Source organism: Microcoleus sp. S36a_B3 (assembly GCF_036700745.1).
In the GTDB taxonomy this organism is placed as follows: Bacteria; Cyanobacteriota; Cyanobacteriia; order Cyanobacteriales; family Microcoleaceae; genus Microcoleus.
In genome coordinates this window covers 74353-132023 of the sequence record NZ_JAUBPN010000004.1, presented here as the reverse complement: position 1 = coordinate 132023, position 57671 = coordinate 74353, and the positions used below count along the sequence as shown (strand labels likewise).

At 45.7% G+C, this 57671-nt stretch carries 52 protein-coding genes and 1 pseudogene (1 of these 53 running past the window's edge); 29 read left to right on the top strand and 24 right to left on the bottom strand.

Features of this window, described 5'->3' with window-relative positions; genetic code table 11:
* From QUA01_RS06400 to QUA01_RS06365, 8 genes are all read left to right on the top strand, one after another.
* A protein-coding gene (locus QUA01_RS06400) for a PAP/fibrillin family protein (protein ID WP_194068823.1) crosses the window boundary here: on the top strand, positions 1 to 47 show its 3' portion. Its footprint begins 538 nt before the window's first position; only the last 47 of its 585 coding nucleotides appear in the window; its start codon lies beyond the left edge, outside the window; it ends in the stop codon at positions 45 to 47.
* Positions 48 to 323: 276 nt separating this feature from the next.
* Entirely contained in the window at positions 324 to 992 is a 669-nt protein-coding gene (locus QUA01_RS06395; protein ID WP_333088087.1) for a Uma2 family endonuclease, read from the top strand.
* Positions 993 to 1071: 79 nt separating this feature from the next.
* Complete coding sequence (locus tag QUA01_RS06390; protein ID WP_333088086.1) at positions 1072 to 1719, top strand: Uma2 family endonuclease; 648 nt, start codon at positions 1072 to 1074, stop codon at positions 1717 to 1719.
* Between the two features lie 158 nt (positions 1720 to 1877).
* Positions 1878 to 2693, top strand: a complete 816-nt coding sequence (locus tag QUA01_RS06385; RefSeq protein WP_333088083.1) for a PD-(D/E)XK nuclease family protein — start codon at positions 1878 to 1880, stop codon at positions 2691 to 2693.
* Positions 2694 to 3178: 485 nt separating this feature from the next.
* Positions 3179 to 5743, top strand: a complete 2565-nt coding sequence (locus tag QUA01_RS06380) for a single-stranded-DNA-specific exonuclease RecJ (protein WP_333088082.1) — start codon at positions 3179 to 3181, stop codon at positions 5741 to 5743.
* 333 nt (positions 5744 to 6076) lie between these two features.
* Entirely contained in the window at positions 6077 to 8362 is a 2286-nt protein-coding gene (locus QUA01_RS06375) for a serine/threonine phosphatase (RefSeq protein ID WP_333088080.1), read from the top strand.
* A gap of 465 nt (positions 8363 to 8827) precedes the next feature.
* Positions 8828 to 10069: a protein kinase domain-containing protein gene (locus tag QUA01_RS06370; RefSeq protein WP_333088079.1), complete on the top strand. Its 1242-nt coding sequence runs from the start codon at positions 8828 to 8830 to the stop codon at positions 10067 to 10069.
* Positions 10060 to 10344, top strand: a complete 285-nt coding sequence (locus QUA01_RS06365; protein WP_333088077.1) for a hypothetical protein — start codon at positions 10060 to 10062, stop codon at positions 10342 to 10344. The genes QUA01_RS06370 and QUA01_RS06365 overlap by 10 nt, the downstream gene beginning before the upstream one ends.
* Here the strand turns inward: QUA01_RS06365 and QUA01_RS06360 are convergent.
* Complete coding sequence (locus QUA01_RS06360) at positions 10304 to 10522, bottom strand: DUF4327 family protein (protein ID WP_006631282.1); 219 nt, start codon at positions 10520 to 10522, stop codon at positions 10304 to 10306. The genes QUA01_RS06365 and QUA01_RS06360 overlap by 41 nt on opposite strands.
* Positions 10523 to 11162: 640 nt before the next feature.
* On the opposite strand from QUA01_RS06360, the gene QUA01_RS06355 reads away from it, so the two are divergent.
* Entirely contained in the window at positions 11163 to 12143 is a 981-nt protein-coding gene (locus tag QUA01_RS06355; RefSeq protein WP_333088075.1) for an aspartate carbamoyltransferase catalytic subunit, read from the top strand.
* 119 nt (positions 12144 to 12262) lie between these two features.
* Here the strand turns inward: QUA01_RS06355 and QUA01_RS06350 are convergent, their stop codons facing one another.
* Positions 12263 to 12640 (bottom strand): SH3 domain-containing protein, encoded by a 378-nt coding sequence (locus QUA01_RS06350; protein ID WP_194012624.1) that lies wholly within the window; start codon positions 12638 to 12640, stop codon positions 12263 to 12265.
* 272 nt (positions 12641 to 12912) lie between these two features.
* Here QUA01_RS06350 and QUA01_RS06345 point away from each other — a divergent pair, with 272 nt between their 5' ends.
* The 4 genes from QUA01_RS06345 (at position 12913) to QUA01_RS06330 (ending at position 15526) form a co-directional block, all read left to right on the top strand.
* Positions 12913 to 13158 (top strand): hypothetical protein, encoded by a 246-nt coding sequence (locus QUA01_RS06345; RefSeq protein ID WP_333088072.1) that lies wholly within the window; start codon positions 12913 to 12915, stop codon positions 13156 to 13158.
* A gap of 121 nt (positions 13159 to 13279) precedes the next feature.
* Positions 13280 to 13768, top strand: coding sequence for a molybdenum cofactor biosynthesis protein MoaE (locus tag QUA01_RS06340; protein ID WP_333088411.1), 489 nt, complete (start codon positions 13280 to 13282; stop codon positions 13766 to 13768).
* Between the two features lie 156 nt (positions 13769 to 13924).
* Complete coding sequence (locus tag QUA01_RS06335) at positions 13925 to 14584, top strand: sigma-70 family RNA polymerase sigma factor (RefSeq protein WP_194012629.1); 660 nt, start codon at positions 13925 to 13927, stop codon at positions 14582 to 14584.
* Positions 14585 to 14920: 336 nt separating this feature from the next.
* Complete coding sequence (locus QUA01_RS06330) at positions 14921 to 15526, top strand: anti-sigma factor family protein (protein ID WP_333088069.1); 606 nt, start codon at positions 14921 to 14923, stop codon at positions 15524 to 15526.
* Between the two features lie 169 nt (positions 15527 to 15695).
* Here the strand turns inward: QUA01_RS06330 and QUA01_RS06325 are convergent, their stop codons facing one another.
* Entirely contained in the window at positions 15696 to 18125 is a 2430-nt protein-coding gene (locus QUA01_RS06325; protein ID WP_333088067.1) for an NACHT domain-containing protein, read from the bottom strand.
* A 526-nt stretch (positions 18126 to 18651) separates the two neighbouring features.
* Here QUA01_RS06325 and QUA01_RS06320 point away from each other — a divergent pair.
* Together QUA01_RS06320 and QUA01_RS06315 are read left to right on the top strand one after the other, a co-directional pair.
* A complete protein-coding gene (locus QUA01_RS06320; protein WP_333088066.1) occupies positions 18652 to 18942 on the top strand; it encodes an ATP-binding protein in 291 nt (96 codons plus the stop codon).
* A 54-nt stretch (positions 18943 to 18996) separates the two neighbouring features.
* Positions 18997 to 19731 carry a response regulator transcription factor gene (locus tag QUA01_RS06315; RefSeq protein WP_333088065.1) on the top strand — a complete coding sequence of 245 codons (735 nt, stop codon included), beginning with the start codon at positions 18997 to 18999 and terminating at the stop codon, positions 19729 to 19731.
* A 4-nt stretch (positions 19732 to 19735) separates the two neighbouring features.
* Here the strand turns inward: QUA01_RS06315 and QUA01_RS06310 are convergent, their stop codons facing one another.
* Positions 19736 to 20140, bottom strand: coding sequence for a gamma-glutamylcyclotransferase family protein (locus tag QUA01_RS06310; protein WP_333088063.1), 405 nt, complete (start codon positions 20138 to 20140; stop codon positions 19736 to 19738).
* Between the two features lie 120 nt (positions 20141 to 20260).
* Here QUA01_RS06310 and QUA01_RS06305 point away from each other — a divergent pair, with 120 nt between their 5' ends.
* On the top strand, positions 20261 to 20860 hold the full coding sequence (locus QUA01_RS06305; RefSeq protein ID WP_194009340.1) for a glyoxalase-like domain protein: 600 nt from the start codon (positions 20261 to 20263) through the stop codon (positions 20858 to 20860).
* A gap of 178 nt (positions 20861 to 21038) precedes the next feature.
* Here the strand turns inward: QUA01_RS06305 and QUA01_RS06300 are convergent, their stop codons facing one another.
* The 3 genes from QUA01_RS06300 to QUA01_RS06290 form a co-directional block, all read right to left on the bottom strand.
* Positions 21039 to 22310, bottom strand: coding sequence for a bifunctional sterol desaturase/short chain dehydrogenase (locus tag QUA01_RS06300; protein ID WP_194066811.1), 1272 nt, complete (start codon positions 22308 to 22310; stop codon positions 21039 to 21041).
* Positions 22311 to 22442: 132 nt separating this feature from the next.
* A complete protein-coding gene (locus QUA01_RS06295; protein WP_194066810.1) occupies positions 22443 to 23066 on the bottom strand; it encodes a restriction endonuclease subunit R in 624 nt (207 codons plus the stop codon).
* Positions 23067 to 23190: 124 nt separating this feature from the next.
* Positions 23191 to 24087, bottom strand: a complete 897-nt coding sequence (locus QUA01_RS06290) for a polysaccharide deacetylase family protein (RefSeq protein WP_333088060.1) — start codon at positions 24085 to 24087, stop codon at positions 23191 to 23193.
* Between the two features lie 101 nt (positions 24088 to 24188).
* Here QUA01_RS06290 and QUA01_RS06285 point away from each other — a divergent pair.
* Positions 24189 to 24895, top strand: a pseudogene (locus QUA01_RS06285) (Uma2 family endonuclease).
* Positions 24896 to 24930: 35 nt separating this feature from the next.
* Here QUA01_RS06285 and QUA01_RS06280 read toward each other — a convergent pair.
* The 4 genes from QUA01_RS06280 to QUA01_RS06260 form a co-directional block, all read right to left on the bottom strand.
* On the bottom strand, positions 24931 to 26580 hold the full coding sequence (locus QUA01_RS06280; RefSeq protein WP_333088059.1) for a hypothetical protein: 1650 nt from the start codon (positions 26578 to 26580) through the stop codon (positions 24931 to 24933).
* A gap of 381 nt (positions 26581 to 26961) precedes the next feature.
* Entirely contained in the window at positions 26962 to 27360 is a 399-nt protein-coding gene (gene psb27, locus QUA01_RS06275; RefSeq protein WP_333088058.1) for a photosystem II protein Psb27, read from the bottom strand.
* Between the two features lie 197 nt (positions 27361 to 27557).
* Positions 27558 to 28790, bottom strand: a complete 1233-nt coding sequence (locus tag QUA01_RS06270; RefSeq protein WP_333088056.1) for a DNA replication/repair protein RecF — start codon at positions 28788 to 28790, stop codon at positions 27558 to 27560.
* A 294-nt stretch (positions 28791 to 29084) separates the two neighbouring features.
* Positions 29085 to 31907: a cation-translocating P-type ATPase gene (locus QUA01_RS06260; RefSeq protein WP_333088054.1), complete on the bottom strand. Its 2823-nt coding sequence runs from the start codon at positions 31905 to 31907 to the stop codon at positions 29085 to 29087.
* 1225 nt (positions 31908 to 33132) lie between these two features.
* Here QUA01_RS06260 and QUA01_RS06255 point away from each other — a divergent pair.
* From QUA01_RS06255 to QUA01_RS06235, 5 genes are all read left to right on the top strand, one after another.
* Positions 33133 to 33651, top strand: coding sequence for a phycocyanin subunit beta (locus QUA01_RS06255; RefSeq protein ID WP_193972088.1), 519 nt, complete (start codon positions 33133 to 33135; stop codon positions 33649 to 33651).
* Between the two features lie 110 nt (positions 33652 to 33761).
* A complete protein-coding gene (gene cpcA / locus QUA01_RS06250) occupies positions 33762 to 34250 on the top strand; it encodes a phycocyanin subunit alpha (RefSeq protein WP_194061202.1) in 489 nt (162 codons plus the stop codon).
* A 151-nt stretch (positions 34251 to 34401) separates the two neighbouring features.
* Positions 34402 to 35217, top strand: coding sequence for a phycobilisome linker polypeptide (locus QUA01_RS06245; protein WP_333088052.1), 816 nt, complete (start codon positions 34402 to 34404; stop codon positions 35215 to 35217).
* A gap of 243 nt (positions 35218 to 35460) precedes the next feature.
* Entirely contained in the window at positions 35461 to 36330 is an 870-nt protein-coding gene (locus QUA01_RS06240; RefSeq protein ID WP_194066802.1) for a phycobilisome rod-core linker polypeptide, read from the top strand.
* A gap of 202 nt (positions 36331 to 36532) precedes the next feature.
* Positions 36533 to 36832 carry a phycobilisome linker polypeptide gene (locus tag QUA01_RS06235; RefSeq protein ID WP_194066801.1) on the top strand — a complete coding sequence of 100 codons (300 nt, stop codon included), beginning with the start codon at positions 36533 to 36535 and terminating at the stop codon, positions 36830 to 36832.
* Between the two features lie 249 nt (positions 36833 to 37081).
* On the opposite strand, the gene QUA01_RS06230 is transcribed toward QUA01_RS06235, so the two are convergent.
* Positions 37082 to 37558, bottom strand: coding sequence for an NUDIX hydrolase (locus tag QUA01_RS06230; RefSeq protein ID WP_228049859.1), 477 nt, complete (start codon positions 37556 to 37558; stop codon positions 37082 to 37084).
* A gap of 360 nt (positions 37559 to 37918) precedes the next feature.
* Positions 37919 to 40537 carry a M1 family metallopeptidase gene (locus QUA01_RS06225; protein WP_194066800.1) on the bottom strand — a complete coding sequence of 873 codons (2619 nt, stop codon included), beginning with the start codon at positions 40535 to 40537 and terminating at the stop codon, positions 37919 to 37921.
* Positions 40538 to 40762: 225 nt separating this feature from the next.
* Between QUA01_RS06225 and QUA01_RS06220 the strand changes: the two genes are divergently transcribed.
* Both QUA01_RS06220 and QUA01_RS06215 read left to right on the top strand, forming a co-directional pair.
* Positions 40763 to 41845: a class I fructose-bisphosphate aldolase gene (locus QUA01_RS06220; protein ID WP_194009326.1), complete on the top strand. Its 1083-nt coding sequence runs from the start codon at positions 40763 to 40765 to the stop codon at positions 41843 to 41845.
* Positions 41846 to 42526: 681 nt separating this feature from the next.
* The gene (locus QUA01_RS06215) at positions 42527 to 45892 is read left to right on the top strand and encodes a response regulator (protein WP_333088046.1); all 3366 of its coding nucleotides are present in this window, start codon (positions 42527 to 42529) and stop codon (positions 45890 to 45892) included.
* Positions 45893 to 46332: 440 nt separating this feature from the next.
* Here QUA01_RS06215 and QUA01_RS06210 read toward each other — a convergent pair whose 3' ends face one another.
* Positions 46333 to 46659 carry an antibiotic biosynthesis monooxygenase gene (locus QUA01_RS06210; RefSeq protein WP_194066796.1) on the bottom strand — a complete coding sequence of 109 codons (327 nt, stop codon included), beginning with the start codon at positions 46657 to 46659 and terminating at the stop codon, positions 46333 to 46335.
* Between the two features lie 352 nt (positions 46660 to 47011).
* Here QUA01_RS06210 and QUA01_RS06205 point away from each other — a divergent pair, with 352 nt between their 5' ends.
* Both QUA01_RS06205 and QUA01_RS06200 read left to right on the top strand, forming a co-directional pair.
* Positions 47012 to 47482 carry a response regulator gene (locus QUA01_RS06205; RefSeq protein WP_333088045.1) on the top strand — a complete coding sequence of 157 codons (471 nt, stop codon included), beginning with the start codon at positions 47012 to 47014 and terminating at the stop codon, positions 47480 to 47482.
* 100 nt (positions 47483 to 47582) lie between these two features.
* Complete coding sequence (locus QUA01_RS06200; protein ID WP_194009322.1) at positions 47583 to 47876, top strand: DUF2103 domain-containing protein; 294 nt, start codon at positions 47583 to 47585, stop codon at positions 47874 to 47876.
* Here QUA01_RS06200 and QUA01_RS06195 read toward each other — a convergent pair.
* A complete protein-coding gene (locus QUA01_RS06195) occupies positions 47865 to 48491 on the bottom strand; it encodes a HEAT repeat domain-containing protein (RefSeq protein WP_333088043.1) in 627 nt (208 codons plus the stop codon). The genes QUA01_RS06200 and QUA01_RS06195 overlap by 12 nt on opposite strands.
* A gap of 274 nt (positions 48492 to 48765) precedes the next feature.
* Here QUA01_RS06195 and QUA01_RS06190 point away from each other — a divergent pair, with 274 nt between their 5' ends.
* On the top strand, positions 48766 to 49095 hold the full coding sequence (locus QUA01_RS06190; RefSeq protein ID WP_333113915.1) for a hypothetical protein: 330 nt from the start codon (positions 48766 to 48768) through the stop codon (positions 49093 to 49095).
* A 21-nt stretch (positions 49096 to 49116) separates the two neighbouring features.
* Here QUA01_RS06190 and QUA01_RS06185 read toward each other — a convergent pair whose 3' ends face one another.
* The 8 genes from QUA01_RS06185 to petC all read right to left on the bottom strand — a co-directional run bounded on the left by QUA01_RS06185 (position 49117) and on the right by petC (position 55273).
* Positions 49117 to 49947 carry a HEAT repeat domain-containing protein gene (locus QUA01_RS06185; protein ID WP_333088041.1) on the bottom strand — a complete coding sequence of 277 codons (831 nt, stop codon included), beginning with the start codon at positions 49945 to 49947 and terminating at the stop codon, positions 49117 to 49119.
* Between the two features lie 101 nt (positions 49948 to 50048).
* Positions 50049 to 50198 (bottom strand): hypothetical protein, encoded by a 150-nt coding sequence (locus QUA01_RS06180; protein WP_333088040.1) that lies wholly within the window; start codon positions 50196 to 50198, stop codon positions 50049 to 50051.
* 26 nt (positions 50199 to 50224) lie between these two features.
* Complete coding sequence (locus QUA01_RS06175; RefSeq protein ID WP_333088039.1) at positions 50225 to 50707, bottom strand: hypothetical protein; 483 nt, start codon at positions 50705 to 50707, stop codon at positions 50225 to 50227.
* 51 nt (positions 50708 to 50758) lie between these two features.
* Positions 50759 to 51811, bottom strand: coding sequence for an NAD(P)/FAD-dependent oxidoreductase (locus QUA01_RS06170; protein WP_333088036.1), 1053 nt, complete (start codon positions 51809 to 51811; stop codon positions 50759 to 50761).
* A 155-nt stretch (positions 51812 to 51966) separates the two neighbouring features.
* On the bottom strand, positions 51967 to 52437 hold the full coding sequence (psbQ, locus tag QUA01_RS06165; protein WP_442921529.1) for a photosystem II protein PsbQ: 471 nt from the start codon (positions 52435 to 52437) through the stop codon (positions 51967 to 51969).
* 61 nt (positions 52438 to 52498) lie between these two features.
* Positions 52499 to 53350 carry an alpha/beta fold hydrolase gene (locus QUA01_RS06160; protein WP_333088031.1) on the bottom strand — a complete coding sequence of 284 codons (852 nt, stop codon included), beginning with the start codon at positions 53348 to 53350 and terminating at the stop codon, positions 52499 to 52501.
* Between the two features lie 232 nt (positions 53351 to 53582).
* The gene (petA, locus tag QUA01_RS06155) at positions 53583 to 54572 is read right to left on the bottom strand and encodes a cytochrome f (protein ID WP_333088029.1); all 990 of its coding nucleotides are present in this window, start codon (positions 54570 to 54572) and stop codon (positions 53583 to 53585) included.
* 158 nt (positions 54573 to 54730) lie between these two features.
* Positions 54731 to 55273, bottom strand: coding sequence for a cytochrome b6-f complex iron-sulfur subunit (gene petC, locus QUA01_RS06150; protein WP_333088026.1), 543 nt, complete (start codon positions 55271 to 55273; stop codon positions 54731 to 54733).
* Positions 55274 to 55479: 206 nt separating this feature from the next.
* On the opposite strand from petC, the gene QUA01_RS06145 reads away from it, so the two are divergent.
* Both QUA01_RS06145 and QUA01_RS06140 read left to right on the top strand, forming a co-directional pair.
* Positions 55480 to 55797 carry a DUF3067 family protein gene (locus QUA01_RS06145; protein WP_194009313.1) on the top strand — a complete coding sequence of 106 codons (318 nt, stop codon included), beginning with the start codon at positions 55480 to 55482 and terminating at the stop codon, positions 55795 to 55797.
* 342 nt (positions 55798 to 56139) lie between these two features.
* Positions 56140 to 56448, top strand: coding sequence for a carbon dioxide-concentrating mechanism protein CcmK (locus QUA01_RS06140; RefSeq protein ID WP_106149684.1), 309 nt, complete (start codon positions 56140 to 56142; stop codon positions 56446 to 56448).
* Positions 56449 to 56617: 169 nt separating this feature from the next.
* On the opposite strand, the gene tatC is transcribed toward QUA01_RS06140, so the two are convergent.
* Positions 56618 to 57385 carry a twin-arginine translocase subunit TatC gene (tatC, locus tag QUA01_RS06135; RefSeq protein WP_333088407.1) on the bottom strand — a complete coding sequence of 256 codons (768 nt, stop codon included), beginning with the start codon at positions 57383 to 57385 and terminating at the stop codon, positions 56618 to 56620.
* Positions 57386 to 57671: the final 286 nt, after the last annotated feature.

Sequence of the window (57671 nt, the reverse complement as noted above, 5' to 3'; positions counted from 1 at the left end):
TCGGGCGTGGCAATGAAGGAAGTGTTTTTGTGTTGACAAAAGAGTAGTTTTGTGATGTTTGATTGAGGGCAAATTGCTGTGTCTGCGTCAACTCATGCCTCAAGCTTCGCTGCAGGTAGTCTTTGACTTGCAACCAGACTAAAAATAGCGGCTTTCCCCACAGGCGGCGAAGCTATCCCGAACAGGAATCGCCCCTCTCAAATAGGAAAGTTATATTAGTTTGAGATTCAACTACAAACTCAAAACTAGGCTGTACGGATTTTCATTGTTTAGCTAAAATCAGATAAGCTAGTATAAAATTATCCTCAATTTGTTGGTGAATTATGACTGTAACAACTGCAAAATTCATCCTTCCTAAAGCGGACGAAATTCCTCAATGGCAACCCGCGACGTGGGAAGATTATGTAGCAGCTTGCGAAAATCCCAAATTTGAGCAAGCAAGTATATTTTTTTATGAAGGATATATTTGGATAAACATGGGTAACGAAGGGCCTCAACACGCGAGATTTAACAACCTCTTGACTCTGGTGTTTGGATTTTGGTTTTTTACCAAAGCAGGACAAGCTTTCGATGATTTGGGCGGCTGTGTAATTGAAAAGCCCAAGGTGGGGGGTGGTGCGCCCGATCGCGTTTTATACATTGGCGGAGATTTCCCGCAGTGGCAAAAAGGAGAACCGCGCCGCATTAATCTCAATAATTCGCGAATTCCCGATTTAGTCGCGGAGATTTCCGATACTACTTTGACGAGTGATTTAGATGAAAAAAAGCGCTTGTATGCTGCTTTGGGAATTCCTGAATATTGGGTAGTAGATATTAATGGTGTGAGAGTATTAGCATTTCGCTTGCAGGAGAATGGAAAATATGAGCAGTGCGAATTTTCTGTAGCACTTGAGGGATTGCCAATTGCTTTGCTGTCGGAGACTTTGAAACTTTTGACTGAAGGAAATGGGACGGCGGCAATGTGGTTTGCTCAACAAATTGGGTACTTGTAGGTTGTTTGGGAACGTGCGAATGCTAACTCTAACTTTGCTATGATTAGGAAGAAGTCATATTGACCGGGAATTGAAAAATATGGTATTACCAACAATTACTGAAGATACAATTTCTCTCGCAGCAGGAGACGAACTCATTCTGCGATTTAGAACTTGGGAAGATTACGAGGCATTGCTAGCCAGTCGAGAGGATAAAGCTGGATTGAGAATTCGTTACAGTAGCAAGACTCAAGAAATTAGAATTATGTCACCATTGCCAAGACACGGTAAGAATGCAGATATACTGGCAGATTTTGTCAAAGCTTTGCTACGTCATGTCGGCAGAGATTGGGACGCATTTACCCCAATTACGCTGAAGCGGATTAACCAACAGGGAATTGAACCAGATTACTGTTTTTATATCGAGAATAGGGAACAGATATTAGGCAATGAGCGCATTGATTTAGAAACAGATCCACCCCCAGATTTAGCGATTGAAATTGACCTGACTTGCACTACTAAACCAGAGGATTATCAAGCGATCGCACCTTTGGAACTCTGGGTTTACCGTCAAAGTCAATTATTCATTTATCAGTTCGAGTCACAGCAGTATCGAGAGTCTCAAACGAGTCGCTGGTTTCCCGGTTACGATCTCAAAACGCTAATTCCTCAATATTGCGATCGCGCTTGGCAGATTGGTTCTAGTGTGGCGCTGCGAGAGTTTGAAGAGGTATTGCGATCGTTATGAATGGATTTGGGATGGGAAAAGGGCGATCGTATTCAATAGCTATAGCAATCCTCAATGATTTGTGAGACGTTTCTTCAAACCGTCCAGGCTGGGTAGTCATAAATTTTATAATTTGCACAACAAAACCTTACAAAAAATCCTTAATATCACACAAAAAAATGCTCCGACTCTCCCAAACCCAGCTCAAAATCCTCGAAGAATGCCCCAGAAAATTTCAATACAGCTACCTAGAACTCCTCGCCACCACCACATCCCCAGAACACAAAGAAAAACTCACATTGGGTAGCCATTTTCACCTCTTGATGCAGCAGCGAGAACTCGGACTTCCCATTGAATCCATCATCCAACAAGACCCCGAACTGGGGCGCTGTGTAGCAGCATTTATCAACGCCGCCCCCGAACTTTTCGCAAACTCAGAAAATAGCGATCGCATTTTCCGCCAAGCCGAACATCCGCGCATCTTAATTTTTCAAGATTACCTATTCACAGTTATCTACGACTTATTAATCGCCGAACCCAACACAGCCCAAATCCTCGACTGGAAAACCTATCCCCGCCCTCAAAAATCTAAATGGATAGCCGAAAGTTGGCAAACTCGCCTCTATTTATACGTCTTAGTCGAAACCAGCGATTATTCCCCCGAACAAGTTTCTATGACATACTGGTTCGTCCAATTCCAAGGAAAAGAACCGCCGCAAAAACTCACATTTTCTTACAATCAAACAGAACACGATCGCACAAAACAAGATTTAACCCAAATATTGCAGCAGCTAACCGACTGGCGACAGCGCTATACCGAAGGCGGCGAATTCTTCCCGCAAGTAGAAATTAGTGCCAATCTGTGCGATTCCTGTCAATTCGCCACTAGATGTAACCGCACCCAAGACACCCAAATTTCCTCACTAAACCTTCCGGCAGAAACTCCCGCAAATTGGCTGCCAAATCTTGCTATAATCGAGGAAATATCTATTTAATATTATGTTCGGTCGATCGACCATAATAAAAAACAGTTTGTAGTGCGGACTTAAATCCGCAGTTTCACACGACTTCTGTGCGATGCTGCGAACCAATTTTATTGCAGTCAACCGACAGGACGCGATATAATTAAACCTTTTACTATGCAAAATCTTCGGACAGTTTCAATCTTGGACGCATTGGGATGCTAGAAACCCGGTTTCTACGAATTTTTGCGGCTATAAACGAGAAATTTAGGAAGAAAACGGGTTTCTGATTTGTTAGCAAGCGAGGGGCGGGTTTATAGATATAGCCTTTCAAGCCAAAGATGAGGTACTGTTGGGCATAGGGCATAGGGCATAGGGCATAGGGCATAGGGCATACCTCACCACGCTTGAGAAAGGCTATATTGTGGATTTGAATTAAAGATTGTTGGTAAACCCTCCCTTACAAAGTTATGGTTAACTTAGCTACTCAAAAAATCAATTTAAACATCTAAAATCAAATGGTCGAATTAGCTCAAGATTGGCAAAATCAACCCATAGCCCAACCCCCAGATTGGCTAATCCAAGCTGTTAGAAAACACGCGCCAGGACTTCCCGGAAATTATGCGGCGGCACTTCTCTGGCACAGAGGGATTGACAATCCAGAACAAATCCCTGGTTTTCTAAACCCCCAACTTTACCAGCCAGCAAGTCCCTTTGAATTCGGACTAGAAATGAACTGGGCGATCGCACGAATTCAGCAAGCAATAAACAACAGCGAAAAAATTGCAATCTGGGGAGATTTCGATGCCGATGGTATAACTTCAACCTCGGTACTTTGGGACGGAATGGGAGAGTTTTTTACTCAAAATGACCAATTAACTTATTACATTCCTAACCGTTTAACTGAATCTCACGGACTCAATATTGCCGGCATAGATAAATTACATGAATCTGGAATTAGCTTAATTATTACCTGCGATACTGGCAGTACAAATATTGCTGAAATCGAATATGCTACTAGCTTAAATATCGATACAATTATCACGGATCATCATACATTACCGGACGATCGCCCGCCAGCGACAGCAATCATCAATCCCCGCTACTTTCCGGCCAACCACCAACTGTTTAACCTGTCTGGCGTTGCGGTAGCTTACAAATTAATCGAAGCATTATATCACACATTGCCGGATATTCCGCAGCGCCCGCTCACAGATTTATTGGAGTTAGTGGCGATCGGCTTAATTGCCGATTTAGTCCAACTTACAGGAGACAGCCGCTATCTAGCACAAATCGGCATAGAACAACTGCAAAAACAAATCAACAATCCCACCCGTCCGGGAGTTGCAAAATTGCTCGATTTGTGCAAAAGAACGGGCGATCGCCCAACCGACATTTCCTTCGGTATCGGCCCCAGAATCAACGCCGTCAGCCGCATTCAAGGCGACGCCAAATTCTGCGTAGAACTTCTCACCAGCCGCGACAAAAAACGCTGCGAAGAACTAGCAAATTTAACCGAAATTGCCAACACCAGACGCAAATCTTTACAGAAAGATGTTGCCAAAGATGCAGCCGAAAAACTCGCCAAACTCGACCTTTCAACTACTAGCGTTATTGTCCTCAGCGACCCCCAATGGCCCGTAGGAGTATTAGGATTAGTCGCAGGACAAATCGCCCAAGAATACGGCAGACCCGTAATTTTATTCTGCACAGAAGGAAGCGAAAAAATTAACCCCAGTCTTGCGGAAACACAAGTAATTGATTCTTTAAACCCGGATTTGGCAACACTTTCTCCATCCCAAATCCTAAATTCCAAATCCCCAATAGCCAGGGGTTCGGCGCGTTCCGCCAATCAAATCGACCTTTACCAATTAGTCAAAGACCAAGCGCATTTATTGGACAGATTCGGCGGTCATCCCTTCGCCGCCGGATTGAGTCTCCCTGTTGAAAATATTCCTATATTTACCGATGCCGTAAATCAACAACTCCGACAACAATACAGCCCAGATAGTTTAACAGCAGCCTCCGTTCAAGCAGATTTAAAAATTACTGTAGCCGAGTTAGGGAAAGAGTTATTTCAAGAACTCAAATTGCTCGAACCCTGCGGTATGGGCAACCCAGCACCAAAATTGCTGGTGGAAAACTGCTGGTTTCAGAATATCAAAAATAAGAATATTCAAGATTTAAAAGGAAACCAAGTAAAGTATATCAAAACTTCTTTTGAAGTTTGGGATGAATCTAGCGATAGAGGATTTCCCGGCATTTGGTGGGGACACTACCGAGACGAAGTTCCCCAAGGGCGGTGCGATGCAACTGTCGAACTTGATTTCAATACTTACACGTCGGACTATGAAGTGCGGTTGATTTCTGTGCAGGAATCCAGGGATGAGAAACAAGTTAATCCCCAGACAAAAATAGATTGGATTGTAGACTGGCGGAATAGAAATAACGATGAAGAGTTGTTAGCAGCTAGCAGAAACTTGGGATCTCAAATGCTGGCAGAAAATCCCGACTATTTGGAAATAGCCGATCGCGAAAACTCAATTATCCTCAAAGAATGTCCAGCAAGCTGGGACGAACTGCGGATCTGGTTTCGGAAAGCGCAGCAGACTAAGCAAAAACTGGCGATCGCCTACAGTTTACCCCCACCATTGCCCCCACAGCAAATCTGCCAACAGCTTATCGGCATCGCCAAATACCTCAGCCGCACCAACAAACCAGTCACCAGACACCAACTAACTCAAAAACTAGGCATCGGCGACACACCCCTGCGATGGGGGTTCACAACCCTAAAAAATCTCGGTTTCCAAGTCAATTATCGCGATCGAGCTTTTCACATCACCAGACAACCGGAAACTGCACAAAAGGGAGAGAAAATCTCCAAAGCCTTATTTTCTAGTCCCTCAACCCAATTCGACGAGCCCAATTTTCCGCCAGCAGTCGGTTTTGTAGCGCAATTCCTAGCAGCAGTCTCCGAAGAACAATTCCGCAGGAAATATTTTTGTGAAGTACCCCTTTCCACCATTGTGTCGATCGCCCGAGAAACCGTTATCCAAGAAGATTATACAGAAAATTTCTTTTAACCTAATCTTTGCAACCCTTGTTAAACAAGGGCTTTCGGGCTTTTTCTAGCTATGAGTTCACGCTTGCGCTGGTGGCGCGGGGTTCCAAAGGTTGTGAAGCGAAAAACTTTGTTGTGGAGATCGCTTGACAGACCGATTCCTGACGCCGGTACAACAACTCAGTTCTAAGAAATATCTTAGTTCTCAATTGATGCCGATAAAATAAGGCATAGGACAATGGGAGTTATCCCTTGCGAGTCACGCCCAAAAACTCAAAAGTCATAACTCACAGCCCAAAACCAAAAACTTCCCCACCGCTTTGAGTCGATCGCACATCTCCAATTTAAAAGCCCTATGATCCTCTGTCCCCGCTGCCAATTTGAAAATCCCAATCTAAACAAGTTTTGTCAACAATGCGGAAATTCCCTAATTTACAAACCTTGCCATGAATGCGGAGCCCAAGTCGCTGTTAGCGCCGCATTATGTCAAAATTGCGGAGCCGCAACAGGTCAAGTGTGGCGGGCAATTATCTGCAGTCCGTCGAAATTTCTAGCAGTCCCGCCAGACCAATCAACCATACCCCCAGCCGAATTTGCCCAAAAAAGCGACAACCTTCTAGAAACCGCATCAGCCCAAAACTCTCCCGAACCGATCGCCAACCCGATTAAAACAGAAATTACCGCCGACGCAGCAACAGCCGCCGCAGCAACTTCTCCGCAGCCCGATGCCGCCGAATTCAGCAGCCCAGAAAATATTGACCCAGAAAACATCGTCGAGGCGATCTTCCCCGCATCCTTGCAAACAGACCAAAAAAGCTCCATAACAGCACCAGAGCGCGAAATAACCTTATCTGAAAGCAATTTCATCACCGCACAACAGCCAGCTCCGCCCCCACAAACAACAGAGAACCCCGAGGTCGCATCTCCCCAATCCCCAGAAATCCCCGTCCCCAATTCCGAATATTTAATTTCTTCCCAGCCTGCGGGAGATTATCTAGACAGCCAGCAGCGTTACCAACTCCTAGAAACCCTGCCGGCGAGAAAACCCTCAGACACAGTAGCAGTAAAAGTATTAGACACTCAGCCGCTGCAACTGTCACCGCTCAAAGCAATGCTAGCAGCCAACTCTGCCAGCGTCGCCAAACGAACTTCTCCCTACAAAGCAATTAAAGACGGAGAAAATTCGACCAATTCGGCCTTAGCAGAGCTTTGCCAAGGCATAGCTGAACCTTATCTAGCACTCCGCTGGCAATTCTCTCACAACCTGCCAGTCATTCACGATAGCTGGTCAGACAACAAACAGGCAGTGCTGCTGCTAGAAAACTGCTCCCAATGGCCGCTACTGGTAGAACGGTGGAGTCAGCCGGAAACATCCATCCAGCAAATTGTGTACTGGCTGCACGAAATGACAGAACTGTGGGCAGCCCTAGAACCTTGGCGCTGTCGGCAAAGCTTGCTGGAACTGACAAATTTGCGAGTCAACCCCGACACTTCCTTTTCCTTTGCCTCTTTGCGGATGCAATACCTCTATCCCGAACCCGCCGGCTCAAACCTGCAACTAATAGATTTGGGGCAATTGTGGGAGACGATATTTAACCAGTCCGCTCGCACTCAGTTTGGCGCATTGCTGGAACTGCTGCAACAAATGTACCGAGGCGACATTGATACCATCGAAGAATTGCGATCGCGCCTAGAAACCGTTCCCCTCGAACTCCAAACCCCACCAGCAGCAACCTTAACCCTAACCCCCACCCGTTTCCAAAATAGCATCCCCGACAACTCGCCCTCCGACGCTGGCGAAGTCTTAACGCAGCCCATGCCAGTCCAGATGTACAGCTTAGAAGACTCAGGCCTCACCGATGTCGGCCGCACCCGCGACCACAACGAAGACTTCTTCAGCATCTGGACTCAGATAGACAAACTCGAAACCTGCTTCGGTCGCATCTTTCAAACCAAAGGGCTTTACATTCTCTGCGACGGGATGGGCGGACACGACAGCGGAGAAGTAGCAAGTCAACTAGCGGCTGAAACCCTCAGAGACTTCTTTCAAAACTGTTGGGAAAATCAACTCCCCCAGGCCGACACCATCCGCGAAGGAGTGATCCTCGCCAACAAAGCCATCTTTGAAATCAATCAAAACGACAAACGCTCCGGCAGCGCCCGCATGGGTACAACTTTAGTGGCAGTCTTAGTTCAAGACACCAAATTCGCCGTGGCCCACGTCGGCGACAGCCGCCTCTACCGACTCAGAAAAGGCCAGCCCCTAGAAAAAATTACCTCAGACCACGAAGTCGGACAGCGCGAAATTAAGCGCGGGATTGACCCGGAAACTGCTTATTCCCGTCCCGACGCCTATCAACTAACTCAAGCCCTCGGCCCGCGAGACGGTAATTTTCTCAAGCCTGACGTGCAGTTTTTAGACTTGTGCGAAGATACTTTATTGATTTTGGCCTCCGACGGTCTGACAGATAATGATTTGCTCGAAACTAATTGGCCAAGCACTCTCGAACCCCTGTTGAATCCCCAGACTAATCTGGAGCGCGGAGTTGCCGAGTTGATTGAATTAGGCAACAAATGCAACGGTCACGACAACCTCACGGCAATTATCATTCGCGCCCAGGTAGGCGCATTTCGCTTTTAGATTTTGGATGCTGTCCACTGTTCCAAAGCAGCGCCCTGGCCCGCTAGGTTAAAACTGTAATTGTTGGGCTATCTGGAACCGGAACGGCCTTTTCCGGGCAAGGCTTGACTTTCTGTCCTCTTACCTGAATTGCGATTTAATTAAGTGAATGCTTAATCTATCTACGATCAAAAACTTGTTGTGCTTCCGGTCATCGGCAACCAATGCTGCTAAAAAAACGAGTTTTTGATTGTGAGTCTGACAATCTTTTGCTCGATCGGGAAAACGCAGCCATTATTCGCTCTCTCATTTCCATTATTATCGGTTAGTAAGGATACGCCGTTCTGAATTCGTGCCTGTAGACTGGAAGCAACCGACTCCCGAAACAGAAGCAGGAAATAAAATAAGTTTCAAATGTGTCCTTGATGTCAGTCTTGTCCATCTTATCTAAATCTTACCGGGCAGAATTAATCCTATGAATCGAAAATGCTGCTGACTCTTTTAGATCCAGAAAAACAGACCCCCCTGCAACAGTGGAGTTTCGAGAGCGAGTCCATTGTCCGCATCGGCCGTTCTCCTGAAAATCACGTTGTGATCCCCAATGCTCTTGTGTCGCGCGAACACCTGGAATTGCAAAGAGTTAAAAGCGGCACCGACAGTCAGTGGTACTTAGTCAATTCGGGAACAAATGGCACTTTTGTTAACGGTATTCTCATGTCTCAGGGTTGGATCTCCGACGGTGTGCTGATCCAGTTGGCGCGGGGCGGCCCAACTCTGCATTTCCAAGCTGTCACGATTGAATTCGGCGGCAAAATTGAGGCGATCCCTACCGCCCATACTGCCACCCCGAGGTGTACCCACGCGGGAAACCCGCCGGGGAATTTATTCTGCATCCACTGTGGCGAACCGATTAAAGTCGATCGCACTATCCGTCACTACCAAGTGCTGCGAACCTTGGGCCAAGGCGGTATGGGGACAACGACTTTAGCTTGGGATCGAGAGAAAGCCAAAGTTCAAAAACCCGGAAGTTCTCCCGCAGCTTCTTTGGTAGTCCTCAAAGAAATGAATGCTGATATGGCTCAAATAGGTAAAGCTCAAGAACTGTTTGAACGCGAAGCTAAAACTCTCAAGGCCCTCCACCATCCGGGAATTCCTCAGTTTTTTGACTTTTTTGTCGAAGGGGGGAAAAAATATTTAGTAATGGAAATGCTTCACGGCGAGGATTTAGAAAAACGCATCTACAACCGCGGCCCTGTTGCTCCCAAACAGGCGATCGAGTGGATGATCCAAACCTGTGAAATTTTGGATTACATTCACTCTCAAAAACCCCCGATCGTCCACCGGGATATTAAACCTGCTAATTTGCTGGTGCGCCACCGCGACAATGGCATTACAGTGCTGGATTTTGGTGCGGTTAAAGAAATCGGCACTCCACCGGGCACTCGCATCGGCGTGGAAGGCTACACCGCACCGGAACAAGACCGGGGACAACCTCTCCCTCAGTCTGATTTATATGCGATCGGGCCTACTTTAATTTTTTTGCTGACGGGCGAAAGCCCTCAAAAGTTTTATGGCAAAATAACTCAAGGTTACGGGTTTAAGCTGGAAAATATTCCGACGATCGCACGTTCGTTGCGCGAGACCATTTTGCGAACCACTGCAACTAAACCGGGCGATCGTTTTCAAACCGCTAAACAATTAGCTAGAGCTTTAGCAGCTTGCCTTTAAGAGAAGGAAGAAGGAAGAAGGAAGAAGGAAGTTCGGCAACGAGCAATGTACGGGATGTAACGGATGTAACGGATGTAAGTCCGTCGGAAGAAGGAATAGGGAAGAAGGAAGGAAGAAGGAATAGGGAAGAAGGAAGAGGAAAGAGGGAAGAAGTTAGAAGCGGCAAATTTATTGATCAATTTACCCGATCGCCTGTTAATTTCTCCCAGATACCAAAGTCCTCCGTCTGGGCTGTTATTCCTCGTCCCAAGCTTCTACAGCGATCAACTCGCTAACGGGATCTTGCATAGAAAAATCAAACTCTAGGAGTTGCTGTTTCCAGTAAGGCCATTCGTCCCCATAAAGCAAAGCTATTTTCCAAATACTGTCTGTCGGCTTGATAATGTCAGACGTGACGAGAGAATGCACCTGACGCTGGAACTTAACCATCGGCTGTATAACCTGCTGGCTCATAATACCTCTTGAATTGTTTAAATCTTGTGTAATTACCACTTCCCAGCGCACACTCTTTATCGCAGTTTCGCCAAGAACCGTCTAGCCAAGATACGTGTAGATTTTTTTCGGGAAGCTACATATTCAACTTGTATCTTAACACAGTTCGTTTTGACAAGGGCCTATAAGCAAGACTGAAGAGTCAAGATTGACTTCAAAGAATTAATCATCTTTCAAAATGTCGCGCTATATGCTGTCGAGCGGCCGTGGGAAGTTTGCGGCCTCGATTGTTTCCACATATCATAGCATATGCTGCAAAGGCTGCGTTCGGCTGATTTTTGACAATGCTGATTTGGCGATCGACTGAAATTACTCTTTCGCTGCTACAGTCTAATTTCCGCTTTCGGGCGAGTCAAGCATTCGTTTCAACTTCGGCGCTAGTGAAAGCTGCCAGAGTTGGGACTCAACTGCATAAACTAATTATAGCTCTATTGAGGGCAAAGGCGGTCAAAAATTGTTAGATAATGTTGATCGGAATCCGCGCGACTGTCGGTAGAACATTCTAGGCCGCCCGACGCAGGCGTGCCAGCAAGTTCCCAACCCATAGTCCTAATGCACTAAATCTAAAATCTAAAATCTAAAATCTAAAATCTAAAATTGCATGACTTGGACAAGGCGACACATTCTCACTCTAGCTGATTTTACCTCCGACGAATACGACACGGTGCTGCAAACTGCGGCCAGTTTTCGCGAGGTGCTCGGCCGCCGCACGAAGAAAGTGCCGGCCCTGCAGGGTCAAGTGGTCGCGAATTTGTTTTTTGAACCCTCCACCCGGACTCGCAACAGTTTTGAATTGGCGGCGAAGCGGCTGTCGGCCGATACGCTGAATTTTACCCCTGGTAGTTCTTCTCTGACCAAGGGGGAGACTATTCTGGATACAGCTAAGACTTATCTGGCGATGGGAACGGATTTGATGGTAGTCCGCCACGAACAAGCTGGAGTTCCGAGCACAATTGCTTCGGAAATGGATCGGTTGGGTTCGAGAGTCAGCGTTCTCAATGCCGGAGACGGCCAGCACGAACACCCGTCCCAAGGTTTGCTAGATTTATTTACTATCTGTTCTCTGTTAGATAGCGAAGGCCCGCGGCTGGAACTTTTAGCGGGCAAAAAAATTGCTGTGGTGGGGGATATCTTGCATTCGCGGGTGGCGAGGTCGAATATTTGGAGTCTTACGGCTTCTGGGGCTGAGGTTCATTTAGCCGGGCCGCCGACTTTGCTGCCCCTGTTGTTTGCTGAGTGCGGCGATGTTCGTCCAGGTAAGTTATTTTTGCACTGGCAGCTTGAACCTGCTTTGGCTGATGCTGATTTTGTGATGACTTTGCGGCTGCAAAAGGAACGGATGAGCCAGCATTTGCTACCGAGTTTACGAGAGTATCATTCTTTGTATGGGGTGACGCGCGATCGGCTCAAACTCTGCAAGCCGGATGTGAAGGTTTTGCACCCAGGCCCGGTTAACCGCGGCGTGGAAATTAGCTCGGATTTGATGGACGATCCCCAATTTAGCCTGATTTCTCAGCAAGTTACCAGCGGCGTAGCGGTGCGGATGGCCTTACTGTATCTGATCGGCGGCGGTAAAGTTTAGGTGGTGGGCTGTTAGTGATTCTCAGGAGCGATCGCCTCTTTAAAATATAATCGTTACCCGGTCAGCCCGGGTAACGATTAAAATTCTTTCTAGAAAATGTAAATTTATCTAGTTAAGAATTAGTTGATCCAGGCAGTAGAAATCCAGCCGCCGCCTTGGAGTTGGGCCCAGCCGTGTCTGTAACGACCTGTCAATGCCACGTTATCTCCATTGTATAGCTTGCCGATGACACGAGCGCAGCCATTGGGGCGGTGGCGGATATTTAGGCGACCGCCGTTGGTGGCAACTTCGCCGTAGCGGTTATAGCCATGACCGCCGCCGCAGCGTTGTTTGTAGCAACCGGCCTGCGCTTCGCCAGCGACTCCCATAACAGATAAGGCTACTGCCATACCTGCAACGCCTACCAATGCAGAAGTAGGAACTTTCAGTTCCAGTTGGAGTTCGGACTCTGGAGATTCATAAGCAACAAAAGAATGATTCAATGCTAGTGCTTCCATAGTTTCCTCATGATTATTGTTAACAGTTGTTGATGCAGACTCAGGTCAAAACGTTAGATTAACAGCCCAAACCATTAATTTGTGGGTAAAAAAAGGTACAAAAGGGCGTTACAGTCTTGCTTTGCCGAGTATTCGCTTGCTTAGCCTGAAATCTGCACAAGTACATCATGCCATTTAACCAGCTTTCGGGAACAAAAAATAAATAAAGTTTACATTTTTTCCTATAACTTTGGACGGGGTGGCTCGGTATGAGCGCCGAATGAAAGTTAACTGTGTCATCAAAAAGCGAACGCAATCATCGCTTGGGTTGTGAAATTCCTTGCCGCGACTCTGGCATAATAGGACTTATTTTGCTGTGCTTGCTGATTGATTTGCGATTGCCGATAGATAGCTATGGGCGATCGCGCAAACAGGCTCCTCGCTTTTCACCACTGTCGGAATTTGATTCTGGTGAGTTATATTTGGGCCGATCGCACTGCTACAACTATTCGGGCAGATTCCCGAAGAGAGATAGCTAGGCTTCACAACTATATTGCTAAAAATTGATTTTTATGTATGCGTGACATGATGCAAGATAAATCGATCGCGACTGGATTTGTGTCAAGATCGATCGAGTTCTCCAGCATCACCTCTTTGGCAATGAACTCTATTTCTGCACTTGCGATCGGCACAATACCTCAATGTCATGAATCAGACAGCTTCGCCGTTACCATAGCGCCGTTATCTGTAGAAGAAATATACACTTTGGCAGATGACCACGCCAACGGAGCCGTGGTAATGATGAGCGGTACAGTCCGCAACCAAACTGACGGTCAAGCTGTAGTTTCCCTAGAATATCAAGCCTACGAACCAATGGCCGTGCGAGTATTCCAGCAAATCGCTACGGAAATCCGCCGTCAGTGGGTCGATGTCAATCGGGTCGTCATTCACCACCGCGTCGGACACTTGCAGGTGGGGGAAATCAGCGTACTGGTGGCTGTGGGGTGTCCCCACCGAGACTCGGCCTTTGCAGCTTGTCAATACGCCATAGATACGCTCAAACACAACGTACCGATTTGGAAAAAGGAACATTGGGCCGACGGTTCTAGCAGTTGGGTTAGTATTGGAGCGTGCGAGGTCAGTCATTAGTCATCAGTCATTAGTCATTGGTTATTGGTTGTTTGTTATCAAGGCTTTTCGGGATCGTGTCCCATGCCCCAGTCTCCATCTCTTCCCCTGTTTGGGAACTTGTGACGATCGGTCAGCGTCAACAACTGTGGAATGTTCGATGAGCCAATTCCACCCATGAGCGACTTTATTTCCGTGTCCTGGTCTGCGGTTGTGGCGACCGTTCAAAGAGTGCAATTGCCAGCCGAAAAACTCTCTAATTATGACTTGGTGTTGCGATGTCAGGAAGGAAGCCGACCTGAGAGCACAGCTTTTTCAGAACTGTTGAAGCGGTATCAGTCCCACGTAGACAGGGTTCTCTATCACTTGGCCCCCGATTGGCAAGACCGAGCCGACTTGGCTCAGGAAGTCTGGATTCGTGTCTACCGCAATATTAACCGGTTGCAAGAGCCTGTTAAATTTCGGGGCTGGCTGAGTCGCATCGCCACTAATTTGTTTTACGATGAGTTGCGAAAGCGCAAGCGCGTGCGAACTCCTCTGTCCCTCGACGTACCCCGGGCTCTGGAAGATGGGGAGATTGATTGGGAAATTCCGGCGGACAGTCCGGGGCCTGATGATGATTTGACGACTAGAGAATTTTATGACGAGTTGCGATCGGCGATCGCCGATTTGCCGGAAGTTTTCCGCACGACAATTGTTTTGAGAGAAATTGAAGGTTTAGCCTATGAGGAAATAGCAGAAATAACCGGAGTTTCTTTGGGAACGGTCAAGTCGAGAATTGCTAGAGCTCGCCAAAGATTGCAGTTGCAATTGCAAAAATATCTCGACGGTCATTAGTAAAATTCAGTCGATTTGAGATTGTACATACTTCGACTTGCTTCGGCTACGCTCAACACAAGTCACTCAGTACAAGTTTGAGATTTGAGATTTCGTCCTACAAGTTTGAGATTTGAGATTTACTTGCCGGTCGGTGAATCAAAGGAGAGCGCACAAAAGTCTAAAGTTAGGAGATCTGCAGAACATAAGTCAGGAGATTGTATCGGTTTTTGGGAGAGGTGAAGAAGATTTGATGAAGTTTATTGTAACGTCAAAGCTTCTATTTGATAATGTAAATAAAGAGTAAATCATTTTAAGATCGCGTACTTCTCCTAATTTTATCCAGTGGTGTGAAATATGAATCATAACTTTGAATCAGCAAAAAATCAGAATCAGCAACCGATGGGGGATTCACTCGGTGAAACTCCATCTAACAACAATTATTCCCAGGGCAATGTAACTACTATGATGCGCGATCGCTTTGAATTACTGAGTGCCTACCTTGACGGCGAAGTGACGGCGACAGAACGCCGAGAAGTTGAAGAATTGCTGACAAATGACCCCGCGACGAAGCGTTTGTACTCGCGACTTTTGAGTATGCAGCGAAGTTTTAGCTCAATGCCGGTGCCGGCTGCAGAACAATCAGCACAGGATTTGGCGGCGAAGGTTTTGCAACGGGTTGAACGCAAGACGAAACGAAATTGGGTTTTGGGTGGAGGTGCGATCGCAGCTTTGTTGATTGCGGCGGTGTCTGGTGTCGCTGGCGGCCGCCAATTGTTTGCTCCTCAGTTGGCGACATCGCCTGTTCCTGCTGAATCTGACGGTTTGATTGTGGCTTTGAACGAGCCGGTAATGGAGATTGTTAATCCCAACGATTTGATGCTTGGGGTGAATGCGCCGGTGATGGATATTCCGAAAGTTGATGTAGCAAGCCCTCACAAGTCATTGCCAAAGGTGCAGTAGGATTGATTTGTTGAGCAGTAACTGAAGTTGCTAAGCTCCCTAAAAAAGGGGGCTTTTTGCTGTTTTTCCCAGTTTTTCAAGGTGGATAGATTCTTTGACGCTTCCTCGGCTTTGAATGACGAATTGTGGGGCGATCGCATCTTGATATCCGAGTAGGTAGCGAGTGGAATTAGAGCGGGCGATTCCCTACGGGATAGCTTCGCTTCACGCACTTGTCACCGATTTTTTGGATATTGGCGATCGGCAACAGCAATGTCTCCTCAATTTCCTGCCGCACAGTAGGAGATACATTAGAAGCGTTATTGAGGCAATATACCAGCAATTTATTAGCATCGTAATACTTCCTCAGCAATGACTTCTGCTGTTCGCTAAATTGCCAATCGTGACCTATATTGCGATAGGAAATTATGATTTGTCTTAATTCCCGAGTCCAAACTTGTCCGTTAGCTTGCCACCATTGCCTAAATATTTCCTTGTCACCATCTGGGTGAGGTAGCTGTTTCTTAATTTCTTGCAGTGCTTGCATCAATTCAGGTTCAACAACAGGGACAAGAAGAATGTCGTGGGCAAGACTAAGGGCAGGATCAATAGCACCGTCGAGTATAGGCAAAATGGCAAGGTCAAGAACAAGGTCAAGGGTAAGTTCAACAGCAAGGTCAAAGGTATGTTTAACGGCAAGGTAAAGAGCTGGGTCAAGGAAACGTTCAGGGTTACGATTAAGAGCAAGCTCAAGGGATGGGAGAAGAGAAAAGTAAAAGAATCTCACTGCCGCAGGTTTGTACGGAAAATCAACAGAAAGGGATTTTTGGTTTACCCACTTTAGGAATTGCTGTAACTGCTCATCATCAGCGACCAGCTCATCAACTTGCTGTTTGATTAACAGCAACAAGTCATCAGCTTTTTGCAACATCCCAACAGCTAACAACAAGACTTCTCGCCAACGCTTCTCGGTCAGGTGGCTGACCAGTTTTTCCATAGCTTGTGGATCGGAATTGTTAACTATTTCTCTAGCAGTGAAATACTCTTGAAATGTTAAATGAGAAAACGAATAAATCCCTCTTGCCCTCTCCACTAATAAGCCATGTTGTGCCTCGATCGCCTTCAGCACAACCTCACTATCGCTCTCCAACTGAACGCGGTTAGTTGTGGCATCGGGCAAATTAGCTAGATATTCGGCAATCAATTGCTGAACTGTGTTTTTATCAAAAAAGTAATCGCCCCGATCAAAAGTAGTAGCTGCCACAAAAGCAAGTAAATGTTTCTTGCGGCACAAATTCAAATCGCGATAAATTTCATCCCGTTGAATACCTCTAGTTTCATCCCATTTTCTGAGCATTATTTCCATTCCTTCCTCATACAACTTGGCTCGGTTGGATGGAAAATCAGCTTTTGCTTGGAATACTAAACAAGTCAAATTTAACAAGATAGGCGTTACTGCCAGTTCTCGGATTTGCTGATTTTTTTGCAATTTCAGCTTTTCTACAAATTGAGATGCTAAAGCTTTCCCTGCGTCCAGATTATGGGAAAATGCCACAAACCAATTGATCGCAAAGGCAGCTATTTGCTCGCACTTAAAATCGGCCACCTCAACACAGGTAAAGGCTTCGTCGTGAAATCTGTACTTAGAAGCGGCAATTCTACAGGTAATTATAAACTGATTGTTGTAATACTTTTGGACAAACTGACGAATCTGTCTGACGACTGCATCGCTATCTGATTCTGGCACTTCATCTAAGCCGTCCAATAAAATCAAGCCTCTGCCTTGACTGAGTGCGAATTCAGTTTGCGATCGCCCTTCTACTCCGCAACTGGCAAATTCGTCGCTGATATATTCTAATAAGTCAAGATTAGCGATTTCAGCAAAGGTTTTCAGAGAGATAAAAATCGGTATTTTGTTGGCTTCAAATTCTGATCGATCGCACTGAATGGCGATGTGTTTCAAAAAAGTAGTTTTACCGGAACCAGGTTTGCCCAGTACCATCAGTTTAGAGTGAGATTTCACCGCATCCAATCCAGGGACTCGTTTCTGGCATACTTTACCCAATCCCAAGCGATTAAAATTATCCGCATCTGGGTTGAAGTCTCTCAATAAATCACGAATTTCTCCCGGCTGCCAACTGGTAATTTCCTCCAAAATGTTGACTTCAACGTAGAGGTTGCTGACATCAACGGGCTGTGCAATATCCAACAGTTGCATTTTGCTGTAAAGCTGTTGGATTTTGCTGTGGCATTTTTGCCGGATCTCTTCCACTACCGAATCAATAGGCTGTTGGCAAAAATCTCTAACCCCCCCAACCCCCACTTGGTAAGGGGAGGCTAAAGGAGGACGATCGACAATTTCTTCCCAATCCAACTGCAAAACCGTGCAGGAAGCCCTAAAAGCATGGGCTTTAATTGGTTCTCTTCCTGCTAAAAAACGCCTCCAAGTTGGCAGCGAGAGGCCATCAGCATAGGGCCCGGCCTCTGTCCAAGCGCGATCGGGTTCTAATATTTGACTAGCTTCTACTAACCATTTGGGGTCTTCTATCGTCGATCCCCTTTCTCTTCTAGCTTGCCTAATTTTTACTAATCCCTCCTCAGAGGCTTTGAGGGTCGTCATTATATAATTTACTTCTTTAATTGTCAATGTCAATTTTAGATCAGTTTAGCGATCGCAAACTGAGTTTGTCAAGACCCCAGCAACAAAGAGAAAATGATCCTGACAACAACTGCACGGCATACGGGAAAAGTCAGGCATAAATCCGGCAAAATTAACCCTTCAGAATGCCATTCTGTTGTGTCTCTAAAAATCACCTATTAAATAATGAGAAAGGATAGCAACATGAGAAATAGTATAAATGAAATTCCCTCCCGCGGAATAGGCATAAAACTTATTAGCAAAATTGCCGACAAGCTAAGCTCTACACGCACTTCTGACGAGCAAAACTGTTTAATAATTGTGAAAAATTTTCATCCTGGTATAATCCCAGCCCAACAGACGAATCAATATGGTTATTTGAAGCGGGTAGTTAGTTTTTTACAAGGTTTTAATTTGGGAATTAAAAAACCACAAAATCCACACTTTTATCCGAGTTATGATCAGCGCATTAAAACAATCAACTTGCAACTAAATACTGACCTCAAGAGTGTTACACAAGTTTTATGGTGGGTCGAGCAGTTTTTTTTTAGAGTATCTACCGATTCCCGAAGCAGTTCTGCAGCAGTGCAAACTTGCTACGATCGAAGGGTTTACAAATGCTGTTCGCCACGCTCACAAAAATCTGCCCTTAGAAACTCCGATCAACCTTGAAATAACCGTATTTAGCGAACGCCTAGAAGTCAAAATTTGGGATATGGGAGAGCCTTTTGACCTCCAAGCTAAGTTGATTGAAGAATTGCCAGTTATTTGGAGCGAGCTGGGATTTATGCTTGACTAAAGCTGTTCTGTAATTTCCAGCTTTAAATTGACAAGAAAAAGAAACTTTTTTGTGATGACTATTGATACTACTCCCAAAATTCTCGTTGTGGATGATGACGCTTCCATCCGCACTCTAGTTCATCGCTTTTTAAATCAGAAATATCAAGTAGATTCCGCAGCAGATGGCGAGACTGCTTTAGCATTGTTTGAGGAATTCAAGCCAATGCTAGTAGTTCTAGATTGGAATTTGCCGGATACTACGGGCTATCATCTTTGCCAGGAAATGCAGCGCCGTACTAATGTTTTTGTGGTCATGCTAAGCAGCCGCACAGACGAAGCTGATAAAATTCAAGCCCTGTCCGCCGGTGCTGATGATTATATCTGCAAACCATTTGGTCTTCAGGAATTAGCAATGCGGATCCAAGTTGTGTTGAGACGGATGAGGTGTGTTACTCCATCTCGTATGGTATTCGATCAATTCGCGATCGATTCAGCGCGCCGAGAAGCAACACTCAACGACAAAATTATCAAGTTAACAACCTTGGAATTTAATATTTTGTATTTTTTGGCAAGTCATCCCGGTAAATCTTGGAGTCGCCAACAGCTAATTGAAAAAATCTGGGGTTGGAACTGCAGCAACACAGAAGAAGAGAAAGTTGTTAGCGTACATATCGGCCAGATTCGCAAGAAAATGATTCACATTGATGCTACTGGGTCGCAGTTGATTAAAACGGTTCGGGGTTACGGTTACAGGTTCGAGCCGCCCTCGCCCGCGGCAATGGCAATTTCCTCAGCTCATCGGCATTAACGCCTTATTTTGTGAAAAACCTATTTTCCCACGTCCCATCGGGCAGCCAGATGCCTCCTAGGGAACGAACGCGATCGGGTAACATGAAGTAAGCCCAAGCCGTGCCTAGAGGTTTGAATTGTCGATCGAAGATTTCGATTTCCTGCCGCTGATATTCGTTTTGTGTCGGTTCCCGCAGCGGATGATAGTCTTCCAATCGGTCTAAATCGTCCAAAATAGCCGAGTTTGCGAAACAGAGGAGAAAACCGCAGACGATGCCCTCTCCGGCCACCATCGCAGGATAGCCGATCGGCAGCGCAAAAAGTTGACCGCGGGCGATCGCGGGGCAAGCCTCCACAACTTTTCCTTCGCAGTAGCGGAGGTAGTTGGACTCCCCCGGTTTGAGAGTACCGTAGACAAAGACTTTCATCGGGTAGGGCCTAACCGCTAGTTTTTGCTAAGATAGATGGCTAAGCTAATAGTTTAAGTCTCGCGGGCGATCGCGACGGCAATCTTGATAAATTTCGTTGTTTACCCTCTCTTATAATTCATGACTCTAACAGTTAGTTTTATTGCTTTTGGACTTCAGCCCTTGTACGTGAGCTCTTTTTTGCCAGACCTGCCCCTCGACAGCTTGTTTTCGACTCAAGGGATTATGGTGATGCTGCTGGCGGCCTATGCGGGGGCGATGTGGATGTTTCTCACCAGTGCTCCGAAGGTACACACGGTGATGGTATCGGATCTCGGACAAGCCAGAGAGTTTTATGAAGGTATGCTAAACCTGCCCGTAGCAGAAGTGCCGCTGCATTACTACTACAATTACGAGCAAACCTTGGGAACCACGGGTATCGACCCCCTGTATTTGTCGCCGAATGTCGGCAGGGGAACGAGCTCTCAAACGATGGGGAGTCCCGAAGGTTTGTGGTATCAGTTGATGAAAAATACTCAACTGCACATCATTAGTGGCGCCAGTGTAGGGGAAAAAAATCGCGAACGTCATGTTTGTTTCGATCGCGATTGTTTGGATCAGCTATTGATGAGGGTACAAACTCGCGGCATTAGTTATAAAATTCGCCGGGAAAAGCCGCTGAATTTTTTGGTCAAGGATTATGACGGCCGCGTGATTGAAATGGCCGAGGTTAGTAATTAGATATAGCCTTTCTCAGAAAGAGAGTCGGCGGTTGAAACCGCAGCTATACAAACGATGTCCGCCTCCGCGGACTGAAGAAAATAACGTAATTTTAACTGCCTGTCTTTAACCCGCGTCGGCGGGTTTTGTCTGTGTAGCCGCGGTTTCCAACCGCCCGGTATTCAGGATTTCTAGTTTCTCAATTAATCTTGGCTTCAACGCTGGATTTTTCCGAGGCTGCTTTAATCTCTGGAATCGCCTTGCGGCTGAAGATTTGGAAATACAAAGAAACAAAAAATTCTTTAACTGGGAAAACGATCAAAGTTAAAGGATTGATGGTGACAATGATATTGCGGACATCGGCTTTAGCTTGTTTGACAATTTGCTGCGCTACCCAGTCTGGCGACATAATGCCGATCGGGTTTAAGTTGCTTTTAAACGGCCCTAAAATCAGTTTGCGAACGATGCAGGGCGCGTCCAGCCTCCGCAAAGTAACTAAATCTCCCAAGGCGCGTTTGCTGAGTTCGTACAGCGGACTGACAGCGGGAATCACTTCTGCTTCGGAAGTATTGATCCAGACTTCTTTGCAAGCGATGTTTTCGTTAGTTCGGACTGTTAAGAAAAAGAGTTCCATCAGCCGCCACGCGGAAAAAGTGTTAATTTCGTATGAGTTGGCGATCGCCTCTCCGGTTCTTTCAGCCTGTACATTAATCCCGTGATTGATCACGAGAATATCAATTTTTTCTAACAATTGAGCTAAATCTGCCTCTGCGCCAGCGTGCCAAATTACAGTTTTTACAGGCAAAATATCGCCGCCTATATTCAAAGTAATTTCCTCATTTCCAGAGGATAGGGCGATAACTTTTGCACCAGCTTTGTGCAGGTGTTTGAGAAGCAAACGCCCTAAAGTTCCCGATGCACCGGTGACGGCTACAGTTTTGCCTTTAAGAGAAAGTGCTGTACCCATAAGTTTATCTATTAAGGTGAAAGTACCGCAATAGTAAGCATTTTGATTGTCGAAGTGGTGCCGCCAATGATAAGGTTTATTAACGAACCAGTTGCCGGGGATAGTCTGGAATTCTCCCGGTTGGTGGGTGATGTCGGTTAATTCGTCTGCACCTTTGATTCCACACGCGCGGGCGATCGCGCTCAACAAAAAGCCTAAAGTATAAATACAACCGGCTGCTGCGCCCCAGTGATATGCCGGCAGCACAAAATAAGCTAAAACCCACAGCAACAAGCCCAAAACCATCATTGCCGCAGCTTCTGGCACATCGTGACGCCAGTGTGCTTGCTTGTAAATTGTCTCGCTGACAGCAGTCAAATTCGGGCGGAAAACGCGGTGATGCCAATTGTGCAGCTTTTGCAAAGGCGGCACATAATGAGACGCGACGTGATAAAAGTCTCGGATGATTTCTGCCCAAAACACAGAAGCTATTGCTACAGCGCCGACTATCCAGTAATTTACCATACTCGCAGAAGTTATAAATTTAAGATATTATATCATGTCTGGTCATAAAAAAGGTTCGGTCGCGGTCGTTATCGGCGGACATGATATTAGATATTGTCTGTTTTAAAACAAAGCTTAAAATTGCTTTTATTGCTAGTCGGGCAGTTGACTTAGGCGTTTTAAAATCTGCAAAACGCGGTACAATTCATTGCCGGGATTGGAAATAACAAATTCAGCCGATCGGGCATAGTGGGGATGTTCCCCTGTGACTAACTTCACAAAAGAGAAGTTAGCACCTGTGGAAATCATGCCAAAAGTAGGAGTTTCGGGATCGGGATCTGCCAGCATATATGTCAGGAGTTGTGCGAGTGCTGCGTCAGTTGAAAACGAAAGTTGTTTGGATTCAATTACTGTCACCCACAAGTTTGCTTTCATGATTAGGATATCTATTCTGCCTTCGATGATTCTGCCTTCGTCTTCTTCTTGAATCGCGATCGATTTTTCGGCTTTGACTTGAAAAGGAGACTCAAACAGACCGGCAATAAACAAAATAGGGCTGACTATCGTGAGTTTGACTGCATTTTCCAACACGGGCGGGGTGTCTACCAAGTTGAAATATATGTCTTGAACGCGATCGAGTAATTGTTTTTCTGAGTCTGTTACTTCCGGCAAGTTTTCTTGCCATTCTGGGAAAAAATCAGCTTTACGAACTCGCTGCAAGCCGAAGTTATCGATTAGATAGCGGAGGTTAATATCTCTTGCTTGAAGTTTTTGCATTATAATTTATCGAGTTTAAATTATTGGTAATAATTTTAGCATAAGTGTCATTGCAACCGCAGATAAAGGCAGATAAACGCAGGTGAACGCAGATGGGTAGAGTTGATTTTGTTGAGGTTTTTGTTTATTTGGGCTTGAGATCGCCATTTGGCTGTTTTTGGGCTGCTTGCATTTGCAGCAATTGCGGCACGGTGACAAAACGGTATCCCTGCTGTTTGAGTTTGGGAATAATTGCCGACACGGCCTCGACTGTTTGCTGGCGATCGCCCCCGCCGTCGTGCAACAATACGATCGCCCCCGATGTCGCTTGAGACAGCACAGTGCGGGTTATAGCAGCAGCCGGAGGTTGCAAAAAGTCTTTAGGATCGATCGACCACATGACAACTACGTAATTTTTCTTTTTGGCATAATCTGCAAAACCGTTATTTAAACGGCCGCCGGGAGGACGAAACAACAAACTTTTTGCCCCACTCGATCGATAAATATGAATGCCTGTATAATCGATTTCATTTGAGGCTGTTTTCTCAGTGACATTATGATAAAAGTGATGCCATGTATGATTGCCGATCGCATTTCCCGCTTTTACGACTTGCTTCGCAATTTCTGGATTTTCTCGCAAATTTACACCCAAACAAAAAAATGTAGCTACCACATTATGTTTCTGCAAAACTGCTAATATTTTCAAAGTTTCCGCAGTTGGCCCATCGTCAAATGTCAGGGCGATAACTTTGGAGTTGCTGATACTTGCTTTATAAACAATCTGGCTGCGAAATTGCGCCGGCGGTGCGAATACTAAAGGTTGTTCGGCGGGTTGCGGAGTTGGAGTTGTGGCGGGAGAAGGCTGTATTTGGGGTTTTGGCGGTTTGAGGAGGTTTGGCGGGAAATTGTCAAAAGGGGGGATTTGGGCGAGGGAATTTGAATGGCCAGTTTGTCGGTTTTCTGAAAATAGGAAAATTAGGGCGATCGCTCCGATAAGTATAATACTTTTAATCGCTAATTTTTTAGTAAATTTGGTATTCATTAACTGTAATATTTGCTGTTAACGATATAACGATAGCTTACAACTTTGTCTAAAATTAGATAAAATTCAAGATAGCAACGCATCATCACAGGAGAAAAGCCATGATTGCTCCGGGAAATCTCAGCCGCATCACGATTCCCCCTCTGGAAAATGGCGAACTTGCTAAATTTTTGCAGAATTCGAGCGGCGCTATACAGCCATGTCCGCACTCAAAAAAGCAGAATTGATTGAAGGAATTGTTTATATGGCTTCACCCTTACGCTTTGAACCCCACGCCGAAGCCCATGCCGATTTAATGGGCTGGCTGTGGACTTACAAAATTGCCACCCCGGGCGTGCGTCTGGGCGATAATCCCACCGTGCGTCTCGATGTGGATAACGAACCTCAACCCGATGCTGTACTGCTAATTGATGCCCAACGAGGCGGCCAAACTTGCCTTAGCGATGATGGCTATATTGAAGGTGCACCCGAATTTGTTGCCGAAATTTCTGCAAGTACCGCTACGATCGATCTGCGGGACAAAAAACGAGTTTACCGCCGCAATGGAGTCAAAGAATATCTCGTTTGGCAAGTCATGAATCGCCGGATAGATTGGTTTTCGTTGCAGGAAGAAGAATATATTTCTTTGCTTCCCGATGCTGAAGGAATTATCCGCAGCCGAGTTTTTCCGGGGTTGTGGCTGGCTGTTTCAGCACTGCTAGAGGGGGATATGCCAAGTGCAATCGCCACTCTTCAAGCCGGATTAAACAGTGACGCACATCAAGAATTTGTCCAACAGTTAGCCACCAGCCAAAATCCTGTTTTGTAGAGACGTAATTCGCGCCGTCGCTATAAATAATTACGCTAAAAGCGACAAGTTTGCCGCGCCCTTTCATCCTCCGGTTCTTGCCAACCCCAAGAAAAATGACTCACCGCATTAATTTGCGGCGTTGCTGAACGAATTGCCTGCATTTGAATCTCCAAAGACGGCCGATTTTTCACAGATTTTCCCCAATCTCCAGCAATGGCAGGAATAATTTTTGCTCCTGCAGGCGCTAAACTCACTACCCGCTCCACCTGCGGCACAATACAGCTTACATTCCCGCAATTTCCGTAAGACATCGCGTGGAATTCTACAGCAGCCGGAAAGCTGTCCCAAGGTTGCAATCTTGAATCATATCCCCCTTGATTTATCTTTTTATTTGCATCAGGGAAAAATACCGCTCCTACAGGAATTCCCAGGCTTTGAGCAGGCCGAGTTGCCACCCCAAAAAAATCTAAAATTCCTTGGACTGCGTGAGCAACGCTCAGTTGCCAGAGGTCTTTTTGTAGAATGCCCGTGTCGGGAAGCGGCGGTTTTGGTGTCGGTTTTGGTGTAGGAGTTGCAGTATTTGGCGATTTTGTGGCGGGAGTTTGTGAAGCTACTTTTGATGCGTCATTCTGTCTTCGAGAAGCGGGAGTTGCTACTGGTACAGCTTGCGGAATTCGCCCCTGCCACAGAGGTTCTCGCTCATTCGGATATTGTTTGACTACTGCTTGAACGTCATTAGTATTGATAAATCCTTTAGTCAAATATCGCTGAATTAAATCTCGCCCTTGCTGATTGTTAGCCCGCTGTAAAAGCATTTGCTGCGATGCTGGGCCGTAAATCCACAAGTCTTGAACTTTGGTAGCAACTGAAGCCGGCCCGAAGCCCCGTAGATAGCGAATGTAGTCGAATAACATTCCTTGCGGTCGGCGCTTGACTATTTGATTTACTAATAAAGTATAGTCTTGCCTCGCTTGCGTACTGTAGGGGTCGATAAAGGCTTGATTGCCCGGAACTTCTCCGAAGTCGTCGTTAATTGTTGCGTCTTTAATTATTGTTAAACTTGTCTGGTTTTGGCCGTTTAATGCGAGGTTTTGCTGTCTGTCTGGACGCTGAGAATAGGTATAGCCAAAGTTCATGGTAAACAACCAGGTGTATACTTTTAAACCTCGCTGTTTGCCTTTGGCGATCGCCTTTTCCAGCAAATCGTATTTTTCGTAGCCGGGATTTCTCAAAACCGAAGGCCAAACAGTCGGATTATCTGCTACTGGAAGCAGCACTTGACCGTCGTAAAATGCTTCGATATAGACTTCATTGTAGCCTTTATTGACAATGTTGTCTAATACTCGATCGACTTCTCCTGGCCTGACATCGCAGGGATACAAACGCAGCCAAACTGCTTGGGTTTGAGGCCAAGTTTTTTGGCGGCATTGTGCTATTTCCCGCGCGTGTTTGTTCAAAACGGCAAAATATGCTTGCTGGGATTCTGATTTTCCTGACAGGGCGGCGCGGCGCAAGTCTTCTTTTTGATTTACGTCTTCTTTGGATAATTGACAATAGGCTAATGTTTCGGCAAAGGCTGCTTTATTTTCGATAAATGGCCACACAAGTTGGCTGATGAAGCTACTTGTTAAAACAGCAGTTACCGCACTTAAAAAGCGTCGCTGGTGTTGAAAGTTCGCGATGCGAGTTGGTGCAATTTTCATGGGATAGTTGAATCGGGTTTTCTAGTTTAAATTGGCTGGCGATCGCTGGATTTGCGATCGCCCAGACGCACATCTACAAATTTTCTACTTTTTTTCTCGTTAACTCCGCCCAAAAACGGGTACAAGCACCCTACTTATAGCATTTCTCAAAAATCGACTGACTTCAACCCTGCAAGCACAGGTACAAATTTGTGAGATTGTCGAGCCTTATTTATGGGTTGTCTATCGCGACGCATCCTACGGCTAAATCCAGCAAAAAAAACGCCTGGGTAAAGTCGGCGCTAAAAACAGTTGATATTTTTACTAAAAATTGTTAACACTCAAATGTTAAGGATCAAAGATGAATTATTAAAATCGATCTTTTATCCTTAAATTTTGAAATTAAGCCCCTCTATTGAGAGCAGATTCTACTTGCTGAAATTCAATCTCTAGACGATTTTTCAACTTTTCAGGAACTGGACGATTTGGATAGGAACTATAATGTCCTGCTAAAGAGTTTAATGCCGTCCGCATTGTCGTGAAAGATGTCAGCTTGGCAAGAGCGGGATCGCGGCGGTATGCAGCAGAAAAATCGTTGATACTTGTGCGAGCACCAGCTTGAGCGGCTGCTTTTTCCGGTGTGCCCTCTGGTAAAGTGAGCGCTGTTCTCAAGCTGCTGACTAATGCTAATGTGTCTTTGCTGTAGTCTCCACTCAGAGTGGCGGGAACATTGGTACAGCCAGCTACGCCGATGACAACAACTAATACGAGGGCTAACAGACGGGAAATGTAATGCTTCATAGGGGTTAGAAAAAAGGAAGTGAAAGCGGCAATCAAATTTAACCTTTATCGTATCTCGAATTGAGCTAATAATGTCAAATAATGTCAAATTTTTATTATTTATTGCAGTAATACCATAAAAAGTACAATTTGTCAATCTCACAGGGATTGATTTATGAATCTCCAATTTAAAATCAATCCGTCAATCAATTTCAAATCTAAAATCGATTGATTTGTCCAGAAGCAACGGAGAGAATTTGGGTTTGTCGCAGCCACTGACTGTCGAAAGCGCCTAAGTGAGTCGTAGTAATTAGAGTTTGAAATCGTTCTTGAATTGTTTCTAAAAGTTGATTTTGGCGGTTTAGATCGAGTTCGGCAAGTACGTCGTCTAGCAATAGTAAAGGTGCTTCGCCTACGACTTCTTCAATAAGCTGCAATTCGGCTAATTTTAATGCTAATACGAGAGTTCGCTGCTGGCCTTGAGATGCGTATTGACGAGCTGGGGTATTGTTAATTGTAAATATAATGTCGTCGCGGTGGGGGCCGACTAATGTGGTTCCTTGAAACTGTTCTGCGATCGCCCTTTTTTGAATTTTTTCTAAAAATGCTTGCCGCACTCCTTCGAGATTGTCTTTACCAATTAATTCCGAGCTTACTTCAATATTAGCATCGTATTTCACATCTAAAACTTCTGCTGAACCGCTAATTGAACGATGCCAATTGCGAGCTAATGGCATCAAACGCTCCAAAATTCGATCGCGCCTGCGGATCACGCGAGCGCCCGCTGTCGCCAACTGCGCGTCCCACAAGGCTAATTCTGAAGTGGGAATGGGGGATTGGGAGTTGGGAATTGGCGAGTATTGAATATTTTCCGGTTCGGGATTTTCGAGTTGCAGAAATCGGGTTTTGTCAATATTTTCGGAAAATTCGGCTTGTCTGATTGCTTTAGAACGTTTTAACAGAGCGTTGCGCTGGCGCAAAATTTGGTTGTACTGCTGCAAAATGTGAGCGTAAATCGGCTCTAATTGGATAACTAGCCGATCGATCCAATTGCGCCTTCCTTCTGGTCCGCCGCGCACTAAGTCTAAATCCAAACAGGAAAATTGTACTACATTTAAGACGCTCAAAAAGTCTAAATGGCGGCGCAGGGGTTCGCCGTTTAGCTTCAGGCTGCGGCGCGCTCCTGAGCGCAGTGTTAAAGATAGGTCGATCGCTCCGGTTTGACGTTCTAGCGTAGCATCAATTTGGGCGATCGGCTTGGAGTCGAGGATTAAATCGCGATCGCGCGATACTCTGTGGCTTTTTAAGGTGGAAAGCAACTCTACAGCTTCTAACAAGTTAGATTTTCCTTGAGCGTTATTTCCTAATAAAATGGTTTTGGGAGCGTCAAACGTTACCTTTTGATCGAAGTAGTTCCGAAACTGCCGTAGGTGCAGCGTTTTCAAATACATAATATTGGTTATTGGTTATTGGTTATTGGTTATTGGTTATTGGTTATTGGTTATTGGTTATTGGTTATTAGTTATTGGTTATTGGTTATTGGTTATTAGTTATTGGTTATTGGTTATTGGTAATACAGTCATCGTAGGGTGCGCCGAAGAGCACCTTACCTATTCAAGGGCTAATTTCTGCAATTGCTTTTTTGCGGAGCGTTGTGCTCGCAATGTATAGTGTTTAGACTCGCGCCAAATGTGAAGGGTATAACGAATAATGAAACATCGCTCATTATCCGTCAGCCGTTAACACTATTTTCTCGATTTGTACAAGCGCACGAACACTTTTTCCATTTCAATCCAGACAAACATTAGGGCGCTGAAACCGAAGCAAACCATCAATTCAAAGGGCGACAAATAGTGAGTGCCGAAAAATTCTCTCAGCGGTGGAACGTAAATCAGCATTAATTGCAAAGCAGTAGTAACAATTACAGCTCCCCAAACAAAAAGATTAGTGAAGGGATTTAACTCGATAGTTAGCCGAGTGTTAGAGCGAATGGCGATCGCGTGACCCATTTGCGCCAAACAAAGAGTTGTAAATACCATTGTTTTCCAAGCCTCTGGATTGCCGTGTCCGGGAGCGTGAGTATAGTCATAAGCCCATTTCATCATGCCGATCGTCAAAATTGCAAAAATAATCCCGATCCGAATTATGTAAGAACCCAAACCCCGCGCAAAAATACTTTCTCGCGGGCTGAAAGGAGGCTTGTTCATCACGTTCGGTTCGGCCGGTTCCACGGCCAAAGCTAAAGCGGGAACGCCGTCTGTGACTAAGTTCATCCACAAAATTTGCAGCGGGGTCAGCGGTACTCCTCCCAAACCAATTAATGGTGCGGCCGCAATTGTCAAAACTTCGCCGATGTTGCTACCCAAAATGTACTTGATAAAGCGGCGAATGTTGGTATAAACTACTCGCCCTTCTTCAGCGGCGGCGACAATAGTGGCGAAGTTGTCGTCTAGCAGCACCATATCGCTAGCTTCTTTGCTGACATCGGTGCCGGTAATTCCCATTGCGATGCCGATATCGGCTTGTTTCAATGCGGGTGCGTCGTTAACGCCGTCGCCTGTCATGGCGACAAATTTGCCCCAACTTTGCAAAGCTTGGACTATTCGCAATTTGTGTTCGGGGGAAACGCGGGCGTAAACGCTAATGTGTTCGACTTGCTGTTTGAGTTCTTCTCGGCTGAGTTTTTCTAATTCTTGACCGGTGAGAACTCGATCGCCCTTTTGTGCAATACCTAAATCACTAGCAATTGCCTTTGCTGTCAACTGGTGGTCTCCTGTAATCATCACCACCCGAATCCCTGCATCGCGGCACTTCACCACGGCTTCGCGCACTTCCGGGCGCGGGGCGTCTAGCATACTGACGAGTCCCAGCCAAATCATGTCTTGTTCGCTGGTTTCGTCAGAACCTTCGGGCGGCAGGTTTTCCCAAATTTTGTAGGCAAATCCGAGGACTCGCAAACCCTCGCTTGCCATGTTGTTGTTTTCGGCGAGGATGCGATCGCGCATTTCCTGATTTAAAGGTTGTACTCGATCGCCGATTATGATGCCTTTACAGCGCTCCAAAGTCAACTCTGGAGAACCTTTGGTAAACATCAAATAATTCGCCTGCTGTCCGTTTTCGGCTGGAAATCCCGAATGTCCCGATCGACCAGGTACTTGGCAAATCACGCTCATCCGCTTGCGTTCGGAAGAAAAAGGAAATTCGGCCGCGCGCTGCAGCAATTGACACTGTTTTTCTTTATAAATGCCTGCTTTTCCCGCTAAAGACAGCAGAGATCCTTCTGTGGGGTCGCCCAAAATCTTCCATTCTTGCTCTTCGTGCTGCAATACTGCGTCGTTGCAAACGGCACAGGCAATTAATAAAGATTCGAGTTCTGGATATTCTTCTAAATTATTAATTTGGGTCGAGGTATGGCGATCGGTAAAATCTCCGATCGGGGCATAGCCGTCGCCTCCAATGCCGATCGTACAGTCGCCCGTAGACACTCGCTGAACGACCATTTTATTTTGAGTCAGAGTACCTGTTTTGTCGGAACAAATGGTAGTCACCGAACCCAAAGTTTCTACAGCAGGAAGTTTGCGAATCAGGGCGTTCCGCTTCACCATCCGCCTAGTTCCGAGTGCCAAAGTAACTGTCACGACTGCTGCGAGTCCTTCGGGAACTACAGCCACAGCCATGCTGAGAGAAACTTCCAACAAATCTTCAAACCTGCTGGTATCGAACCCGATACTACCGTTGTTGAAGGTAATCATGCCGCCGATGACGACAACTGCGACTAAGGCTAGGGCACCGGAGACTAGAACGTTTCCCAACTGTCCCATCCGCTGTTGCAGGGGAGTTGGTTCGCTTTCTACTGACTGAAGCATGGCGGCAATTTTACCCAGTTCAGTCTGCATTCCGGTGTTGGTGACGATCGCCTTGGCGCGCCCCTGAACAACTTCTGTGCCCTGAAAAATTAGGTTTAGCCGATCGCCCAAGGAAGCATCTTCGGGAAGTTCTAGCTCAGCTTGCTTGGTAACTGCCATTGCTTCTCCCGTCAAAGCAGATTCTCTGACTTGCAGATTTGATGTTTCGATCAACCTGCCATCTGCTGCTATTTTTACCCCAGCCTCTAACAGCATCACGTCTCCGGGTACGAGTTCTTTGGCTGCTATTTCCAAAGTTTTGCCGTTCCGCAGGACTCTGACTAGGGGGGAAGCGAGGTTTTTGAGGGCTGCGAGGGCTTTTTCAGCACTTTGTTCTTGGAAATAGCCGAGAATGCCGTTGAGTATGACGATCGCAAAAATGGCGATCGCATCTTTGGGAAAAGTATTGGACTTGATGTCTAAGAATCCAGAAACCACGGCCACACCCATCAGCATCAACAACATGATGTTGGTGAACTGATCGACAAAAATCGACCACGGACTGCGGCCTCCTGTTTCTTCGAGTTCGTTGGGGCCGTATTGCTGCAAGCGTTCTGACACCTGTTGGCTGCTCAAGCCACCGTCTTTGTTACTGTTTAGCTGCTTGAGAGTTTTGTCAATTGGTACGGTGTGCCAAGAAGAGGGAGAATTTAAAGAAGACATAAATTACGATCGAGCGTGGGGCATAAAGGTGGTTGCGGCCGGACAGTTACAGTCGATCGATACTGCATAGGTATTGGTTCGAGATAAGAAGCAGGAAGCTAGACACTTCTCTATCTCTGGTCTATCTCTGGCTCTCTCGATCTGTTGGTATATTTACCCAAAAATTGGGTTTAAAGCCCCGTCGTTCTACGACGGCTTTCCCAAAACTTGTGCTCTAATAACTTCAACAATCAAATTATTTGATTGTAGTCGCCATCGGGCATGGGGAGACTTGAAACGGACGGGGAGCGACAGTCAGACGACAACGGTCGCTCAGGTTGCGATGAACCGTCAAGAATCCCCGTCCTTTCTACGGCGGGGAGTATGTCAACGCTGATAGCACTCATCTACCTTACCAAAAAATTGGGTTTAAAGCCCCGTCGTTCTACGGCTTTCCCAAAACTTGCGATCTAAATAACTGCAACAATCAAATTCTTTGCATTGTTGTAGTCGCGATCGGGCCTAGGGAGACTTGAAACGGACGGGGAGCGACAGTAAGACGACAACAGTCGCTCAGGTTGCGATGAACCGTCAAGAATCTCCGTCCTTTCTATGGCGGGGAGTATGTCAACCACCCAATTCTGAGTGGATCTTGGATTGGGCACTTTTTTGGCTTTTTTCCCTATTCCCCCGCCTTGTTTTCGCAAAACTTTAATTTTCTTGATTTTTCTTAATAATAGGCTTTTTCGGGGCAAAGCGCACAATGGCGATCGGGATGCGGGACAATTTTGTGCTGCCCCACGGTAAAAATCAGGGCAATTGAACCAAACCCATGAGCTATGTATGTAAATTCGCATCTATCTTAGGAGGGAGATTAGCCCGGAGTTGCTCAACATCAATTTACCTTCTCAGAGGGATAAGCTGTTGTAATAATTTGTAATAAACAAATGCCAGAGAGCATTGTATAAATGTCATAAGAAGGTTGAAACGACAGACGCAAGTTAACAAAAACACTGATTAACAAGGTTTGTCGCATCTCATAAAAGGTGTAAAATTTTCTAAGGTTTCTTAAATGTCCGCTGTAATGTCACAATAGTACAGGTAGCGGAAAAGGAGAGAAGGAGCCGATCGGCACAGTAGCCGGCGTCAACCTTCAACCCTTCCAGGTTTAACGGCCTGAACAAATTTAACTTAACGGTTTTATACCGCAACCAAACTCAATTAACTCAAGTAGGAGAGTTCTTTCATGTTTGACGCATTTACAAAAGTGGTTTCCCAAGCAGACGCTCGCGGCGAATTTTTGGCCACCGGCCAACTTGATGCCTTGAGCCAAATGGTTGCAGAAAGCAACAAGCGCATGGATACAGTCAACCGCATCACCAGCAACGCTTCCAGCATTGTTGCTAATGCAGCTCGCTCTTTGTTTGCTGAGCAGCCTCAGTTGATCGCTCCCGGCGGCAACGCTTACACCAGCCGCCGCATGGCAGCTTGCTTGCGCGACATGGAAATCATCTTGCGCTATGTCACCTACGCGATTTTCGCAGGCGACGCCAGCGTCCTCGATGACCGTTGCTTGAACGGCCTTCGCGAAACCTACTTGGCATTGGGAACTCCCGGCGCTTCCGTAGCAACTGGCGTTCAAAAAATGAAAGAAGCCGCTTTGGCGATCGCTAACGATCCAAACGGTGTAACTCGTGGAGATTGCAACTCCCTGATGTCTGAAGTCGGCAGCTACTTCGATCGCGCCGCTTCCGCAGTAGGCTAAACCCCAGCCATTGCAACCCAATCTGTAAAGCAACGATTCGATATATCGATCGGGCTTTTACAAATCGCATTCGTAGAAAAAACCGCAAACACTAGGGAGAAAGCAACACTATGAAGACCCCATTGACTGAAGCAGTCACAGCAGCAGATTCTCAAGGCCGTTTCTTGAGCAGCACCGAAATCCAAACAGCTTTCGGTCGTTTCCGCCAAGCAACCGCTAGCTTAGAAGCAGCCAAAGCTCTGACATCCAACTCTCAGCGCTTGATCGACGGTGCAGCCCAAGCAGTGTACAACAAATTCCCGTACACACAACAAATGCAAGGCCCTAACTACGCTTCTACCCCAACCGGTAAAGCCAAGTGCGCTCGCGACATCGGCTACTACTTGCGGATGGTGACCTACTGCTTAGTTGCAGGTGGCACAGGCCCAATGGATGAGTACCTGATTGCAGGCATCGACGAAATCAACCGGACATTTGAATTGTCCCCTAGCTGGTACGTTGAAGCTCTCAAGTACATCAAAGGCAACCACGGCCTGAGCGGCGACCCCGCAGTGGAAGCTAATTCCTACCTCGACTACGCAATCAACGCCCTGAGCTAGATTTGCGTGATGCCCGGAATTGTAAGCTGCTGTTAGCTAAAGTGTTAGCGGTTGTTTACGATTCCGGGCATCTGCGATCTTAGCCTAGTTTTCCAAATACTTTTTTTTAAGAAGTTTTCAGTTTTTAAACCAAAAAAGGGAGAAGCTAAAGATGGCGGGATTAGGTGCAGCCGAAAGATTGGGAATAAAAGCATTTGAAGAAGCGGGACAGGTAGAACTTCGCCCCCACTGGACGCAAGATGATGCGAAAGCAGTAATTCGCGCAGCTTACAGGCAAGTTTTCGGCAACGAGTATTTAATGTCCAGCGAGCGAGTTACCAGCGCTGAATCTCTGCTGATGCAAGGACAGATTTCAGTTAAAGATTTTGTGCGGTCAATTGCTCAGTCCGAAATTTATCGGAAAAAGTTTTTCTACCTGAACTCGCAAACGCGGTTGATCGAACTAAACTACAAACATTTGTTGGGTCGCGCTCCTTACGACGAGTCGGAAATTGCTTTCCACGTTGATTTGTACAATGCCGAAGGCTACGAAGCTGAAATCAATTCTTATATTGACTCCGTTGAATATCAAGAAAATTTTGGCGAAAGTATAGTGCCTTACTATCGCGGTTTCTCGACTCAAAGAAATCAAAAAACCGTCGGTTTTAACCGGATGTTTCAACTGTACCGCGGCTACGCAAATAGCGATCGCTCGCAAAACCAAACCCAAGCACGGTTAACTTGGGAAGTCGCGAGAAATACGGCATCGCCGATATACACAGCCTCTAGCGGACAATCTCTAGCTGGTGCGGCCGGTGGCGATCGCGGTAAACTCTATCGAGTCACTGCAATGCAAGGTGCGGCTAAGTTTTCGCCCCAAGTGCGGCGGACCACTACCGAATATCTCGTACCTTACGAACAGCTTTCGAGCCGCTTGCAACAAATCAACAAACGTGGCGGCAAAGTGGTAAGTATTACCACAGCTTAAAGTTTGTAAAGACGTTTTTTTGCGAGCGTCAGAAAAAAACTTAGGACTAAGTAAATAGGTAGGACAAATCATACTTGTAGGGGTGGGTTTAGCCAAAATATATGCCAACCGGCAGTTGATTGTGGCAAAACCCGCCCGACTTCTGTGTATCCTACCAATACACATATTAGGCTTAGTCCTAACAATCTCAAGTGCAACGAAGCTTTGCTTTAAATTTTTGTTATTAATTTAGGAGAAAATCTGGTGGCTATTACGACAGCAGCGTCCAGGCTGGGAACATCCGCATTGAGCGATGTGCCGAAGGTAGAATTGCGCCCTAACTACACCAAAGACGACCTGGAAATAGTAATTCGTGCCGTTTACCGTCAGGTGCTGGGCAACGATTATTTGATGAAATCCGAGCGCCTCAAAAGTGCTGAATCTCTCCTGCGAGACGGCAGTTTATCAGTGCGAGAATTTGTGCGCGCAGTGGCAAAATCGGAACTGTACAAAACCAAGTTTTTATACAGCAGCTTTCAAACTAGGACGATCGAACTAAACTACAAACACTTGCTCGGTCGCGCTCCCTACGACGAATCTGAAGTAGTTTACCACTTAGATTTGTACCAAACACAAGGCTACGATGCTGATATCGATTCTTACATCGATTCAGTAGAGTATCAAGAAAACTTCGGCGAAAATATCGTCCCCTACTACCGCGGCTTTAACACGCAGCGCGGGCAAAAAACCGTCGGTTTTACCCGGATGTTCCGCCTGTATCGCGGCTACGCAAACAGCGATACATCTCAACTAGAAGGCAATAACTCTCGCTTAGCAGTTGAACTCGGTACTAACAGCGCTACAGCAGTAGTTGGACCTTCTGGCGGTAACGAAGGTTGGGCATATCGGCCTTCTGCCAGAAACGTAACTCCCGGCACCGGTTTCGGCGGCGGCGCAGCTTACGGCAAAGAAGGGCGGCTTTTCCGCGTGGAAGTTTCGGGAATTCGCACGGGCGGCTATCCCAGCGTGCGCCGCAGCAGCAAAGCGTTTATCGTACCTGTTGATGATTTGTCCTCGCAAATGCAGAAATTTCAACGCATGGGCGCGAAAATCGCCAGCATTACTCCAATTTAGTCAGTTGGCAGTTGGCAGTTGGCAGTTGTTAGTTGTTAGTTGGCAGTTGGCAGTTGGCAGTTGTTAGTTGTTAGTTGGCAGTTGTTATTAGTCAACAGTCAACAGCTAACAGTCAACAGTCAACAGTCAACAGTCAACAGTCAACAGTCAACAGCTAACAGTCAACAGTCAACACTCAGAATTACCAATTACCAAGAAGCTTATGTTCGGTCAAATTGTAGCTGGAAAAAGTGGCAATACAGCTTCCGCAGGTCGCTGTTTTCGGTACGAAGTTGTGGGCTTGCGCCAAAGCGATGATACGGAAAATATTGATTATTCGATTCGATCGAGCGGCAGTACATTTATCACCGTGCCGTACAATCGGATGAATCAAGAAATGCAGCGGATTACTCGCATGGGCGGGAAGATTGTAAGCATTCAGCCGCTAAGTGCCATCGCAGAATCGTCCCATGAATCATCGTCTGCAGAATCGTCCCATGAATCATCCTCAGATGATAATTAAGAGCGATTGAAAAGGACGATTAAAAGAGACTGCTGGCGCATCTCAAAAGATTTTTACCTCTCACCACTATTTTTAGTGGTGAGGGACTAAATGTCTAATCGATCGCATACCTAGTTAACTGCCAATAACCAACGGAAATCCTGCCCTCCAGAGTTCAGGGAAAACCCCCGTGAATTCGCCAACAGTCTCTTTCAATCGCCGACTTTGATCGAGGGCTTTTTAACGCGGATTTAAGATAATATATGTCAATCACCAGAACTGATTCGGTAAATCTGCAAGAATCAGTTTAAGTTCCGGTTCATTCACCCGCTTAATTGCTTTCGGAATACTTACCCACTGCCGCTTTCTCTTGCTAGCTTCCGGCCAATTTTCCAGAATAGTTTGCACTGGTAGCAAGAATACTTCTACATGACAAGTATGGCCGGACTTTTGATATTTGTAAGTTCCCAACAAATCCGGCAACACTTTACCCAACAAACCTGCTTCTTCCCAAGCTTCCTTCGCAGCAGAATCTTGCGGAGTCATATCAGGTTCAATTAACCCTTTGGGAATTACCCAGCGCTTACCGGTTGAAGAAGTAATCAGCATGACTTCAATTTTTCCGTCTTGAATGCGGTAGGGAATTACTCCCGATTGCTCTACCAATAAAGCGGTTATACTCATAATTTTGGCAATAGTTGTGGGTGCAAAAGCTGCTGCAACTAGATTAATATAGGACTGAGGCATAGGACTAAAGAAACCGCGTGTTTTACCGAATATCCGGGATACAGCGCGTCTTTTCGTAAAAAAACCCAGTTTCTGACCGCCAGTGCATAAGTCCGCTCTGCTAGCTATCAGGAAGAGTGTGGCAGATATTTAAGTTATTAACTTTTCGTTCCTAAACAATAAAAACTGCACGCCTGATTATAGATAATTCACCATTTTAGACAACCGCACAGTAGAGAACAGACATATTTTGCTTTCCCTCTGTTAAAACTAGCAAATGTAGATGCACTCCAGCTAGAAAATAATATTGTAATACTCGCGCGCAGATAAAAGCCGATCGCCCAAATCAGCCTCTATCCGCGTCAGTATGCGGTTTTCCCTCTAATCTTTCTTCGCCTTAGCCTCCAGATTTTCCATCCGACTCCTCAAATCTTGATTCTCCTTCTTCACCTGGTCTAACTCCTCCCGCAACTGCTTCACCGCTGCATCGGAACCAGCATTTTTCTGCACTCTTTGCACAGCTTCATCAGCCATCATACGGACGCGGCCGTCGGGAGTTTGGTCAGCTAAAGAACGCAAAATCCGAATTGCTTTGCGAGTTTCCATCTGTCCTAAAGCCACTACCACCGATACTTGAGTCAAGAAAAACGTCTCCTTAGATAATTCTGCCAATCGGTGCAAAATTCGTTCTAAATTAAGCTTAGTTTGACCTGTTGAAATTGTCCCCAAAGAGCGAATTGCAGCCAAGCGCAAAGCTTGCGGAGTACCGATGGCTGTATATTTCAAAATTAGATTCAGGGCATCTTCAGAAGTTTTCATTTGCGCCAAACCGGCAATAGCACCCGATCGCACAACCTCATTCCAGCCCTGACGCTCTTTCAAAACCAATTTTAACTCTTTGAGTACCTGTTCGTCCGTCGGTTTTTCGTCGGGATTCGCCCCTGCGATCGAGCCCATAGCACTAGCTGCGGCCGCTTCTACATAATAGCTGTCGTCGCCTTTTTCGACGATCGACCTCAGCGCCTTATAAGTTTCGTGAGTCTTGATTTGGCCCAGCGCATTCACCACAGCGCGGCGAACCCTAGCATCTTTATCTTTCAAACCACTTGCTAAACCTTCAAAAGCTTGGTCTAGTTTAATTTCAACTAACTGAGTAGCTACTTCAGCCCGCACCCCCCAAAACCGATCTTTTTTGAGAACTTCTGACAGCGCTTTCACAGCTTCCAGTCCTCCCTTTTTCGCCAAAGCTTTAGCTGCATAAATCCGGGAAACCGGGTCAGGGTCAAACTGCAACTGAGCTTTTAATTCGGCAACTCCATACTCTAAAACAACGGTTTTTAAGTATTTATTTCCGACATCAAAACTAATAAAAGCAGGCTTCTCTTCTAGGGGGAAATAGAAACTTTGCTCGCGTTCGTGCACTCGAACAGTGAAAGTTTTTATATTAGCAGCACTTCCCTCGTCTGCATCTTTTTCCGGCTTATAACCGAAGCCGATCGGAATTTTTAGGTCGAAGACATCTTTGCTATTACCGTTGTCCTTTTTGCTATCTTTGATCTGAGTTTGTGTGACAGTCACTTTGGCTAATTTGCTGTCGCCGTCCCAGGAATAAGCAACTTTGTAATCTGGATGACCGCCGCGATAAACGTACTGATCGAACAAAAACATTAGATTGCGGCCTGTCGCCTTTTCGATCGCCCTTAGCAAATCGATCGTTTCTACAGTTTTGTGAGCGTTATCCCGCACAAAAGTGTGAATTGCTTTGTAAAATAGTTCGTCGCCTAACTCGGCGTGAATCATGTGATACACGCAAGCGCCTTTTTCGTACAAATGGCGATCGTACAATTCGATCGCTTCGCGGTAAACGTGAGTGACAATCGGGCGGCGGTAACGAAAACTGTCTTCAGCTAAATAATTGCGGGCTTCACCTAACATATAATAAGCCGCATCTTCTTTGCCGTATTCTTTGTCAGTCCACAGCACCTCACAATAGGAAGCCATACCTTCCTTGATCCAAGCATGAGACCAGTGTTTAATTACTACTAAATCGCCGAACCATTGGTGAGCTAATTCGTGAGCAACTAAGCTTTCTGTACCGCGATTGTCGAGGCTAGCGCGTTCGTCTAGCAAGCACCTATCTGTTAGCAAAGTTGTCGAAGTATTTTCCATACCGCCGAAGATGAAATCATCGACGCAGACTTGAGCATATTTAGGAAAAGGGTAAGGATAGCCAAATGCTTTAGAGAAAAACTCAATCATTTGGGGCGTTTTGCCCATGCTACGCTTACCGTCGGCTTCGCGGCCTTTTTCGACGTAATAATTAACTGGTTTGCCGTTCCATTCGTCTTTAATTTCGGCAAAATCTCCGACAGCTAAGGTCATTAAATAAGTTGGGTGGATCTGGGTTTGCGACCAGTGATAAATCTTATCGTCGCCCTCATTTTTTGTGCTAATTAATTCGCCGTTAGATATTGCAAAAAGTTGTTTCGGAACTTGTACTCTAATTTCGGAAGTTGCGAGTTGTCCGGGATAGTCGAAACAGGGAAACCAGAAGCGGGAATCTTCGTCTTCGCCTTGAGTCCAAACTTGTGTTGGTTTGTCGGGATAGTGTTTGTCTGACCCGACAAAATAGAGACCCCGCTGGGGTTTTTCGACCGAGTATTCGATCGCGATTGTAATTGGTTCGTATGCTTTTGTTGCTTCGTGCAGTTGAATTTGCAGCACTTCGCCGTCGCTGTCGAAATTTTGTTCGGTTTCGCCAATTTTGACTGATTTAATGTTCAGGTTTACAGCATCTAAGGTTAATTTGTCAATACCGCTGCGGACTGGATTGATGCGGATGCTGCAAGTGCCGCGAAAACTTTGTTTGGGAATATCCAGCACTAAATCGAGGAAAATATGCTCTACTTGTCCGGGGCGATCGGGGTTGTAGTGGGGTCTGGCACCGGGCATCTCGAAGGATTTGTGACCGTTTTCAGAATCAAAGTAAGTGTGTGACATTATGATGGCAGAGTTGTGTGTCGATCGGCGATCGCAGGCAGCAGCGAGGAAAGCTAAACTGCCAGCTTATTCTAGAGTAGCGCGTCCCGCTGCTGTTGTCTCTAATCTTATTAAAAACTTGGCTGATAATTGCCTGGATCGAAAATATGAATTGTTTGCTACAATATCAGCAAGGCTAATATCTGCAATCATCAGCCTGAAATTGAAATTGAGAGGGCAATCAGCATGACAGCTACAGTATCAGTTCCCAGTGCGATCGCATCTTTGCTGGGCGACGAAGCCGAAGACTTGCTCACCCATCAAGCAAAAGTTTCTAAAGATTTGTTGCACCTGCCAGGCCCGGATTGGGTCGATCGCATTTTCGCTCAAACCGATCGATCTCCTCAAGTCTTGCGATCGCTCCAGCAACTTTATTCTAGCGGACGCTTGGCGAATACCGGCTATTTATCCATCCTACCAGTAGACCAAGGAATCGAACACTCAGCAGCCGCTTCTTTTGCACCAAATCCCATTTATTTTGACAGCGAAAACATCATCAGACTAGCAATTTCTGCAGGCTGCAACGCTGTCGCCACCACCCTAGGAGTGTTGGGCAGCGTATCTCGTAAATACGCCCACAAAATTCCTTTCATTCTCAAACTAAATCACAACGAACTACTGACTTATCCCAATCAAGCCGACCAAATAATGTTTGCTTCCGTCGAACAAGCTTGGAATTTAGGAGCAGTTGCAGTCGGAGCAACAATTTATTTTGGTTCCCCAGAATCGACGCGACAAATCCAAGAAGTCAGTCAAGCTTTTGCCCAAGCTCACGAATACGGAATGGCAACAATTCTGTGGTGCTACCTCCGCAACGATATCTTCAAACAAGACAAAGATTATCACTTAGCAGCGGATTTAACAGCTCAAGCAAATCACCTAGGAGTGACAATTCAAGCTGACATCATCAAGCAAAAATTGCCCGAATGCAACAACGGCTACGCAGCAGTTGCTAAAGCTAGCGGCCACAGTTACGGCAAAACCGACAAGCGCGTTTATTCCGATTTGACAACGGATCACCCGATCGATCTAACACGCTATCAAGTGCTCAACTGTTATGCGGGAAGAATGGGTTTAATCAACTCCGGCGGTGCTTCGGGAAAAAACGATTTTGCCGAAGCCATTCGCACCGCAGTAATCAACAAACGCGCTGGCGGCTGCGGCTTAATTTCCGGCCGCAAAACTTTTCAGCGTCCCTTTGAAGAAGGCGTAAAATTGTTCCACGCCATTCAAGACGTTTATTTGTCGTCCGAAATTGCGATCGCCTAAACATTCACAGCCTATTAAAATTAGGGTGTGCAGCGCACCCGATGCTATCCGGTTCGTAGTGCAGACCCTTTTTGTTGCGATCGTAGATCGAACACGATAGGATATCAAATTCGGTAGCATCGGAATAATTCAGATATATATTCTCGGACTCTGTGTACTCTGTGTTCTCTGCGGTTAAATCATTCCGATGCAACCGAACACGATATAACAGATAATTTATATAGGATTAATAACCGTAGCAACAATTTGTCAAGATGGTATTAAAATACCCCACAGCCTTGTTTAAAACCAAATCATATCTTCATCAAGCCCCTACAATGCACCGATTTTGTTAAAATAACTTATACTAAATTTACCCAAAAAAATCTAAACTTTGCAATTACTAAGTTGTAAATTGTCAATTTTTATTAAATTGCTCGGATCTTAGAGATTTTGTAAGTATAAAATAGAAGGCATAAATTTTTATTTGTGATTCCCTCTACCTTCTAACTCGCTACCAAAATAATAGCATATCTAAAATACAATGCAACTCTAGGTCAACTCTCAACCACAAGCTTAATCATTAATTCTCAATTCTTCCAACTAAAATCCTATAACCCTAACTGTATCTCTTCAAAAATGAATTTTTGTAATAATGGATTATACCCCCTTTAGCCTCACATTTGTCGATCGCGCCCCCTTATGAGTAATAATCCCGGCAAATTCGGCCTCCGTGCCACCCTCGTCGTTCCTTTCGTAATACAAATTTTTGTAGCGGTTGGGCTAGTGGGCTATCTATCCTTCCGCAACGGACAAAAAGCGGTCAACAATGTTGCCAGCCAGTTGCGGCGTGAAGTGGTAGCCCGCGTCCAACTTCACCTAACAAGCTACTTAGCTAAACCTCATTTAATTGAGCAAATTCACATCAATACAATTCGGCAAAAGTTACTCGACCCCACCAATTTTAAGCAAATAGAAGGCTATTTTTGGCAGCAAAGCCAATCCCTTAATCCTAATATTGGAACCATCGCCTTTGCCAATCCAAAAGGAGAATTTGTAGGCACTAATAAACCAGAAGGCTACACAGTAATAGCGAACGAAACAACTGGTAACGCCATCCGCAGATATGCAGTTGACAATCAAGGCAATCGCATCAAATTAATTCGAGAAAAACCCAATTATGATGCTCGAACTCGCGATTGGTATAAAGCTGCTGTCCGGGCCGGCGGCCCAACTTGGAGCGCCATAGATACTTCCGCTTTAGGTGACAGGCTAGACCTTTCAGCAGTCTACCCCTTCTACAACAGTACAGGAACACTTCAGGGCGTTTTTCTGACCGATATTTCCCTCGGACAAATTAGCGACTTCCTGCACAGTTTCACTGTTGGCAAATCAGGGAAAATTTTCATCGTCGAACGCAGCGGACTTTTAGTTGCTAGCTCCACAATCAACAAACCTTTTACAGTTGCTGCCAGCGGTAAAACCGAGCGTCTTCACGCCGAAAAAATTAGCGACCATTTAACCCGAAAAACAACTCAATATTTATTCGAGCAATTTGGAAATTTAAATAAAATAAATACCCCTCAGCAGATGGAATTTCTGCTCGACGGCGAGAAACATTTTCTGCAAGCTGCCCCTTTTCGAGATGAATTAGGTATTTTAGATTGGTTAGTTATCGTAGTTGTCCCCGAATCAGACTTTACAGCAGAAATTGATGCCAATAACCAAACTACGATCCTGCTATGTATTGTAACTTTAATTGTGGCAATTATTATCGGTATTTTCACCGCTGCCTGGATTGCGAAACCACTGCTTAAACTTTCTCAAGCATCCGCAGAAATTGCCACGGGAAACTTAGAGCAGCACGTCCCGCTCAGCAGGATAGTTGAAATCGGACAACTAGCACATTCATTCAACAGCATGGCAAGACAACTTCAAGAATCTTTTGCCGCCCTAGCAAAGCAAAATGAAGACTTAAAAGACCTTGATCAACTCAAAAATGAATTCCTTGCCAACACATCTCACGAACTCCGCACACCCCTCAACGGCATCATTGGCATCGCTGAATCCCTGATTGACGGAGCAACCGGAGAACTTCCCCAAAGAACTCAAGCTAACCTCACTTTAATTGTCTCCAGCGGTAGGCGTTTGTCTAATTTAGTCAACGATATTCTTGACTTCTCTAAATTGAGGCACAAAAATTTGGAACTGCAACTCAAACCCGTAGACTTACGAGCAGTAACCAATGTAATTTTGACCATGAGTAAACCCCTAGCTGCGGCTAAAAAATTGCAATTAATCAACTCGATTCCTGCGGAATTTCCCTCCGCCTTAGCCGATGAAGAGCGCCTGCAACAGATTTTGCACAACCTTGTGGGTAATGCGATTAAATTCACTTTGTCAGGAACGGTAACAGTGTCAGCAAAAGTGGTTATCGAGCCTCAGCTATCGGCAGTAAATTTCCCAAAATCACAAACTACAAACTCTCTCTTGGCTGTGACAATTTCTGATACGGGAATTGGCATTGCCGAAAGTCAATTTGAGAGAATATTTGAATCTTTTGAACAAGCAGAAGGAGCTAGCACCAGAGAATATGGCGGTACAGGATTGGGTCTAGCTGTCACCAAAAAATTGGTTGAATTGCATGGCGGTAAAATTCTGGTTGAGTCTCAACTAGGGAAAGGTTCGCAATTTACATTTACCTTGCCTATTTCCACTGTCGAAACTGAATCCAAGCCGTCTGCTGAGCTTCAAAAAAATCAGATTTACGAGTTAGCAATCCCAATAGTGGTCGAAGAGTTACCGCTGACAATAAATCATGAAAAACAGTTCAAAGTTTTGATTGTTGATGACGAACCCATTAACCGTCAGGTACTCATCAATAACCTTTCCCTGTACAATTACGCCATTACAGAAGCTAGTAACGGACAAGAGGCATTGGCCGTAATGGAAGGCGGTTTTATTCCTGACTTGATTTTGCTAGACTTGATGATGCCGCACATGAACGGTTATGAAGTTTGTCAAAAAATCCGCGAGCAGTTTCCAGCTTATGAACTTCCGATTGTGATGCTGACTGCGAAAAATCAAGTGGCAGATATTGTGGAGGGATTTGAATCGGGAGCTAATGATTATTTATCGAAGCCGATTCAAAAACAAGAAATGCTTTCCCGCATCAGAACGCATATTTCTCTGGCAAAAATAACTTCAGCTTACGGGCGTTTTGTGCCGCGCAATTTTCTCAAATTTTTAGGAAAGGAAAGTATTATTGATGTTCAAATTGGCGACCAAGTACAGCAAGAAATGACGGTAATGTTTTCTGACATTCGCTCATTTACAACTCTGTCAGAAGCGATGACACCTCAAGAAAATTTTCAATTTATTAATTCTTATCTCAGTCAAGTCAGCCCAGTTATTCGGCAGTACCGAGGCTTTATTGATAAATATATTGGCGATGCGATTATGGCGCTGTTTCCTGAGTCAGCTAATGATGCTGTGCAAGCTGCAATTGCGATGCAGAAACAAGTAGCACTGTACAACGAACAGCGGCAACTGGGAGGTGAGGTTCCGATTTTTATAGGTATTGGCTTGCATACAGGCAATTTAATGCTGGGAACCGTTGGCGAATCAGAACGCATGGATACGACGGTGATTGCTGATGCTGTTAATTTGGCCTCTCGTTTGGAAGGCTTAACGAAGCTGTACGGAGTGGGAATTTTGATTAGCGAACATACTCTATCTCGGCTGGAAGGTTTACCAAATTTTAAGTCCCGTTTTCTCGATAGAGTGAGGGTGAAAGGGAAAACTGAATCGGTTGCTGTTTATGAAGTTTATGATGAAGAACTCGGATTGTCTAACCAGTTAAAGACTCAGACTCAGGCAATTTTTGAGGAAGGAATCAGGGCTTACAGTTGTCAAGATTTTGCCCTAGCTCAATCAATATTTGAAGAGATATTAGTTATAAACTATGAGGATAGGGCTGCTCTACTTTACGTAAAACGCTGTCAGCAATATCAACAATATGAAGTGCCGGAAGGATGGGAAGGTGTGGCAGATTTAGATTTTAAGTAATTGCAGTTCCAAAAATGTAATGGAAATGTGAATAAGTCTTGCTACAATGATTAATGTTAGACAAATTTCATAAAGTAGCGCTAGATATTAGCCCCCGCGAGTTCGGCAGGGCTAAGACTTCATCAATAGCACATCTTTACAAAAATGGTATTAGACAAATAATTTTTTATTTGCCTAGCTCCCCGCCGGATGCAGTCGGCCCGTTTTCCTACATAAGATCGACTCTAATTTCTATATAGCCTTTCTGTGCTCTCATAGGAGGTACTATGTGGCATAGGCCAAACCGGGCATAGGGCATACCTCACAATGCTTGATAACCGCTATATTGATCCGATTACTATCAAGCAAATAATAGTTTAGCAGATTTTGCACTTGACAGCGGAGTAGGGCGAAAAATGCCGATGGGAATGGGAATGATGCGCCAGTTGCCTAATTTTTAATTATGCACTTTTCGGCTTAATTTCACTAACTATTTCGTAAATATCTGTGTCGGGAATTTTGGCGAACAAAGGAGTCATCTGCTTCAATATTTCCTGATATGCTTCGCTTTGATTGGCGGTCATCTCTTCTACACTTTCCCAAAAAATGATGGCAATACCTTTGTCTGTATTGGGCAATTGCAGCAGGTACGCTCCCTTAAAACCTGTAGCATATGTGGCAACGGCTTTTTCAAAAAGTTCTTCTGCTTCTTTGAATTTTCCTGGTTTAAATTCGCCAAGGGCAACGTAGGCAAACTGATGTCGGAGAAAGTCTAAAAATTCTGACATATCCTGTTCCTGAATAAATCGCTATACACCAGGTTATATTTTACCCGATCGCCCGAAATTTGTGAATAAGCTGGTGCGCGTCTAGTTTTAACAAATATGTTTCTGGAAACAAGGAGTGGGGCGTTGCTTTGAGCGGTGCCCTAAAAATTTAATCTAAATACCGCAACAGGTTAGTGATTTTTGGAGTGGCGCGCTCATCCCAGCGGCGAATTGATGAGATACTGCACCTAGCTGCGATCGCGCTTTACCCGAAAAAAGCGGTTTTTTGCAATAACCCTATTGAATTTACAAAATTTACCTGCAAAGATTATCAGGTATCAAGACAAATAAAGTAGAGAGGCAACTAAAATAAATGCCAAAAATATTAGTAATTGAAGACAATAACTTTATCCGAGCAACCGTTATAGAACTCTTGCAATTGCACGGTTTTGAAGCTATAGGCGCAGAAAACGGACAAGTCGGTATCCAGTTAGCGATCGCCCAAATTCCCGATTTAATCTTGTCTGATGTGATGATGCCGGAACTCAACGGTTTGGAAGTTTTCGCGATTTTGCGATCGCACCCTGCAACCGCCAGCATTCCGTTTATTTTTATGACGGGTTCAGAAATAGAAAAAGCGATCGAACTCAAAGCCGACGGCTATCTCAAGAAACCTTGCAGCGCCACAGAAATGTTCCGAGCGATCGCAACTCAACTAGAAAAACCGAAAATTACCAACCCAAAACATCAAAAAGTACAGGACAATTCTGGTAAAGAAAATCTCAGCTTGGGCACCCGGAATCAAAAATATCGGCTGGAGATGGCGTCGCTTTGCTCTCAATGACAGGCACTGTAACGTTCTTGATACATAAGTTGAGGGAATTTCAAATTGGTTCCAGCCAGAGGTGACTTAGACTGGGTATGTTGAATTTGGTACAAAAGTCATGAACCCACAATCTAAAGGCCGCCTAGTTTGGAATCACTCTACCCACCTTCCCGGTTTGATACCAATTTTAGAGCGCCTCACCCTAAAAATAGGCATTCAAACTGTTACGCCAGGGGTCATCAACAAAGTTAAAGGACACATCCCCCGCATGACATTAAGAGTGTCAGTACCCATCCGGGGGGGATTTAAAATCATTGCCAGACAGGGCAAAACCGTACAAGAAGTCTTTATATTAACCACTCTCAGTCAAGGGGACTTGGAAGAGACGATCGCCCAAACCCTAGCCAGGTGACAATTTTTTCTTAGCAAGCACTGCGCGAGCTCTAACTGCTAAAGTTTCATCGCTTTGGGCAATTTCCTCAAGTTGGGCCAAAACTTCCGTTAACCAATCCGGTTGAACAGTCGCAGCAACCGCCAAAGCTTGCAAAGCCCCCGCTGCTGCGTAGCGAACCACCCATTCCGGGTCTCGGGACGCTTGCAGCAGGGTTTTTACTGCGCGAATTTGAGCATCTAAAACTTGTTCTGCGGGCATAAGTTCCCAGCAAATCGTCCCCAAACCCCTAGCCGCCGCCCGCCGCACGCTCAAAGCAAAGTCATTCGCCGCAGCATCGAGCAAAATCTCTAAACCTCTGGGGTCGCCAATTCCCGCCAAAGCTCGAACAGCCCAAGCCCTCGCTCCGTAATTGTAGCCGTCAAGCTGTTCTAGAAGCGGGAGTACGGCGGGTTCTCCGAGTTGAATCAGCCCGTCAACGGCGGCAACTGCGGCGCCGGGGTTGTTGTAGCCGAGGACTGTAATTAAGGTAGGAATTGCTTCTTTGGAAGGAGCCTCCGCCAGTGCTTTGACTGCGTTTAACAAGCCTTCGGAAGAATCTGCTTGTTCGACTGCGCGAATTAGTTCTAATGCCATTGATTTATATAATTTACAACAGTTTACACAAAATTTTAGAGTGGAGATTTTTGATTTTAAGAATATAGGGCTGATCCACGGATGGCCAGAAACCGGGTTTTTTGCGAAAATTCTTCGCTGTAATCCGCAGATTATGTAAAAAACCCGGTTTCTTTGGTCTTGATGTGTAAGTCCTGGAATATTGCAGATACACTCAAAAACTCTTAAAGTCGCGCTATCATCTCGGTGCGAGAGCCAACGCTGCTGCTGGACTGCTTCAAGGATACCGCGCTGCTTGCCATTGGGCATTTCGCGACCAGCTAGCAATGCTGTTGAAGTTGGAACCGAAAGAGTTGTTGTCGATCGCGATCGGATTACAGGAAGCGGCGTAACTGCTGGCATCGATTTTGGATTGGTGCTTGCCGGCAAGCTCTGCGGCGAGGAAACGGCCAAAATGATTCAGTTACTTTTAGAATACAATCCCACGCCACCTTTTAATGCTGGTTCCCCCGAAAGTGCTGGAGATATTTTAGTTGAGCAAGTGAAGAAATTTGGGGAACAGCTAATATGTGCCTCCCTAGAAGTTACTAAGAAAACAGCGCTCGGATTGGGTATTAACAATTAAGTTAATAGTTACCGGGGTTATTTACAAAAGACTATCCATTAAGTTCATAACTTGGATAGCTTCATCTGACAAAGATAGTGATTCTTGTCGATCGAGGTGATGTTCCAAAACTCCTTTGAGGGCAATCAATTTCATACTATTTTCTGCTAAAGTTTCAGCAATAGCTGGCGCTGACGGCAAATAGCCGATCGCCCCCAAGTCCATCAAAGCCGATCGCCGCAACTGCAAATTATCCCCATTCAAAGCCCTTACCAAGCGATCTCCGTAAATGCGATCGCCAGTCAACTGATACATCGCCCGCGCCGCAGCGTACTGCACCCGCTCCACAGAATGCTCTAAAAAAGGTGCAATTAGGGGTATAGCTTCTGTCGCTCGCAGCGTGCCCAAAGCTTCAATTACCGAGTCGTAAGGCTGCACCAAGTGCGATTTACCAGCCACTCGCACGGCCCTGGCCACGCCCCCATCTAAGAGTTTCATCAGCGACGGAATGGAATCGATATCGCCCAGCATTTCTAGAGCTTGAGCCGCCGCTTCCCGCACGTAATAATCCGCACATTCCAAACACCGAATCAGCGCCGGTAAGGCTTGTTTGTCGCCCAATTTACCCAGCGCCCGCGCCGCATTTCGCAATAGGGAATAATCGCCAATTTTTGTTTGTTCTGATTCTTCCTGCAAAGCATCAATAAGAGCTGCGATCGCCGCCGGTTCTTTGACTCGAAATCTGCCAACCCACCAAGCAGCGTAATACCGGAGACTGTAGTCTTGGGAGTGCAAATTTGCGATCGCCTGTTCTACTGTTAAAGACTCGCCGTCAGCTACGCCCGCCGGTGAGTCGGATTCGTCATAATTCATAATCGTTAGTTATTAAGAAAACTCGGGGATGATTTCAAAAGACTGTTGGCGAATTACAAAAAAAAGGTAAAACCCAACATTTCACAATCAGGGCAAAAGAACTATAGCAGTTCGTTCATCCGTTGTGTAATTCTTGTAGGGGAAACCCCCATGCGCGGCGATCGCGATCGCGTTACCCAAGGGTAGCTATCCCCTAGGGAATCGTCCTCTTGATGCTGGGGGTAGACAATCTTGGCACTACCCCTACACATACACAAATCCAGCAATTCTTGCTCGATCAAGCATTAGCTGATAAAAAAGGAATGCTTTCTGCTAAGTTGTCCTTAACTTCAATTCCCTGTTTTCTCGCCCAGAACTGGCTCAAAAAGTGAATTTGCCGCAACCCTACAATTAAATTTAAACCAGGGACAAAAATCCACCAAACTGTTAAGGGTTCTTTGATTCCTTCTTGGCGGTAAAGTTCGTTAACTGTCTTGTAAAGTTTGAACTGCACGATGTAAATCCAAGCAATTCCTACGAAGGAAAACCAACCAAACCATCCGGGAACGTCGGGGTCAAAAATTCGCAAAGCTTGGGGAACGGCTACTCCTAAAACAAAGGGCAGCAAGCAAAGAGTCCCCGACCAACCAGTGCCGTTATAGCGGCGCAATTCTTCTTGGATAATCCATTTATACCAGCCGTAATATAGCAGCAAACTGACTGCAGAAAGCAAAATCACTCGCCACAAGGAGCGGGGTTTTCCTAAAGGTTTGTCGGACATCTTTTGAGGTAAAATATGAATTGCTTTATTGATTGTATTAACATTTGTTAATTATTGCAAAATTGCTTCTCGGATCGATCGCGCGGTTGCAGGGGCCAGCAGAACACCGTTGCGGTAGTGGCCGCTGGCGATCAGAACGTGGCTGTTACCCGGAAGCGTCTCGATAATTGGGGCCGGTCGTTTTTCCGGGCGCGGGCGCAATCCTGACCATTTTCTGAGAATTTCAGCTTCGGCTAAGGCGGGACAAAGCGATATCGCCCTCGCCATCACTTTTTCTAACATATCAGCATTCGCCTGAATTTCCCCGCCGTTTTCGGGAAATTCCACCGTCGCGCCTATCCAAAATTCTTGATTTGCCAAAGGTACAATGTGAACGTCGTCGCAAGTAATTACGGGCCGAAAATCTGGGTTTCCTAACGGATTTTTTAACCGCAAATGCAGCGCTTGTCCCAACACCGGGCGAATGTCAATTAATTGATTTAAGGATGCAGTGACTGTCGCAGAACCTAAGCCAGCGGATATAATTAGTCGATCGAACTCGCCACTAGCAGCAATCGCGGCCCCTTCAACTTCCACTCCAAACTCAAAAATTACGCCATTGCGTTCAGCAGCATCCACCAAAGCCAAAGTTAGCGCCGTCGGATCGACTTGCCGGTCTTGCGGCGAATAAATCCCAGCAATTATGTTATTGTTGACAGATAAGTGAGGATTGCGATCGCGCACTTGTTGCACATCCCAAAGTTCTAATTTCCAACCTTGAGATTCGCGAATTGCTGCTAGTTTTTCCCATTTACTTAAATCCTCTCCCTCCCCACAAAGCATCAAAATTCCCTGTTTGTTAAACGGAATTTTTCGCCCCGTAACTGCTTCTAATTCAGGAATTAAAGTTTCGTAGCGCTGAAGGCTGCTTTCCCTCAACTGCCAATTTCTACCCTTAGTTTTGTGACTGATAACTCCCATCAAAACGCCGAGGGCCGCACCTGTAGAACCCAGTGCCGGCGGTTGTTTGTCGAATACTGTGACTTTGAGTTCGGGGAATTTACTTAGTTCAAAGGCGATCGATGCCCCGATAATACCGCAACCAATAATTGCAACGCGAACCATTCAATTTTAGATTTTAGATTTTAGATTTTAGATTTTAGATTTTAGATTTTAGACTTGAGAATTTATATAATTTTTTCGTAGGGCGCGCACCGCACACCCTACAATAACTGCACGCACCATCTCGGTGTGCAGCGCGCACCTAAAAACTAAAGTAATTAGTCTTGAGGAATTAGCTGCAAGAAATTCTCGAAATGATTCACCGCTGTTTGATAACTAGCGATAACTTTCGCATTGTCATTCGCTTTAGCAGCGCTGTCAATGTTTACCAAATCAGCAAACAAACTCTTTGTCAAATCAACAGCTTGTTGTTGAGATTTGGGTAACAAAGTGGCTGAGACGGCTCTCATGGTGTTACGCAAGTCGCCTAGAGGCCCGTGAATGTAAGTTATGGTATCAATCCAATTTCTGTTTTGAATTAGGTTCCCTAGGTTATCCATGCGCGATCGGAATTCTGTCAGGGTAGGAGCATAGCGCTGAATTTGCTGGATCTGGGCTGCTGTGTAAGTCGTCGGAACTTTGGCTTCGACACTGCTGCAACTAACCAGAAATGCCATCATAAACGCCATCATCAAGGCAAAAAATGAACGGGGACGAGTCATATCGATTTTTGATTTTTGATTTGTGATTTCTCGTTGCGGGCGGGTACGGGGACACCGACCCTAGGCACCGAGAGTTAGGTACAAAATATTATTTTACCTCCTGACGTCGCAGAAAAGTTATCAGAGCTTCGCCAACTTTTTCCGACCAATGTTCTTGGGGATAGTGCCCCGCTTGTTCTAGTGTGACTAACTCGGCATTTTTCATGGAACTGACTAATTTTTGAGCGGGTTCAACACTCAGCCAAGGATCGGTCAAACCCCACACAAATAAAGTTGGGCGCGTCCATTCTTGCAAGCCGGATTCAATTTCTGCCATTGACTGCGGTAATTGAATGTTGCGGACTGTATTCATTAGCGATCGCCCCGCATCCGAACTCTTCAAAAACGGGCGGCGGTAAACATCTAAATCGCTGTCTGATATGATTTTGCGACAACCGCCTTCGAGGGTTCTGTCTACCAAAAGCGGGTCTTGCGTCATCATGTCGCCAATAAAAGGCAGTCCCAACTGCTGCATTTTCCAAGGCAATTTGATATCGGCGGAAACTGGTGTATTTACGATCGCTAAACGTTCTATTTTATCTGGATTTTGCAAAGCGTATTGAATGCCCGCCGAAGCTAAAAATCCTTGGACTACGAGGGAAAATCGGTCTATTTCTAAAGTTTGAATAAAGCCAGCCAGGGCGGTTACAAAAGCATCTGGAGTGTAAGCAAAGTCGCGTTTGTCCGGTTTGGTCGATCGCCCGTAGCCCACCCAGTCCGGCGCTAGCGCTCGAAATCCCCCAGCAGCCAAATCCGGCATGATTGCAGTCCAGGTAAAGCTTTGGGACGGCAAACCGTGCAGCAGCAGCACCGGCGGCTTATCACTTTCGTTAACCGGATTTGTTTCCCGATAAAACCATTTTAGCGGGCCTACTTCAACTGTTTTCTCATCTATTGACATTATTTTACTGATTATTTATCAAAGAATAAGGCGGGTATTCCCCGCCCTACTTACCTAATAGTTGGGTGTGTACAAAGCACATCTAAATCAATTGTGTAATTCTTGTAGGGAGTCTTGGCCCCGTGGTTGCCCTCCTGGCGTTGGAGGTAGGCACGGGGACAGTACCCTACATATTTGTACAAATGATTTAGACGCGCTCTAGAGTACCTTACCCAAATAATTAAAGTCCCGCTTAGAAATTCATTTCAGCAGCTTGAACTTTTTCGACCTGTTTCTTCTTGAGAACCAGCATGATTTGAGCCAGCATGGTTATAGCCACAAAAGCCATCAATCCTTTAACTCGACCTGCACTTTGCAGCACAATTTCCACATCTTTTTGACCGAAGCCGCCCACATTAGGATTGTTCGTCAAAAGTTCGCCGGCTGCCACTGTTTGTCCTTCGGTAACAATCAGTTCTGGGCCAGCAGGAATTGTATCAACAACCGCTGCACCTTCTGCTGGTTGGATTGTCACTTCATAACCACCATCTTCAGGTGTGGTGATTTTAGAAATACTGCCAGCTACCGAAGCATTATAAACAGTATTGTTGCTCTTAGCGCCTGTAGGATAAACCTGACCGCGACCGCGGTTGCCACCGACATAAATTAGGTATTTGCCGTAGTGAACGGACTTGTCAGTTGCGGGATTTGGCGACAAAACTGGGAATACCAATTCTTTGTATTGTTCACCTGGCAGCGGGCCCACTAAAATAATATTTTCTTGGGTTTCGCTGTAAGGTTGGAAGTAAAGATCGCCGACTTTTTCCTTCATTTCTTCGGGAATTCTGTCAGCGGGAGCAATCTTGAAACCTTCGGGCAACATCACAACTGCGCCTACGTTCAAGCCGCCTTTGCTGCCGTCACCGACAACTTGCTGCACGTTAGCATCGTAGGGAATTTTGACAATAGCTTCAAAAACTGTGTCAGGCAAAACAGATTGCGGTACTTCAACTTCTGTCGGTTTTGCACCTAGGTGACAGTTAGCGCAAACAATGCGACCGGTGGCTTCGCGGGGAGTAGCGGGTGCTGTTTGCTGGGCCCAGAAAGGATAAGCAAATGCTGCTTGAGGAAGTGCGATGTCGCTGGTGAGAAAAAATCCGGCGGCGACGATCGCAATTAAAGCAGTTTTGGCGATCGTCTCGACACTGCGGCGAACTATCGCAGATAAATTAGTTTGTGGCATTAGAGTATTCAATCTCAAAGGTCAGACAATGCGTGAATTTTAGATTTTGAATTTTGAATTTTGGATTTGGGATTATTAGACTGTTTTAGGGATGAAATTATCTTTGATTTTCACCGCTGACCCCAATCTAAAATCTAAAATCTAAAATCCAAAATTGTTTAAGACCACCAAGGTTCTTCGCCGGTGCGGAAATCAGTTTCTTTCCAAGTGGTAAAAGCAATCTTGTCATCTGCGACAGTGGCGTGGGCCAGGGCCAGAGACAAAGGCGCGGGGCCGCGTACCACTTTGCCCTCACTGTTGTATTGAGAACCGTGGCAAGGACAGATAAACTTGTTTTCGCTAACATTCCAAGGCACGACGCAACCCAAGTGAGTGCAGACTGCATTGATGCCGTAATCGGCCAGAGATAAGTCTTCTTCCACCACCAGATAAGTGGGGTCGCCTTTGAGGCCTTGGGCCAAGGTACGATCGCCCGCTGGGTGGGAAGCCAAATATTCGCTAACGATGATGTCGTTACCCAAGGCGTCTTTAGCCGTGACACCGCCACCGGCAGCCCCACTCGACGGAGGAACAAAATATTGGACAACGGGATAGAGTGCGCCCAGTGCCACACCTGTGACTGTACCGAACGTCAACAAATTCATAAATTGGCGACGCCCCATATCGGGGACATCGGGATTTCCAGCAGAAGATTGAGCCATGACCTGCCTTTACGGTTTTAAGTTACGTTTGTTTGTTAGGGAATTTGTACGTGCAGATAACTGGCGTAGTCGCAGCCAATCTGCTCGCACCAACTTCAGGCAGCGAAAATTCCTTTGAATAATGCGCCTTCCAGCCTTTATTAGAGTATTATTACATTTTTTGAACTTTGTCTTTTATTGTTTAAGAGATTCACTCAGGAGCAACCATGACGGGCAAGGATTTACACCAGCTACTCCTAGAAAAATGGGGAAAGTCTTACGATATCAGATTGCGGCGGACGCGGGGCAAGATTTTTGTGCAGGTGATGTGGAAATATTTGGAACAAGCGTCTTTTCCGATGACGGAGGCTGATTATTTCGAGCATTTGGACGCGGTGGCGAATTACCTCAACGGCTGGGGCAGCACGGCACAGGTGAGAGAATACATTGTGACTACTCGCGATCGCCCGCGCTTGGGCAAAGCTGTCAGCATCCCCCTGGATTTGGGCGAAAGAGCCTCGGAGTGGTTGCTTGACGAGTTTTGAGTCCGTTGTCCGTTGTCAGTTGACTGTTGTCAGTCATATCAAATCCAGTTACAGGGAGCATTTCATTTTTATTTTTGTCGCAAAGCATTTTTTGGGTAGTGCTGTCTCCGCTCCGAAATATTATACAGTTCGCTCGCGGATCCCACGGCGTTAAAGCAAAACACAGATGCTGCGAGTTAAATCCGAACCATCTTTCAGCGCGATCGCTTCTAGAGCTCGCCAGCCTCGGCTTTTTTGGCGATCCGGGTTTCTAGCCGACCAAAATCATCCGAACCATTTTCTGTCAACACTTTCACATACAATGAACCTCAGATATCTTGTGAAATTTAGGAGAATGTTGTAATGGGTGTTGCAGTTGGAATGGTTGAAGTCTTAGGATTTCCCGCCGCCGTAGAAGTTGCAGACTCAATGGTGAAAGCAGCCCGAGTTACTTTAGTTCGCTATGAAAAGATAACCCGCGCCTACTGGACAATTATAGTTCGAGGAGATATTTCTGAAGTGCAAGCAGCCGTTGCTGCTGGAATTGAATCAGTTAAAAAGGTCGATGGCGGAAAGTTGCTTTCCTATCACATAATTGCTCGTCCCCACGAGAATCTCGATTATATTTTGCCGATCGGCTACACACCTGAAGTCGAACAGTTCCGAATGTAGACAAAGTTTTGACAAAACTTTGGTGTGGAGTTTTAACTTTTAGTAATTATAGAGGCGCGGGCGATCGCATCTCTATATTTTTTTAATGGCGAGTCGATCGCATTTATGAGCGAGAAATATTTTCAGTACAACCCGCCCCCAGCCCAACAAACCAGAAACTTTCGAGCCCTCACCGCCCCAAAAGCTTCACAAAACCAACACCGCCAAAATACAAAGCCAGCACCGCACCTCCCAAAAGACTTTGCGTTAAAGGATCCGTAGAAGGTGTTAACACCGCTCCCAAAATAGCCGCTCCCAACACTACATAGCGCCAGCCCGATAGCATTTGCTTGGACGAAACAATATTCAAAACGCCCAGCAATACTAAAACGATCGGGATTTGAAAAGCTAAGCCGGTGCTGAACATTAACAAGAGCACAAATTTAAAGTATTTGTCGATCGACCACAACTGCTCTACAACATCCGCCCCGTAGCTAACAAAAAAGTTGAGCGCCGCCGGAATCAGAGCAATATAAGCAAATACTAACCCGCCCAAAAATAAGAAACTCGATCCCAAAAACACGGGTCCTAGCAACCGACGTTCTTTGCGAGTCAAGCCGGGGAGTACAAACAGCGCTATCTGGTAAAAAATAAACGGACTTGCAATTAGCAAACCGCTATATCCCGCCACTTCGATAGAAACAAAGAAATATTCGCCGGGAGCTAGTTGCAAAAACTTGACTGGCCCGGCGGGTACTTCTAGCAATTGTACGATCGGTTTAACTGTTAAAAAGCAACCAACTACAGCGACTGCTACGGCAATTAGCGAGTAGAAAAGTCGCTGTCGCAATTCTTCTAAATGGTCGAATAAAGACATTTCAACTTCGTCAGGAAGTTCGTCTAAAAATTCGTTTTCTAGGTTGCGGGAACCCAGAAAACTGTCGGCGATTAGTGCAATGTTATTTTCCGGGATAACTGCTTTGTCTTCTAAGTTACTGACACCCTCGAAATCATCGGCGATGGATGCAATGCTATTTTTAGCTCTAACTTTTTTATCTTCTAAGTTACTGACATCCACTAAATCATCGGCGATGGGTGCAATGCTATTTTCCTCGCTAACTGCTTCGTCTTCTAAGTTACTGACAGCCTCTAAATCATCGGCGATGAGTGCAATGCTATTTTCCTCGCTAACTGCTTCGTCTTCTAAGTTACTGACAGCCTCTAAATCATCGGCGATGGGTGCA

Bases quoted from the DNA above. Each gene is read 5' to 3' on its own strand.
- QUA01_RS06215 (WP_333088046.1), top strand. From the start codon at position 42,527: ATGAGTAATAATCCCGGCAAATTCGGCCTCCGTGCCACCCTCGTCGTT.
- QUA01_RS06225 (WP_194066800.1), bottom strand. From the start codon at position 40,537: ATGTCACACACTTACTTTGATTCTGAAAACGGTCACAAATCCTTCGAG.
- QUA01_RS06295 (WP_194066810.1), bottom strand. From the start codon at position 23,066: ATGCAAAAACTTCAAGCAAGAGATATTAACCTCCGCTATCTAATCGAT.
- petA (WP_333088029.1), bottom strand. From the start codon at position 54,572: ATGCCACAAACTAATTTATCTGCGATAGTTCGCCGCAGTGTCGAGACG.
- cpcA (WP_194061202.1), top strand. From the start codon at position 33,762: ATGAAGACCCCATTGACTGAAGCAGTCACAGCAGCAGATTCTCAAGGC.
- QUA01_RS06290 (WP_333088060.1), bottom strand. From the start codon at position 24,087: ATGAATACCAAATTTACTAAAAAATTAGCGATTAAAAGTATTATACTT.
- QUA01_RS06195 (WP_333088043.1), bottom strand. From the start codon at position 48,491: ATGGCATTAGAACTAATTCGCGCAGTCGAACAAGCAGATTCTTCCGAA.
- QUA01_RS06160 (WP_333088031.1), bottom strand. From the start codon at position 53,350: ATGTCAATAGATGAGAAAACAGTTGAAGTAGGCCCGCTAAAATGGTTT.
- QUA01_RS06390 (WP_333088086.1), top strand. From the start codon at position 1,072: ATGGTATTACCAACAATTACTGAAGATACAATTTCTCTCGCAGCAGGA.
- QUA01_RS06395 (WP_333088087.1), top strand. From the start codon at position 324: ATGACTGTAACAACTGCAAAATTCATCCTTCCTAAAGCGGACGAAATT.
- QUA01_RS06180 (WP_333088040.1), bottom strand. From the start codon at position 50,198: ATGTGTAGGGGTAGTGCCAAGATTGTCTACCCCCAGCATCAAGAGGAC.
- QUA01_RS06360 (WP_006631282.1), bottom strand. From the start codon at position 10,522: ATGAGCCAGCAGGTTATACAGCCGATGGTTAAGTTCCAGCGTCAGGTG.
- QUA01_RS06185 (WP_333088041.1), bottom strand. From the start codon at position 49,947: ATGAATTATGACGAATCCGACTCACCGGCGGGCGTAGCTGACGGCGAG.
- QUA01_RS06355 (WP_333088075.1), top strand. From the start codon at position 11,163: ATGACTTGGACAAGGCGACACATTCTCACTCTAGCTGATTTTACCTCC.
- QUA01_RS06140 (WP_106149684.1), top strand. From the start codon at position 56,140: ATGGGTGTTGCAGTTGGAATGGTTGAAGTCTTAGGATTTCCCGCCGCC.
- QUA01_RS06145 (WP_194009313.1), top strand. From the start codon at position 55,480: ATGACGGGCAAGGATTTACACCAGCTACTCCTAGAAAAATGGGGAAAG.
- QUA01_RS06200 (WP_194009322.1), top strand. From the start codon at position 47,583: ATGAACCCACAATCTAAAGGCCGCCTAGTTTGGAATCACTCTACCCAC.
- QUA01_RS06175 (WP_333088039.1), bottom strand. From the start codon at position 50,707: ATGTCCGACAAACCTTTAGGAAAACCCCGCTCCTTGTGGCGAGTGATT.
- QUA01_RS06370 (WP_333088079.1), top strand. From the start codon at position 8,828: ATGCTGCTGACTCTTTTAGATCCAGAAAAACAGACCCCCCTGCAACAG.
- QUA01_RS06325 (WP_333088067.1), bottom strand. From the start codon at position 18,125: ATGACGACCCTCAAAGCCTCTGAGGAGGGATTAGTAAAAATTAGGCAA.
- QUA01_RS06330 (WP_333088069.1), top strand. From the start codon at position 14,921: ATGAATCATAACTTTGAATCAGCAAAAAATCAGAATCAGCAACCGATG.
- QUA01_RS06280 (WP_333088059.1), bottom strand. From the start codon at position 26,580: ATGAAAATTGCACCAACTCGCATCGCGAACTTTCAACACCAGCGACGC.
- QUA01_RS06310 (WP_333088063.1), bottom strand. From the start codon at position 20,140: ATGAAAGTCTTTGTCTACGGTACTCTCAAACCGGGGGAGTCCAACTAC.
- QUA01_RS06340 (WP_333088411.1), top strand. From the start codon at position 13,280: ATGAACTCTATTTCTGCACTTGCGATCGGCACAATACCTCAATGTCAT.
- psb27 (WP_333088058.1), bottom strand. From the start codon at position 27,360: ATGAAGCATTACATTTCCCGTCTGTTAGCCCTCGTATTAGTTGTTGTC.
- QUA01_RS06380 (WP_333088082.1), top strand. From the start codon at position 3,179: ATGGTCGAATTAGCTCAAGATTGGCAAAATCAACCCATAGCCCAACCC.
- QUA01_RS06300 (WP_194066811.1), bottom strand. From the start codon at position 22,310: ATGGTAAATTACTGGATAGTCGGCGCTGTAGCAATAGCTTCTGTGTTT.
- QUA01_RS06270 (WP_333088056.1), bottom strand. From the start codon at position 28,790: ATGTATTTGAAAACGCTGCACCTACGGCAGTTTCGGAACTACTTCGAT.
- QUA01_RS06255 (WP_193972088.1), top strand. From the start codon at position 33,133: ATGTTTGACGCATTTACAAAAGTGGTTTCCCAAGCAGACGCTCGCGGC.
- QUA01_RS06220 (WP_194009326.1), top strand. From the start codon at position 40,763: ATGACAGCTACAGTATCAGTTCCCAGTGCGATCGCATCTTTGCTGGGC.
- QUA01_RS06230 (WP_228049859.1), bottom strand. From the start codon at position 37,558: ATGCCTCAGTCCTATATTAATCTAGTTGCAGCAGCTTTTGCACCCACA.
- QUA01_RS06305 (WP_194009340.1), top strand. From the start codon at position 20,261: ATGACTCTAACAGTTAGTTTTATTGCTTTTGGACTTCAGCCCTTGTAC.
- QUA01_RS06260 (WP_333088054.1), bottom strand. From the start codon at position 31,907: ATGTCTTCTTTAAATTCTCCCTCTTCTTGGCACACCGTACCAATTGAC.
- QUA01_RS06245 (WP_333088052.1), top strand. From the start codon at position 34,402: ATGGCGGGATTAGGTGCAGCCGAAAGATTGGGAATAAAAGCATTTGAA.
- QUA01_RS06210 (WP_194066796.1), bottom strand. From the start codon at position 46,659: ATGTCAGAATTTTTAGACTTTCTCCGACATCAGTTTGCCTACGTTGCC.
- QUA01_RS06235 (WP_194066801.1), top strand. From the start codon at position 36,533: ATGTTCGGTCAAATTGTAGCTGGAAAAAGTGGCAATACAGCTTCCGCA.
- QUA01_RS06170 (WP_333088036.1), bottom strand. From the start codon at position 51,811: ATGGTTCGCGTTGCAATTATTGGTTGCGGTATTATCGGGGCATCGATC.
- QUA01_RS06350 (WP_194012624.1), bottom strand. From the start codon at position 12,640: ATGGAAGCACTAGCATTGAATCATTCTTTTGTTGCTTATGAATCTCCA.
- QUA01_RS06335 (WP_194012629.1), top strand. From the start codon at position 13,925: ATGAGCGACTTTATTTCCGTGTCCTGGTCTGCGGTTGTGGCGACCGTT.
- petC (WP_333088026.1), bottom strand. From the start codon at position 55,273: ATGGCTCAATCTTCTGCTGGAAATCCCGATGTCCCCGATATGGGGCGT.
- QUA01_RS06315 (WP_333088065.1), top strand. From the start codon at position 18,997: ATGACTATTGATACTACTCCCAAAATTCTCGTTGTGGATGATGACGCT.
- QUA01_RS06375 (WP_333088080.1), top strand. From the start codon at position 6,077: ATGATCCTCTGTCCCCGCTGCCAATTTGAAAATCCCAATCTAAACAAG.
- QUA01_RS06205 (WP_333088045.1), top strand. From the start codon at position 47,012: ATGCCAAAAATATTAGTAATTGAAGACAATAACTTTATCCGAGCAACC.
- QUA01_RS06385 (WP_333088083.1), top strand. From the start codon at position 1,878: ATGCTCCGACTCTCCCAAACCCAGCTCAAAATCCTCGAAGAATGCCCC.